Genomic DNA, 55,568 nt, shown 5'->3' with positions numbered 1-55,568 from the left:
GCTGGGCACCGGTGAAGGACGGCCGGCGGGCCAGCGCGGCCGCGCCCGTCAGCCCGGCGGCCGTCATCAGTCCGAGCGCACCGCCGATGCCGAGCGCCCGCCGCCTGGTCACGCCACGGTTGTCAGTCATCGTCGGCCCCCTTGCGGAGGAGAGGCCGCCGCCATACGTCAATGAACTGCACCACGACGGCGACGACGGTCGTCACCCCCAGCGGAAGATGCAGCCACAACGTGCCGTCCAGCCCGGCGAAGTACTGCACAGTCTCCGCAGCCACCACTGCCGTCGTGATCAGGAACGGCCGGGCCCGGCGAAGCCGGACCCAGACCGCGATCGCGACCATCATCTGCAGGTAACCGATGGAGGTGACGGTGTTGGCGCCGGCCGTGTGCAAGCTCAAACCTGCGTAGTCACCGCTCAGATACACTCCCGCGAACACCGGCTGACCGGCGATCGCCAGCGCGTGCGCGCTGACGACGGCCCGCAGCATCCATCCCGTGGGTGCCGTCCGTGGCGGGGCCACGGTGAACATGGAGATTCCTCCTCACTGCGCTTTCGCTTCATGAGCGCCTGGCAGTGAACGCTATAGCTAGAGAGCTATTCTTTCTAAGATCAATATTGCTATAGCGTTATGTCCGGGGAGTCATCATGGACCTGCACGCGCTGAAGCAGTTCCTGGCGGTGGCGCGGCTGGAACACCTCAGCCGGGCCGCCGACGAGCTGCGCGTCGCCCAGCCGTCGCTGAGCCGCACCATCGCCCGGCTGGAGGGCGAGCTGGGCACCCCGCTGTTCGACCGCAGCGGCCGGCTCCGGCTCAACGACGCGGGCAGGCTCTTCCGCGACCACGTCGAACGCGCCCTGGGTGAGCTCGAGGCGGGGCGACGCGCCGTCGCCGAGGCCGCCAGCGAGGGCCTGGGCACCGTGAGACTCGCGTCGGAGACCTTCCTCACCCTCATCGGCCCGCTGGCGGCCTACAAACGAGCTCATCCCTCCGTCGAGGTCGAGCTCCACTGGTCCCTGGCGGAGGACATGGCCCGCCGTCTGCGGGCCCAGGACGTCGACCTGTGCGTCGCCTCACAGCCGATCCACGCCGAAGGCCTGGAGTCGATGCGGCTGTTCGAGGAACCTGTGAGGGTGTGCGTCCCACTCGACCATCCGCTGGCGGGCCGTGGCTCCGTGAGCGTCGACGACCTCGCCGGGCAGCCCTTCGTCACCGCCCGCAAGGGGCACTGGCTACGCCGGCTGCTCGACCGGCTCTTCGCGGCACGAGGCCTCACGCCGAAGATCGTCTGTGAGAGCGACGAACACAGCGCCATCGCCGGGCTGATCAGCGCGGGACTCGGCATCGGTCTGGTCCCCGCCTTCGCTTGGCGTGGCACGTCGGATGCCCCCGTCGCCTGGATCACCGTCGACAGCCCCGACTGCCATCGCGTGGTCACCTTGTACTGGGGGGCCGGCAGCCACCTGCCGGCCGCCGCCCGGCTGATGCGCACCACGATCGCCAGCTGGGACTGGATCAGCGGTGATCCCCAAGACGACCGCCGATGACGGCACGACATGTCGCCCGTTGGACGCCACCAGCTCGGCCGGGGTCATCGCGTCGAGCGCGACGAACTCGATCTGGTGGCGAGGACAAAAGGACAGCTCGGATGAGCCGGCCAGGGAGCGTGACGCACTGATCCAGGGTTGAGGTGCGCCACAGGGTGGGCCGGTGGTCTCTTTGCGCCACCTGAGTACCGACCGGGCCGAGCCACGTCGTGAGGGCGGTCCGGAGAGCGTCCAGGTCCGGCCGCTCGCCGGCGCGGGTGACCCAGGCGACAGGTCCGTCGGGACGGATCAGTACGGCGTCCGAACCGCACGTTGTCCGGTGCGCCCGGGCGGGCATCAGACGGCCCAGCCGCCGTCGACGTTGATCGTCGCGCCGGTGACGTAGCGCCCGCCGTGGCCCGCCAGGTGGGCGATGGTCTCGGCGATGTCGCCGGGCTCGGCGTAGCGGCCGAGGACCGTCAACTCCCGGACCGCGTCCGCCATGGGGCTGTCCGCCGGGTTCGAGGCGGTGTCGGTCGGACCGGGGTTGACGAGGTTGACCGTGATGCCGCGCGACCCGAGGTCGCGGGCGAGCCCCTTGGTCATCCCGGTCATGGCCGTCTTGCTCATGGCATACAGGGCGAAGCCCGGGAAGACGGCCCGTTCGGCCATGTTGCTGCCGATGGTGATGATCCGGCCGCCTTCGGTCATGTGCGCCGCCGCCGCCCGCGCGGCGAGGAACGGCCCGCGCACGTTGGCGGCGAGCGTACGGTCGACGTCCTCAGGCCGCAGGTCCTCGATCGGCGCCACGTGGAAGACGGCCGCGTTGTTCACCAGCACGTCGAGGCGGCCGAACTCCGCGGCGGCCTGGTCCACGGCTCCGGTGACCGCCGCCGCGTCGCCGTTGTCGGCCCGGATGACCAGCGCCCGCCGGCCCATCCCCTTCACCTTCTCCGCCACGGCGGCAGCGCTGTCCTCGTCGCGCTCGTAGGTCAGCGCCACGTCCGCGCCGCGCTCGGCCAGCTTCAGGACGACGGCCGCGCCGATGCCCCTGCCACCCCCGGTGACCAGGGCCGCCTTGCCGTTCATGTCGTTGATCTCGTTCATGGTGTCGAGCATGCCGGGAACGGCACCGGCGGGTCCGGCGGCGATCGGACCTGGCGTTCGCCGGGCTGAGGGGTCAGGCGCCGCGCGCCCGGAAGGCGGCGGTCTTCACCCGATTCTGGCAGGCCGTGGAGCAGAATCGGCGGGTGCCGTTGCGGGAGGTGTCCACGTACACACGGTCGCAGTGCGGCGCGGTGCACACGCCGAGCCGGTCGTGCAACTCGCTGCCGAGCACCACGGCGAGGCCGGTCGCGCAACTGGCCGCGTAGTTGCCCGCCAGGGTGCCACCCGCGCCGTGGAAGTGCAGATGCCAGGGCTCCCCGTCGTGCCGGTCGAGGTGCGGGCGCGCGTCCGTCTCCGCCAGCAGTCCGTTCACGGTGAGCGCCGCCTCGTCCACGTCGCCGCGCGTCACCGCCTCGAACACGGCGCGCAGTCGTCCCGCGACCTCCGCGAGCGCGCCCGCCTCGGTGTCGGCGACCCGCGGGGCCCGTTTGTCGCCGGTCGCGAGGACGTCGGCGACCGCGGCGGCCCGCGCCTCCCCCGTGGGCGGCTCGTACGGCCTGCCCCGCGCCTCACCCTCGGTGAGCGTGTTGACCAGGCCGACGGCGACCGACACGACGGCATCGGTGTGACTGTTGAAGTTCACTTGACCAGTTACGTCCTTGCGTTCTACGTTGTAACTGCCGAAAGCATACAAGCCAGTCACAAGGAGACGGCATGCTCACGTTCGACGTCGCCACTCGGTGGATCGACCGCTGGGACCGCCAGCAGGAGGGCTACCTCCCCGACCGGGAGGAGCGCTTCACCGCGTTGATCGACGCGGTCGAGGCGGGCGCGGGCCGCCCGGACCCCCTCGTGATCGACCTCGGCTGCGGCCCCGGCTCGCTCTCGGCCCGCCTGCTGAGCCGTCTTCCCCGCGCCACGGTCGTCGCGGTCGACGCCGACCCCCTGCTGCTGTCGCTCGGCCGGGCGGCGTACGGCGGCCGCGACGGCCTGCGCTTCGCCGACCTGGACCTGCGCGAGCCGGGATGGAGCGGGGCGCTCGGCCTCGACCGCCCGGCGGACGCGGCGGTGAGCACGACCGCCCTGCACTGGCTGGCCGAGCCCGATCTGCGAGCCGTGTACGCCGAGCTGGCGACCGTGCTGCGGCCGGGCGGGCTGTTCCTCAACGGCGACCACTTCAGCTCCGAGGACACCACACCGGTGCTGGGCCGGCTGGAGCGGGCGATCCATGAAAGCGAGGAGCGGCGACGTTTCGCCGCCGGCCGTCCCGAGGACTGGCGCCAATGGTGGGACGCCATCGCCGCCGACCCCGAGCTCGCCGGCGTCGCGGCGCCCCGGCCTGCCACCGCGGCGCACGACGGCTCGGAGTCGCTCCACCTGTCCACCCACGTCGAGGCCCTCCGCGCGGCAGGCTTCGCCGAGATCGGCACGCTGTGGCAGCGCGGCGACAACCGGCTGCTCTGCGCAGTACGTCCGTAATCTCCCGACCGCTTTGTCGGGCGGCCTGCCGGGGTTTGCCCATCGAGTCGCCGGGGAGACGGAGGCCATGACACCGGTCGTGCTCACCGTCAACGCCGGCTCCAGCAGCCTGCAACTGCATCTGGTGCGGGACTGCCGCGTGCTGCGGACCGAGCACAGCGAGCACAGCCCGGACCCCGCCGCCGCGGAGCGTACGCTGTCGGACTTCCTGTCCGGGGCGGACGTCGAGGTGACCGCCTTTCACGCCGGACTGCCCGCCGCCGCCACCTACGCCCTGCCCGCCGAGTGGCGGCGCCGGTGGGGTTCGATTCAGGCCGAGGGTGAAGCGGAGTCGCCCGCGTAGCGGGGCAGGAAAAGCCGATTCGCGGCCAAGACGAACCGGCGCCTGGTAGCGTGCTCGCGTCAGGTACCGCCGGACGGGGCGGCCGTGTCCGATGTGGACCGGGATCGCGTCGTCAGCCCGCCGGACGCCCGTCTGCCGGTCCTCGTCGTACGGCCCCGCGAGGAGCTCCAGGTCGCCCGGGAGACCCTCGCCGCGCTCGGCCGTCCCGCCGGTGAAAGCGAGCGGCCGTAGAATCCGCAGACATGCGCGTCTTCACCGTGGACTCCTTCACCGACCGGCCGTTCCGGGGCAACCCCGCCGCGGTCTGCCTTCTCGACGACACCGTGCCGGACGAGTGGATGCAGGCCGTGGCCGCCGAGATGCGCCACTCGGAGACGGCCTTCGTGCTGCGGCAGGACGAGGGACCGCGCTCGCTGCGCTGGTTCACTCCCGCGGTCGAGGTCGCGCTGTGCGGGCACGCCACCCTGGCCGCCGCGCACGTCCTCTACTCCGTGGGCGAGTCCGGGCGGCTGGAGTTCGCCACGAAGAGCGGCGTGCTCGCCACCGAGCAGTCGGACGACGGCCTGATCACGATGGACTTCCCGGCGAACCCGCCCGCGTCGTGCCCACCGCCAGACGGCCTCGCCGAGGCCCTCGGCGTCACACCGCTGTGGGTCGGGCGAAGCCGGTTCGACGTCCTGGTCGAGGTCGGATCGGCCGACGAGGTGCGGGCCGCCGACCCCGACATGGCGCGGCTGGCCGAGGTCGAGGCCCGGGGCGTCATCGTGACGGCGTCCGGCGAGGGCACCTCCGCCGACTACGTCTCCCGGTTCTTCGGCCCCCGTGTGGGCGTGCCGGAGGACCCGGTCACCGGATCGGCCCACTGCGTGCTCGCGCCGTACTGGTCGGGCAGGCTCGGCCGGGACGTGCTCGTCGGGGAGCAGGTGTCGCGGCGCGGCGGGACCGTGCGCACGACCCTGCGCGGCGACCGGGTCGAGCTCGCCGGGCACGCCGTGACCATCTGGTCCGGCGAGCTGGAGGTCTGACCTCCCTTCCGGTCATGCTCTGACCGTACGCAGGGCCCCGGCCCATGAGACGACCTGGTCGAGCATGAGCCGCACCGCATCCTCGTGCCGGGCGTCGGGCCGGAAGTCGGAGAAGTTCTCGAAGTCGTCGTGGATGGAGAGCGTGACCTGAGGCGCCACGCCCGCCACGCTGACCGTGCCGAGAATCTGGCGCAGGTGTTCGATGGCGCGGGAGCCGCCGTTCACGCCGTAGCCGACGAACCCGGCGGCCTTGTTCGTCCACTCCGCGTACAGGAAGTCGATCGCGGTCTTGAGTGCGCCGGAGGTCGAGCGGTTGTACTCGGGGGTCACGAAGACGAACGCGTCGAGCGCCGCGACCGCCTGCGACCACCTCCTGGTGTGGGCGTGCTCGTACTGCCCGGCCGCGGCGGGCACCGGCTCGTCCAGGTGCGGCAGTGCGTAGTCCTCCAGGTCGATCAGTTCGTAGTCGGCGTCGCCGCGCTTGACCGCCAGATCGTGGACCCAGCGCGCGACCGCCGCCCCGTTGCGACCGGGACGGGTGCTGCCGATGATGACGCCTACTTTGATCATTGTGAGCGGTCTCTTTCCTTGAAGGGGGTTCGGCGCCGGGGCCCGCGGCATCTGACGTGGACAACTCTAGGAAGCAGCCGCGAGAAGACCAATGCGCGTGGATCTGGCATTTATACGCGAGAGTCTCGCAGCTTAGACTCTCCGCATGGATGTCCTGAGCGACGTCATCGCCATAATGCGTACGGGCCGGCCCCGCTCCGCGCTGATTTCCTGGCGCGCTCCCTGGGGGCAGCGCTTCCCGGCGGAGCCCGGCTCCTCGACCTTCCAGGTGGTTCTGCGCGGGTCGTGCTGGTTCCTCCCGTCCGAGGGTGAGCCCGTCGCGCTGAGCATGGGGGACGTGGTGTTCCTCCCGCAGGGCGGCGGGTACGGCCTGGCCGACAGCCCTGCGACTCCCCTGACCGAACCGGTCTGCGACCCGTACCGGGACGCCGGTGTGATCAGCACCGCCCTCGGTGGCACCGGAGCCGAGACGGTCACGCTGTGCTGCGGGTATCGGCTCGACCAGGCCAGGTCCCACCCCAGCCTGCGGTCACTGCCTGCCGTGATCCATCTGCCCGCCCGGCTCGGCCGTCATCCCGAGCTGCGCGCCACGGTGGACCTGCTCGCCCGGGAGATCGAAACGCCACGCCTGGGCGCGGACACCGTGGTCTCGTCCCTGCTCGACGCCCTCCAGCTCTACATCCTGCGGGCCTGGTTCGAGGCCGAGGGAGAGCAATGCGCCGACTCGGGCTGGGCCGCCGCCCTCGCCGACCCGGCCGTCAGCGCCGCCCTCGACGCCATGCACCGCGACCCCGCCCACCCCTGGACCGTCCAGTCGCTCGGGGAGCGGGCCGGCCTGTCCCGGGCCGCCTTCTCCCGCCGCTTCACCGACCTGATCGGCAAACCGCCCCTGGCCTATCTCACCTGGTGGCGGCTGTCCACCGCGGCCCGCCTGCTGCAGGAGACGGACGCTTCGGTGGCGGAGGTGGCCAGGCGCGTCGGGTACGGCTCGGAGTTCGCGTTCGGGAACGCGTTCAAACGCGAGCACGGGATCTCCCCCGGCAGATACCGCCGGTTGGTCTGCGCCCCCGCCTCCTGACCCGCCCGGTCTCAGGCGGCCCGTACGGCGAGAGCGGACTCGATCCGCCGGACGGCGGTGATCGCCCCGAACGCCAGCAGCCGCACGAGGTCGGCGTCGGACCGGCTGCCCCCGGCCTCCCGCCAGGCGGCGACGTCGGCGTCGGTCACCCGGTACGGCGCGAGGGCGGCCAGCAGGGCGAGCCGGGCCGCCGGGCGGCGCATGGGCGCGACGTCCGCCAGCGGATCGGACGTCCGGCCGGACAGCGGAGGATGCCCGCCGTCCCACGCCGCCACCGCCTCGATGACCGCCTCCCTGGCCGTGCCGTCCAGCAGAACGGCCCCTTCCTCCGCTCCGGCGTGCAGCGCGGCGAACGCGGTCCCGGCCGGGGCGCCCACCGCCCAGGCGGGGGCCGGGCCCGACGGCAGCCCCCGCAGCAGGGGCAGCGCCTCCCCCTGCGGCAGGCTGCGGCGCACCGTCCTGGCGAGGGCCCTGCCGCCCAGGCCGCGGATGAGCCGGGACCGCTGCAGGCCGGCGGGCAGGAGGTCGTCGGTCAGCAGCGACGACACCATCCGGTTGATGAAGTGGAAGGCGAGGGCCGTGCCGATGTACTCGGGCGCGTGAACGGGCGGGCACGGCGGCGCCTGCCCGGCCGTGGCCGTGCCGGTGGCCCAGACGAGCAGCCGGGCGTGCTCCGGATCGGCCGGTGCCTCCCCGCGTGCGACGGTCTCGGCCAGCCGGTGCTCGCCGGTCGCGTGCAGGAGCACGGTGTGCGCGTCGACGCAGAACGGGCACCTGTTGGCGAGGGAGACCCCCACGGCGACGACCTCCTTGGTCACCCTCGGAGCCTGTCCGGCGAGCAGCGACTCACGCAGCACCGCCCATGTGGGAGCGAGCACCTCGGGAGCCGGGGACAGCGCCGCGAACAGGGGCATGCGGGCCATGCCGAAATCACGGGCGATCTGACCGTAGACCCCGGCGATCAGCCCGGTCGCCGCCTCCACGGGCACCGGGGTCACGTAGCGGTACGGCGTCGGCATCTCGGTCTCCCCATCGGTCGTGCTTTTCGTTCTGATCGTGCCGAGCGCCGCCGCTCCCGTCGTCGTACGGCGGAAGGCGTTCCGAGCCGCTCCCCGGCATGCGGGAGACGGCCGCCGTACTCCGGTGGGAGTAGCGCCGGATCGATCCGCCGGGAGGAGGCGGCGCGAAGCAGGCGCGGGCTACCCTTCAGACATGGACGGCGATCACGGACGTCAGGCGTCCCACAGCCCAGCGGCGTCCCCGGGCGCATCGGTGATCGCGGATTCACCGGCGTGCCCGCAGGAGCGCGCTTCCGTGACCACACCGGCCCTCACGGACACCGGGGCGAGCGTGTGGCGCCGCCGCATCGCCGGCACGTATGTCGCGGACGTCGCGATCGCGATCGTCGTGGCGGCGCTGCTCGTGGGCGGCACCCTGCTGCCCGGCTCGCCGGGCGGCCTCGCCGACGTGGGGGCGGTCGACTACGTGCTGCTGCTGGCCGGGTCCGCCGCCCTGGCCGCACGGCGCACGGCGACGGTGACGGCGCTCGTCGTCTCCGCGGCCTGCATGCTGGCCTACGCCCTGCGGGTGCACTTCGAGACGACGACCGCCTTCCCCGTCCTGATCACGGTCTACTCGGCGGCCGTTTCCGGCCGGCGTGTGTGGGCGGCACTGGTCAGCGCGGCCTACCTCGGCGGCGTCTTCCTGGTGGAGCTGTCGGATCTCGGCACCCGGACCCCGCGCGAGGTGGTGGACGGCGTCAACCTGCTGCTCGGGTGGTTCGTCGCCGCCAACGTCGCGGGGGTCGTCTCCCGGCAGCGCCGGGCGTACCTGCGCCAGGCCGAGCAGCGCGCCATCCAGGCCGAGCGCACCCGTGAGGAGGCCGCGCTGCGCCGGGCCGGCGAGGAGCGGCTGCGCATCGCCAGAGAGCTGCACGACTCGCTCACCCACAGCATCTCGATCATCAAGGTGCAGGCCGGCGTGGCCGTCCATCTGGCGCGCAAGCGGGGCGATGACGTGCCGGCCGCGCTGCTGGCGATCCAGAACGCGAGCGCGGACGCCATGCGGGAGCTGCGCGCGACGCTGGAGGTGCTGCGCGAGCCCGGCCCTGACGACGCGCCCGGCACGGCCAGGGCCGACCGGATCGGCGAGCTGGTCGAGCGGGCGCGGTCGGCGGGGGTGCCGGCCACGCTGGCGGTCACCGGCACACCCCGCGCCCTGCCGCCCGAGGTCGACCTGGCCGCCTACCGGATCGTGCAGGAGGCACTCACCAACGTGGCGCGGCACGCGGGCCCCGCCTCGGCGTCCGTACACGTCGGCTACCTGCCCGGCACCCTCGTCGTCCACGTCGAGGACGACGGCCGGGGCCTGTCCGGCGCCGCATCGCCGAACGGAGCGGGCGCGACCACCGAGGCGAGCGCCGAGGTCCGCCCGGACGCGATTCGCGTCGGGGTGGGGCTGACCGGAATGCGGGAGCGGGTGTCCGCGCTCGGCGGCCGGCTGCGGACCGGACCCGGGCCGGACGGCGGTTTCGTCGTCCACGCCGAGCTGCCCCTCGCGGCCGCGCCGCCCGCCGCCGACGGAGCCTCCGCGAACGGAGCCTCCGCCGACGGGGTCCCCACCGACGGAATCTCCGCCGACGGGGGCTCCACCGGCGAGCGTGGCAACGGCACCGGAGCCCGTATCGGGACCGAACAATCTGCGACCGTCCCGCGGGCGGGCGTCACCGCCCTCACGGCGGAGGAGGGAACGACTTGATCAGGGTGCTGCTCGTGGACGACCAGGCCCTCATCCGGGCCGGGTTCCGGGCCCTGCTCGACTCCGAGGAGGGCGTCGAGGTGGTCGGCGAGGCGGGCGACGGCAAGCAGGGCCTGGCGCTGGCCGAGCGCCACGTTCCGGACGTCGCCCTCGTGGACATCCAGATGCCGGTGATGGACGGCATCGAGACGACCCGCCGGATCGCCGCCAATCCCCGCCTGGCCGCCACCCGCGTGGTGATGCTGACCAATTACGGGCTCGACCGATACGTGTTCGACGCGCTGCGGGCGGGCGCGAGCGGCTTCCTGCTCAAGGACACCGACCCCGTGGAGCTCATCCAGGCGATCAGGGTCGCGGCGCGTGGCGACGCCCTGCTGTCCCCGGCGGTCACCCGGACGCTCATCAGCGAATACGTCTCCCGGCCGCCGGATGCCGTGCCGACGGCCGCGCTCGAGGCGCTCACGAACCGGGAACGGGAGGTCGTCGCCCTGGTCGCGCGCGGCCTCACCAACGAGGAGATCGCCGCGCACATGGTGATCAGCCCGTTCACCGCCAAGACCCACGTGAGCAGGGCGATGACGAAACTCGGCGCGCGTGACCGCGCCCAGCTCGTCGTCTTCGCCTACGAGTCCGGCCTGGTGGTTCCCCGGAGCTCCGTCAAGCCCCGCTGAACCGTCATCGGCCGGGCCGTCGTCGGCGGGGGACGTGTCAGGCTTGGCGCTCGCGCAGGCGGGCGGCCGCTTCGACGACATTGGCGAGCGCGGCCTCGACCTGCTCGTAGGAGCGGGTCTTCAGCCCGCAGTCGGGGTTGACCCACAGCCGCTCGGCCGGCACCGTCCGCAGCGCCCCCGTGAGCAGGTGTTCGACCTCGTCGACACCGGGCACGCGCGGCGAGTGGATGTCGTACACGCCCGGCCCGAGCCCCCGGGGGAAGGCGCCGACCGCGCCGAGCAACCGTCCCCGCGAGCGCGCCGACTCGATGCTGGTGACGTCGGCGTCGAGTGCGTCGATCGCGGCGAGGATCTGGTCGGCGTCCGAGTAGCACAGGTGCGTGTGGATCTGCGTGTGCTCGCTCGCGCCCGAGGTGGCCCAGCGGTAGGCCGCGACGGCCCACTCCAGATACGCGGCCTGCTCGGCACGCCGCAGCGGCATCAGCTCGCGCAGCGCGGGCTCGTCGACCTGGATGACGCGGATGCCCGCCTCCTCCAGATCGCCCACCTCCTCGCGGACGGCGTCGGCGACCTGATGGACCACCTCGCGAAGCGGCAGGTCGTCGCGGACGAACGACCACGCCACGATGGTCACCGGGCCGGTGAGCATGCCCTTGACCGGCTTGCTCGTCAGCGACTGCGCGTACCGCGCCCAGCGGACGGTGACGGGCTCGGGCCGCCGCACGTCGCCGTGCAGGATGGGCGGGCGGGTGCAGCGCGAGCCGTACGACTGGACCCAGCCGTGCCGGGTGACGGCGAAGCCGTCGAGGTGCTCGGCGAAATACTGCACCATGTCGTTGCGCTCGGGCTCGCCGTGCACGAGGACGTCCAGCCCGAGCCGCTCCTGCAGCGCGATCACCCGCTCGATCTCCGCTCGGACCATGCTCTCGTACGCCACCTCGCCGATCTCCCCGGTCGCCAGCGCGGCCCGGGCCCGGCGCAGCTCCCCCGTCTGCGGGAACGAGCCGATCGTGGTGACCGGGAGAAGCGGCAGCTTCAGATGCTCGGCCTGCGCCGCCGCGCGCACGGCGTAGGGAGCGCGGCCCTCCACCGCCCGGGACGTGTGCGAACGGTCGTGCGCGGCGGAGTGCCCGGGGCCGGATGCGGCGCAGCTCTGCGCCGGGTGACCGCCGGGCGCGTCGTGCCGTGGCTGGAGACGATCGGGTGCGTCGTTTCGCGGCGGCCGACCGTCGGGTGTGGCGGCGAGCAGGTGCGCCAGCTCGACCACCTCGGCGACCTTCTGCTCGGCGAACGCCAGCCGCCGTCGCAGCACGGGATCGAGGCCGGTCTCCCGCTCCACGTCGTACGGCACGTGGAGGAGCGAGCACGACGTGCTCACCGCGACCCGCCCCGCGCGCTCCCGTACGGCGAGCAGCGTGGCCAGCGCGCGCTCCCGGTCGGTGCGCCACACGTCGCGGCCCGACACCACGCCGGCGACGACGGTCTTGCCCGCCAGGGCGTCCACCCCGTGAGCCGTGCCCCGGACGAGGTCCAGGGCGACGGCCTCGACCGGCGTTCCGGCCAGCACGGGCAGCGCCTCGCCGAGATCCCCGAAGAAGGAGGCGACCAGCAGCGCGGGCCGGTTCTCCAGCCGCCCCAGCCGGCCGTATGCCGTCTCGACCGCGGCCAGCTCGGCGGGGGTGCGGTCGGCGACCAGGGCGGGCTCGTCGAGCTGCACCCAGCCGACGCCCTCGGCGGCGAGTTCGGCCAGCAGGCGGGCGTACACCTCGACCACGTCGTCCAGCCGGTCGAGCGGGACGAAACCCTCAGGACTACCCGCGCTGCCCGGACTGTTCGGGGCGGCCTGCGCCAGCAGCAGGAACGTCACCGGCCCGACCAGCACCGGCCGGGTCTCCAGCCCCAGCGCGCGGGCCTCACGCACCTCGGCCAGCGGCTTGGCGGCGTCGAGGGAGAAGACCGTGTCCGGGCCGATCTCCGGGACGATGTAGTGGTAGTTGGTGTCGAACCACTTGGTCATGCGCAGGGGCGCGACTCCCTCGGCGCCGCGGGCCATCGCGAAGTAGGTCGCCAGGTCGTCGTCGCGCCGGTAGCGCTCGGGCACCGCGCCCAGCAGCACCGCCGTGTCGAGCACCTGGTCGTAGTAGGAGAAGGTGTTCGACGGCAGCCCCTCCAGACCGAGCGCGGTCAGCCGCCGCCAGGTGTCCTCCCGCAGCCGCCGCGCGGTGGCCTCCAGCTCCTCGCGGCCCGTGCGGCCCTCCCAGTACGACTCCAGCGCCCGCTTCAACTCCCGATCCGGCCCGATCCTCGGATACCCCGGCACGGTCGACGCGGGAAAAGACGACGTCATCACGACTCCTCGTTCGTCAGACAGGACGCCCCGCATCCTCCCCGCGCCGACCTCACCCCCGCCCGATCTATTGGTCGTGCTTATGAATCACCTCGATGTCGTCCTGATTAGCCGCAGGCATCGATAAGCCGCGAACACCGCCGAGGGGCCGGGAGAAATCCGGGTTCAGCGGTTCGGCTGCGACAACCAGTTGTGGCCTGCGGCGAACTTTCCCGGCCGGGCGGCACTCCAACACGGCATGAACAATGGTCACAGAGGAATCCGCGAGCACAGGGTGGCTCGGGTGGCACGCCCGGCCGTCGCGGCGGCGCTCGCCGCGGGGATCGCATTGACCGGCGCCACGGCGGCGAGCGCGGCCGCGGCGCCCGCCGACACCGCCATCGGTGCGAGCGGCAAGCTCGGTCCGTACGGCTACGGTGGGGTACGGCTCGGGATGACCCTCAAGCAGGCCGAGGCGACCCGCAAGATCGTGAAAAAGCTCGACGAGGGTCAATGCTCGGGGTGGGATCTCAAGGCGCACCCGACCGGTCGCGACAGCGTGGGCCTCCACATCTCCAAGAAAGTGGGCGTCGCCCTCATCCAGGCGCCCAAGGGCGTCAAGACGCCCGAGGGCATCCAGGTCGGCTCCACCATGAAGCAGGTCAAGAAGGCCTACCCCCGGCTCGACACGACGGGCAACTACCCCGTCGCCGTCGTTCCCGGTAACCCGAAGGCCCTGTACTACTTCCTGTCGAAGCGAGGCAAGGTCTACGAGTTGGCTCTGGCCCTGAAGAACCAGGACTGCACCAACTAGGCCCGGCCGATCCCGGTGGCTCGCCGGGGTGGTGGTCGAGCAGAACCGGCCGAGGCCGACCTCGTCGACCCGGCCGTCGTCGGCGACCTGTTCGACCGGGCCGAGGCGGCCCTCGGCCCGGTCGAGATCCTGGTCAACAACGCCAGCGGCTGGTGTCCGCCGCGGCCGAACTCGGCCGCTACTGGATCACGGCGAACATGGTCCGCCCGCCCGCCACCGACACCGGGTGGATCACTCCGGTGGTCGAGGAAGCCGTCCGCGCGGCGAGCCCGCTGGGGCACGTCGGCACGCCGGAGGAGATCGCCGAGGTGATCGTCTTCCTGGCCTCGCACCAGGCGCGTCACATCACCGGGCAGATCATCGCCATGTCGTAGACAGTGCCGAGCACGCACCCGCTCATGACGCGGGCCTGCCGGCGCGCGCCGCCGCAGCGGTCACCGAGGCCCGGCGGCCGGGGTGACGACGTCGCGCGGCACCGCCGCGGTGTCGGCGACGCCGGTCAGGCTCATGTCGAGCCGCAGTTCGTCGAGGAGCAGCCGCAGGACGTCGCCGACGCCCTTTTCGCCGCCGGTCGCGAGGCCCCACAGATAGGGGCGCCCGATGAGGACGGCTCCGGCGCCGAGCGCGAGGGCCGTGAGGATGTCGCCGCCGCCGCGGACGCCGCCGTCGACGTAGACCTCGATGTCGTCGCCCACCTCGTCGGCTATCTCCGGGAGGGCGTGGAGGGTGGGGCGCTCGCGGTCGAGCTGACGGCCGCCGTGGTTGGAGACGACGACGGCCGGGATGCCGAGATCGGCGGCACGGCGGGCGTCCTCGGCCCGGCCGATGCCCTTGAGCACGACGGGAAGCCTCGTGGACTCGGCCAGGCGGCGTACGTCGTCCCAGGTGGTGGCGGGATTGAAGTTGCGTTCGAAGAACGCGGTGAGCGTTCGCCCGGAAGGGGGTCCGGCCTGCCGCACGGCTCGGCGGCAGGCGGCCTCGAGCTCGACGGGCCGCACGTCCGGCGGGGGCCGGAAGGCGTTGCGCTCGTCCCGGAGCCGGCGGCCGGGACAGGGGGTGTCGACCGTCAGCACCAGGACGCGGGCGCCCGCCTCCTCCGCCGCCCGCACCAGCTCCGAGGTGACGCCGCGATCGCGGTGCGGATAGAGCTGGAACCAAACGTCGCCGCCGGCGCGGGCCAGGTCGGCGAGGGGGACCGACGACAGGGTGGAGACCACGAACGGCAGGCCGGCCCCGCGGGCGGCCCGCGCCGTGGCGAGTTCGCCGTCCGGGTGGGCGAGCCGTTGCAGCGCGGTCGGGGCGAGCAGGAGCGGGGCGCTCGCGGCCCGGCCGAGCAGGGTGGTCTCGGTGCGCGGGCAGGAGACATCGACCAGCACCGACCGGACGAACCGCCACGCGTCGAAGGCGGCCTCGTTGTCGCGGGCGGTGCGCTCCCGTCCGGCGGCTCCGTCGTAGTAGTCGAACACCTCCGGCGGCAGGGCACGGGCGGCCCGCGCACGGAACTCGGCGACCGTGCGGGGCGGGTGAGCCTGCGGCAGGGCGCGGGCGCGGCATCCCGCGACCCTGGGCGGCGGGTCAGCCTGTGGCATCGCGCTCCTTCCGGTCCTCCAGGCCCGGCACCGTACGGACGGTGATGACGATCGCGGCGATCCACAGAAGGGCCGACAGCGCGCCGGTCCATCGCAGGCCGGCGGTGAACGTCTCGCCCCCGGCGGGGTCCCCGACCATCGCGCCGAGGACGGCGACGCCGAGGGCGCCGGCCGCCTGCCTGGCGGTGTTGTTGACGCCGGAGGACAGGCCGGGGCGAGACGGTGGACCCGCGCGCAGCGCCGCCGCGACCACGGACGGGGTCAGCAGGCCCATGCCCAGGCCGACGCCGAGGAGCGGAGGAATGAGCACCGCGTAGGGGGCGTCGGTGGTGACCAGCAGCAGGCAGGCGGCGCCCGCGGTGCCGAGCAGCAGCCCGCCCAGCATGGGGAGCCTGGGCCCGTAGCGGGCGGCGATCCGCCCGGTGAAGGGCGCGCATAGCGCGAGCGGGGCGAACAGCGGCAGCAGCATGGCGCCCGCGGACAGGGCGTCGTGATGGCGGACACCCTGGAGATACAGGGTGACGACGAAGACGAGGCCGATCCCGACGAAGTTCATCAGGGCCGCGACGACGTTGGCGCCGACGAAACCGGAGCCGCCGAGCAGGGACGGTGGGAAAAGGGGCTCGGGGGCCCGGCGCTCCCACCAGACCAGGGCGACCACGCCCAGCACGGCGACCACGGCGGCTGCCACCGTCTGGGCGGAGACGCCCGAGTGGCCGTACGCGATGGCGCAGTAGGTGAGGGCGAGCAGGGCGACGGCGGCGGCGAGCACCCCGGGGACGTCCAGCCGCCGGGCGGGGGCGGGCTCGTCCCTGCGGACGCGGCGGAGGGTGAGCACGATGGCGGCCACGACGACGGGCAGGTTGACGAGGAAGACCGAGCGCCATCCTGCGGCGGTGACGAGCACGCCGCCGAGCACCGGGCCCGCGGGCAGCGCAAGGGCGGAGACCCCGGCCCAGATGCCGAGGGCCCTGGCCTGCTCCGCGCGTTCGGGGAAGGTCTGGTTGACCACGGCGAGGGTGCTGGGCAGCAGCAGCGCGGCGGCGAAGCCCTGCAGCGCGCGGGCCGCGACCAGCGTGCCGATGCCGGGGGCGAGGCCGCACAGCAGAGATGCCGCGCCGAAGAGCGCGAGCCCGGCGACGGCCACGGTGCGGTGCCCGAGCCGGTCCCCCACGACTCCGGCGGCGAGCAGGCAGGCGGCGAGGACGACGGTGTAGGAGTCGACGACCCACTGCATGCCCGGCAGGCCGGTGTGCAGGCCCGCGCCGATGTGCGGCAGAGCGACGTTGACGACGGTCACGTCGAGTTGCACGAGGAACATGCCGGCGCACATCACGGCGAGGATCGTCCCGCGCCCCTGGGGCGCCGTGCCCTGGCTGGGGGTGATAGGAGTTCTCGTCGATGACATACCTCATCGTTACCCGGGGTGAGTTCGGCCGGCGCCGAAGTGTGGCCGGAACGGGGTTTCCGGCGCCCCTGTGACGCCGGCTTTCGGCGGATCAGCTCCCGCGTACGGCGTCGAGGGTGTCGTCGTCCACGGGCAGGGCGCCGGCGAGGCCGTGCACGCCGGCGTCGGTCAGCACGAGGACCCGTTCGCGGGGTCTCCTGCGGCGGATCCAGCCACGGTCGAACATCCGGGCGGTCAACTCCGCCCCGAGCGCGCCGGCGAGGTGATGGCGGCGGGCGGTCCAGTCGACGCAGCCGCGGACGAGTGGGCGGCGGTCCTGTGCCAGAGGTGCGCAGCGGACGCCGAGGGGCGGGTCGGCGTCCCATGCCTCCACGTCCACGTGCAGCGACCCGTCGTCGTCGTGCAGCAGCCCCCGTTTGCGCAGGGCGTCGGTGACGGCGACGCCGAGGCGGCCGGCGAGGTGGTCGTAGCAGAGGCGGGCTCGGGCGAGCTCCTCCTGGCGGCGTACGGAGCGCAGGGAGTTGGGCGTGCGCTTGGGGGCGAGGACGGCGAGGGTCTCCAGGGCGGGGCCGACCAGAGGATTGGCGATGCGGTAGTAGGTGTGCCTGCCGCAGCGCTCGGTGGCCAGGAGGCCGTTGTCGACCAGGCGGGCCAGGTGCTCGCTCGCCGTGGATTTGTTCACGCCCGCGATCCTGGCCAGCTCGCTGGCGGGAAGGCGCAGGTCGTCCATGAGCGCGGTGATCATCGTGGCCCGGGAGGACTCCCCGAGAAGTGCCGCGACACGAGCGATGTCGGGGCCGTCGACGACGGTTCGGTCCATGCCGAACACACTGCTCGCTAGGTTTGCCATTAAACGCGACAAAAGACGCGCATTCCTTCGGGATTGCGGGTCAGAACGAGATCGACCCGACAGGAAGACACAACTCCTACTCGACAGCGAGGTGAGCAATCATCATGTCGGTAAACGTGACTCGGTATCGCGGAGAATACGACGACAAACTTTACTGGGAAAGGGTCGACCGCAACCTCGGCTGGCTCGGTAACACGCCCGAGGAGCAGCGGGCCAGGCAGGAGAGGCTCAGAGACGCGGTCATCGGCATCGTCGGAACCGGCGGCATCGGCGGCGCGGTCGCCACGCGGCTGGTGCGTATGGGCGCACGCAATCTCAAGCTGGCCGATCCCGACGAGTTCGACATCAGCAACATCCAGCGGCAGCTCGGCGCGTCCCTGGAGAACGTGGGGCGCAACAAGGCGGAGGTCGTCGCCGAAATGGCGTTCGACCTCACCAAGGACGTGAACATCGACGTCTATCCGCAGGGAATCACCCCGGAAACCGCCGAATCCTTCATGGACGGCTGCGACTACGTCATGGACCAGATGGAGTTCTACCAGGTGAGAAACCGGTACGCACTCCATCGCGCGTTCCGGGCGAGTGACCGCTGCCGGTTCATGTTCAAGATTCCGACGGTCTCCCACAAGGTGTACGTGTTCACGTACACAAAGGATTCCATGCCGATCGAGCAGGTCTACGACCTGCCGGAGGACACTCCGATCACCGACGAGGTCTCCCGGCGGCTGATGGAGCGGATCATCCCGGAGATGCCGCCGTTCCCGGACAAGGCGATGCTCGACTCGTGGTTCGTCGAGATGCAGCGCATGCCGATCTTCGGCGCCTGCCCGCCGCTGGCGGAGGGCATCCTGGTGGAGCGGCTGGCCCAGGAGATCATGGACATCCCCGGCCGCACACCTCTGCCGCCCCAGCCCGGGTACGCGGTCTTCGACTCGCTCACCTGGAAGGCCGAGATCGTCGAGCGCGCGTGGTGGGCCCGATGACGCGGCCGACGAGAATCGTCCTGCTCTCGGAGGCCAACTCGAAGTTCGGCGCTCCCTTCCTCACGGACCTGCTGACCCGTCCGGACGTCGAGGTGGCCGGCCTGCTGACCCGGCCGCCGGGCACGCTGTGCAGCTACTACCTCGGCGAACCCGATCCGGTGGACCTCGCCGAGCAGGCGGCGCGGGCGGGGGTGCCGGTGCTGCGCCCGCGGAGCGTCAACGACGCGGAGACGGTCGCCGCGCTGCGGGACCTGTCCCCCGACTACCTGCTGATCGCGAACTTCCAGCAGATCCTGCGTGAGCCGGTGCTGGCCGTGCCACGGCACGCGGTGGTCAACTTCCACCCCAGCCCGCTGCCCAGGTACGCCGGTCTGTCGCCGTTCTTCTGGATGGCCCGCAACGGCGAACGCGACTCCGGGGTGACCGCGTTGATCACCACGCCCGGCATCGACGACGGCCCGGTGCTCGCGCAGCGGCCCGTACGCCTGACGGGCACGCAGACCTCCGGGCAGATCCGGGACATCCTGTTCGCGGAGTCGCGGCGACTGCTCCACGAGGTGGTCCCCCGCCTGGTCGCCGCGGACCTGTCGGCCACCCCGCAGGACCTGCGCTCGCGCAGTTACTTCTCCAAGCCCCGCCCGGAGGACACGGCGATCGACTGGACGCGGCCGGCCGAAGAGGTCATGCGGGTCGTCCGCGCCTGCAGTCCACAGCCGGGGGCCCTGATCTCGGGAGAATCAGGGGCCCGGGCGCACGAGGCGCGGGTGCTGCCGCACGACGAGCAGCCGGGCCCCCTGGCCGACCCCGGCACCGTACGGTCCGACGTGCGGCACGGGCTGATGGTGGCCTGCGCGGACGCGTGGATCCAGTTGCTGTCCCTGAGCTGGCATCCCCAGCCCTCCGAGCGCGTCGCCGACGGGCACGCCGCGCCGTCCGCGCGGGTGTGGTCCGGCCGGCTGGCCCAGGCGGTGGCCTCCGGCGGCAGGTGAGGCGATCCCCCGTCCGGTGGCCGGGACGGGCCCGGCCACCGGAGAAGGCCTGCGCCCGCGTCGTGCGAGGGCCGGCCGCCGCGACGGTGGCCGGGCGGCGCGGGCGTCAGGGACGGGCGCGGAGAGCCTCGAGCAGCCAGGCGAAATCGTCCGCGTGGGACGGCTTGGGCTCCCGGCCGTTGATGACGGCCATGAGATGGCGGTAGCGCTCGGCCTCGGCGAACAGGCCGGCCTCCAGGCGCTCCCTGACGGCCGCCCGGCCCGCGGCGTCCATGTCGCCGAGCAGGCGGGTGACGACCTCGGCGGCCTCGGGCGAGTCCGGGCGCACGCCGTCCTCCCGCGCCCGGCCCACCTGCCAGACGACCTTCTTGGCGAACCAGGCGAAGGCCCCCGGCTCCTGACCCGCCCGGCCGCGCTCCTGGCCCGCCCGGCCGCGGCTGTTGTGCTCCACCATGTCGCGCATGCGCCGCCGGAAGCCCGGGTCGCGTACGAGCCCGGCGAGCTCCACCCAGGCGTCCACCTGCTCGGGCGTGGGGTCGTCGGGCAGGCCGGCCTCGGTGTGCCGCATCCGGTTCCCGAGCTCCGGGTCGGCGTCCAGGCCGCCGAACACCTCGTCGACGAAGTCCTCGATGATGCGCCGCCGCTCCTCGGCGGACAACCGTGCCAGATCGTGCAACCGTTTCATCTCCTCCGTGCCGGACCGCCGCCTCGCGACGGTGCTGAGCACCGCGCGCCGCAGCCGCAGGGTGCGGATCTGCGCGTCCAGTGCGTCCACGTGGACGGCGGCGACCTCGGCCAGGGTGGCCCTCCGCTCAAGCACCCGGCGTACGTCGTCGAGGCCGAGGCCGAGTTCCCGCAGCGTCTTGATGAGCTCGAGCCTGGCCACGGCGCCCGCGTCGTAGAGGCGGTAGCCTCCCTCGCTCCGCCCGGCCGGCGGCAACGCGCCGACATCCGACCAGTAGCGGATCGTGCGCACCGGCATCGCGGTGCGGCGGGAGAGCCACCCGATGGTGAACAGCCCCTCGTCGTCCATGGCCCCGAGTCTGGACCGTCCAGCGGCTGGAGACTCAAGCCCCGGAATCGGCCTATCGTATGTAACGATCATCGCGACGGCAGGAGGACCGGGTGGGCGAAGGGTCGGCGGACGGGTTCGGCGAGGAGCACCGTCCCAAGCTCGACACGAGCGTGCCGCACTCGGCACGCATCTGGAACTACTTCCTGGGCGGCAAGGACCACTTCACGGTCGACCGCGAGCTCGGCGCCCAGATCCGGGAGGCGTACCCCGGCATCGTCGACATCGCCCGGCAGTCGCGCGGCTTCCTCGGCCGGGCCGTACGGCACCTGGCGGGCGCGGAGGGCATCCGGCAGTTCCTCGACATCGGCACCGGCCTGCCGACCGCCGACAACACCCACCAGGTGGCCCAGCGGGTGGCGCCGGAGTCCCGGATCGTGTACGTCGACAACGACCCCCTGGTGCTGGTGCACGCCAACGCCCTGCTGACCAGCAGCCCGCCCGGCGTGACCGACTACATCGAGGCCGACGTGCGCGAGCCGGACAAGATCCTGGAAGCCGCGTCGAAGACGCTCGACTTCGGCGAGCCCGTGGCGCTCATGCTGCTGGGGATCATGGGCCAGGTGCTCGACGACGAGGAGGCGTACGGGATCGTGCGTCACCTCCTGGACGCCCTGCCGTCCGGCAGTCATCTGGTGTTCGAGGACGGCACGAAGGTCGTCCTGCCGGAGGCGGCCGACGAGGCCGAGCGCATCCGCGCCGAGGGAGGCGACCCCTACCGGCTGCGGACGCCCGAGCAGATCGCGCGCTTCTTCGACGGTCTCACGCTGCTGGAGCCGGGAGTGGTGTCGGTGTCGCGGTGGCGGCTCGAACCCAGCACGTTCGGGGAGGCGCCGGAGGTCGACGCGCTGTGCGGCGTCGCCCGCAAGCCCTGACCTCCGTCGCGGCCCGGCCCTCCGATCTCCCCATACTGGAGCGTGGACTCCGGCCCGCCGCTGCGTGACATCGGCTGTTTCGCCGTCGTCGCCCGGCATCTCAGTTTCTCCCGCGCCGCCGCCGAGCTGGGCGTCTCCCAGCCCGCCGCGAGCCAGGCCGTCGGCCGTCTCGAGCGCACGCTCGGGGTCCGCCTTTTCGAGCGGACCAGCCGGGAGGTCCGCCTGTCGCCGGCCGGCACGGCGCTGCTGCCGTACGCCGAGGCGTTGCTGGAGTCCGCGGCCGCCTTCTCGGCCGAGGCGAGGCGGCTCGCCGCGCCGGAGGGCGCCGCTGTCCGCCTGGCCTATCCTCCGCCGGCCGGCGGCCTCGCCGCACGGATCGCCCGCCGGATGGCGCACAGAGATCCCCCGGCCGAGGTGCGGCTGCGCCCGGCCGGCCGGGCCGCCGCCCTGGCGGCCCTCGCCGGCGGCGAGGTGGCCGCGGCCATCCTCGCCGCGCCCTTTCCGCGGGAGCTGACCACCGCCGCCCGTTTCCACGTGCCGGTCGGCCATCTGGCCGTACCGGCCGGTGACCCGCTCGCCGGTCTGCCCCGCCTGCAGCCCGAGCGGCTGGCGCGGCACCGCGTCCTGGTGCCGCGCGAGCGCCCGCCCGGCGGGATGTGGGCGCGGCTCGCCGCCCGCGTCGGTCCGCACCGGCAGCACGTGGTGGCCGACGAGATCGACGACTTCGCCGCCGCGCTCGACCTGGTCGCGGCCGGCGTCGGCCTGCTGCCCACTCCCTCCCTGGTCGTGACGTCCGTACGCAGGGACGATGTCGCCTTCGTCCCCCTCGACGCGGGCGACCTCCACCTGACGTACGCGCTCGCGTGGCGGGACGAACGGCTCTCGCCCGGATCGACGGCCTTGATGGCACTGGTGCGGACGGCACAGGAGTGCCTGTGGACGAGGTAGCCGCGGGCTCCCCACGGTGATCTGCGAGAAAGTTTCACGCGGTCCCCGGGGCGGGACACTCCGCGACCGGGGAAAAGCGGCAGGTGGCCGGTGCGTCGCCACTCGTTTGCCGACGCGATGTCTGATTAGCTGACAGAGAATTACTTGAACACTTGACTATGAGCGCCGCCATGAGCATTCTTGGTTGTACGCCGCCCCGCGTATTCACCGCCGAATAAGCGAGGCCGGCACGCATGGTTCACCGGCGAACCGTCGAAGCCAACAGCGAAGACGCTGCTCATTTGAGGCTTTGACCAGCACTTCTGGGTCTTTTGCCCGCATGCCCGCGCGGCCTCCTGCCGTCGGGCGTCCAATTCGCCGACAATGTGAGCCACGGAACCATGGAAATGACGGCCGATTTACCATGCCCTGACTTCGAATAGGCGACGGCCAGAGTTTTCCGTTTCCCTTCCGCCGGATCCGGATTTTCCGGCGCGTTCTCATCGGCCGGCGGTTCGCACCCGCGTACGCGGCGCGGCCTGCCCGGCAGGCACGACAAGAAGGTGATCATATGAAAACGGACCAGATCCGCGGACCAGTCCTCTCGCTCTTCCGCATCGTGACGGGGCTGCTGTTCGTCTGCCACGGAGCGGCGACGATCTTCGGTGTGCTGGGCGGCAGCCGCGGAACCGGCCAGGCCATGGCGTTCGGCACGTGGCCGGGCTGGTGGGCGGCGGCCATCCAGCTGATCTTCGGGACGCTCGTCCTCGTCGGGCTGCTCACCCGCGTCAGCGCACTGCTCTGCTCGGGCTCGATGGCGTACGCGTACTTCACGGTCCACGCGCCGCAGAACCTGTTCCCGATCCAGAACGGCGGTGAGGCGGCGGCCATGTTCTGCTGGTCGTTCTTCCTCATCGCGGTCTTCGGGCCCGGTGCCTGGGCTCTGGACACGCTGATCCACCGCATGCGCCACCACGAGGTCGAGACGTACGCGCCCGCGCCGGCATAGCCACCACGCCGCCGCCCGTAGGGCGAACTCGAGCGCCGGGTTCGGCACGACCCGCGCGTGTGCCGCCTCGCGGCCGGGACCTGCCTCATCGCCGGAGGCAGGTCCCACGCGTGCCGACGTGAACCTGATCGGCCCCTCGTCCGACTGTGCATGGTGACGGGAGGACGAGATGAACGACGAGCTACTGGTGGTGCGCGCCCAACTCGGCGCTGTCCCGCGCCAGGCGCGTCCGGGCGGTGACGTCGCTGCTGTCCGGTCTTTCCGGCACGGCGTTCATGACCGCCCTGTGGAGAGGCGAGCCCGGTCCGCTGCCCGGCGGCACGCAGGTGGTGTTCGCCCTTCTCATCGTGGCCTGCCTGGCCTGGGCGGGCTACGGCGGATGGCTGCTCATGTGCCGGGTGCCGCTGTTCGCCACCGACCGGGTGGTCGCCGCGTGGATCGCCCTGGCCTCCTCACTCGCCACCACCGCGGTCCTGGCCACGCCGGCAGTCCGGCGCGGCACCGGTCTCGGCCCGGTACTGGCGGTCGGAGGGCTGTTCGTGACGACCGCACTGGTGCTGGCCGTGCTCGCCCACGCCCGCCGGGCGGCGCTGCTGCACCGTGCACGTGAACTGACGCGTCCGCCCACGTCCGGGAACTGACTTCGACGAGACGATGGACGGTTGCGATGGCACACAATCCGAAACTCATCCGCGCCGTCCGCTCGGCAGGACGGCGCTGCCCGTGGTGACCCTGGTCGTCGCCGGAGGCCCCGGCGGGTCCGCTCATGCCGGCGCTCCGAACACCGCGCCGAACTGAAAGTTTCAGCTCCGCGACGTGCCCCCGGCCGCCCTGACCTGGGCGTACGGCTCCGTGACCGGAGCGTGCTTGGATCGCGCCACCTCGCGTACGCACCATCCGGGCGGGAGCCCTCCCGAGATCGTCCCGCCCGTTTCCGGGCCGGCACCGCACAGCCGGGGCCGGTCCGTCGTCCTATCCGAGGGGCACGTGATGCGACTACCGCGACGGCTGCTGAGCGCGAGCACGGCGGCGGCACTGGCCGGCGCCCTGCTGGCCGTCACCTCGACTTCCACCCCCGTCTCGGCAGCGAGCTTCAACTACGGCGAGGCGCTGCAGAAGTCGTTCCTGTTCTACGAGGCGCAGGAGTCGGGCCACCTGCCGTCCACCAACCGGGTGACCTGGCGGGCCGACTCGACCGTCAACGACGGGAAGTCCGCCGGGGTGGACCTGTCGGGCGGCTTCTACGACGCGGGCGACCACATCAAGTTCGGCTTCCCGATGGCGGCCATGACCACCACCCTGGCCTGGGGCGGCGCGGACTACCGGGCGTCCTACGAACGCTCGGGCCAGTTGCCCTATCTGCTGAACACGCTGCGGCAGTCGAACGACTACTTCATCCACGCCCATCCAGAGCCGAACGTCCTGTACGTCCAGGTCGGCGACGGCGGCGAGGACCATTCCTACTGGGGGGCGCCGGAAACCGTCGAGGCCAAGGGCCACAAACGGCCGGTGTACAAGATCACCGCGTCGTGCCCGGGCACCGACGTCGCGGCCGAGACCGCCGCCGCGATGGCGGCCTCGTCCGTCGTCTTCCGGCAGACCGACCCGTCGTACGCCGACACGCTGCTCACCCACGCCAAGCAGCTGTTCACGTTCGCCGACACGACCAAGGGCACGAACGGCCGCGACACGGCGTACGTCAACTGCGTCAGCGCGGCGCAGGGCTTCTACAACTCCACCGGCGAGGGCGGCCAGGTCGAGGGCGCCACGAAGATGTACTGGGACGAGCTGGCCTGGGCCTCCGTCTGGCTCTACCGGGCCACCGGCACCGCGAGCTACCTCGACCGGGCGCGCGAGTTCTACCCGAAGATGGGCACCCAGGAGGACCCGGGCAGCAACGGGCAGCAGGTGCCGGTCTTCAACTTCGGCTTCGGCTGGAACGACAAGCAGTACGCCGTCTACGAGCAGATGGCCGAGCTGACCGGCGAGCAGAAGTACAAGAACGACGTCCAGCGCTACCTCGACTACTGGACCGTCGGATACAAGGGCAAGAAGGGCACGATCACCCCGGGTGGCCTGGCCTACATCTTCTACTGGGCGTCGCTGCGCATGGCCGCCAACACCGCCTTCGTCGCGATGAGGTACGCCGACTTCCTCGGCTCGGGCGACCCGCTCTACGCGCGCTACCACGACTTCGGCAAACGGCAGGTCGACTACGCGCTGGGCGATAATCCCCGTCATTCCAGCTACATGATCGGCTTCGGGACCAACCCGCCGCGCAACCCGCACCACCGCGGCGCGCACGGCTCCTGGACCAACGCCGGCCCTGACGGCGAGCCCGCCGTCAGCAGGCACATCCTGTACGGCGCGCTGGTCGGCGGCCCGGACGGCGCCGACGCCTACACCGACAGCCGCGGCGACTACGTCAAGAACGAGGTCGCGCTCGACTTCAACTCCGGGATCACCAGCTCGCTCGCCGTCCTCTACGGCACGTACGGCGGCTCGCCCCTGGCCACGCTGCCGCGAGAGACCCCCGACGGCCCCGAGTTCTACCTGGAGCCGACCATCACCCACACGACCAGGGAGACGGCGGCCAAGACCTTCGTGATCAACAAGTCGGCCTGGCCGGCGACCGTGCTCGACAAGGCGAAGTTCCGCTACTACTTCACGCTCGACGGCTCGACGACGGCGAGCCAGGTCACGGTGAGCACGTCCTACACGCAGTGCAAGCAGCCCACCGGGCCGCACCTGCTGGAGGGGCGCACCTACTACGCCGAGGTCGACTGCACCGGGACGCTCATCTTCCCCGGCGGCCAGTCCGAGTTCCGCCGCGAGGTGCAGCTCCGCATCGGCGTGGCCGACGGCGCGACGTGGGACCCCTCCAACGACTGGTCGGCCAAGGGCGCCGACCACATGACCCTGTACGGCAACGACGGCCGTCTCATCTGGGGCACGGCGCCCGGCGCCGAGCCCTCGCCCGGTGTCTCGCCGTCGATCTCCCCCTCGGCGTCCCCGTCGGCGTCCCCGTCGGCGTCCCCGTCCGCCTCGCCGTCCCCCTCACCCAGCCCGTCCCCGTCGCCCAGCCCGTCCCCGTCGCCCGCGGTGTCGCCGTCTTCCTCGCCGAACGGCGGGTGCACGGTGACGTACGCGGCCAACGACTGGGGCGGCGGGTTCACCGCGACCGTCACGATCGCCAACACCGGCACCACCGCGATCAACGGCTGGACCCTGAAGTTCGCCTTCCCCGGCACCCAGAAGATCAGCCCACCCGGCTGGTCGGCCACCTGGACCCAGACCGGAACCAACGTCACCGCCGTCAACCTCGACTGGAACCGCACCATCAACCCCGGCCAGTCCACCCAGATCGGCTTCCAGGGCACCTACACCGGCGCCAACCCCAAGCCCGCCGCCTTCACCCTCAACGGCACCACCTGCTCCTGAGATGAGGCCTCCGATGAGACTGCTGTCCCTGGGCGGGGTGGCCGCGGTGCTGGCCGCCCTGCTCGTGCCCGGCTCCACGCCCGCGCAGGCCGCGGGGTCGTACAACTACACCGAGGCCCTGCAGAAGTCGATCTACTTCTACGAGGCGCAGCAGTCGGGCAGGAAGCCCGGCTGGAGCCGCGTCGAATGGCGCGGCGACCGCACGCTGAACGACGGCAAGACGGCCGGTGTGGACCTGTCCGGCGGCTGGTACGACGCGGGCGACCACGTCAAGTTCGGCTTCCCGATGGCGTTCACCACGACGATGCTGGCGTGGGGACTGGTCGAGAACCGGTCCGGGTACGGCACGCAGCTCACGCCGATGCTGAACAACCTGAAATGGGCCACCGACTACCTGATCGCCGCCCACCCCGAACCGGAGACGTTGTACGTCCAGGTGGGCGACGGCAGTGTGGACCACGCGTACTGGGGTCCGCCCGAGGTGATCGACATCAAGGGCATGGCGCGGCCCGTCTACAAGATCACGCCGACCTGCAAGGGCACCGACGTCGTCGCGGAGACGGCCGCCGCGATGGCGGCCTCGGCCATGGCCTTCCGGCAGACCGACGCGGCGTACGCGGACACGCTGCTGACCCACGCCAAGCAGCTGTTCACGTTCGCCGACACGACCAAGGGCACGAACGGCCAGGACACGGCGTACACGAGTTGCGTGCCGGGCATCTCCGGCTACTACAACTCCACCTGGGAGGGCGCCGCCGACCACCCGGGCGCGACCAAGATGTACTGGGACGAGCTGGCCTGGGCGGCCGTGTGGCTCTACCGGGCCACCGGCACGGGAAGCTACCTGGACAAGGCCCGCGAGTTCTACCCGAAGATGGGCGGCGAGCCCGACGTGGGCCAGGGCGCGGGCGGCACCACCGTGCCCGCGTACACCTTCGGGCTGGGGTGGAACGACAAGGAGTACGGCGTCTACGCCCTGATGGCGACGCTCACCGGAGAGCAGAAGTACGCCGACGACGTCCGGCGGTACCTCGACTACTGGACGGCCGGATACAAGGGCAAGAAGGGACCGGTCACCCCAGGCGGCCTGGCGTACATCTTCAACTGGGCCTCGCTGCGCATGGCGTTGAACACCGCCTGGGTGGCCCTGGTCTACGCCGACCACCTCGGGCCTGACGACCCGCTCTACGCCCGCTATCACGACTTCGCGAAGCGGCAGGTCGACTACGCGCTCGGGGACAATCCCCGCCACTCCAGCTACATGGTCGGCTTCGGCTCCAACCCGCCGACGCACGTCCACCACCGCGCGGCCAGCGGCCAGTACCTCGGCTACATGAGCGACACCACCGGACCGAATCTGCACGTCCTGTACGGCGCGCTCGCCGGCGGCCCGGACCAGACCGACGCCTACACCGACAGCCGCACGGACTACGTCCGCAACGAGGTGGCCATCGACTACAACTCCGGCATCACCAACGTGCTCGCGCGGTTCGCAAAGGAGTACGGCGGGACGCCGGTGGCGGACTTCCCCGCGCCGGAGGAGAAGTACCAGGAGATCCGCGCCGAGACCGGCAACGTCTACACCGGCGCGGACGGCACGTCCATGACCGTCACGATCACCAACACGTCGAACTGGCCGCCGCGCGTCCTGCAGGCCGGCAAGGCGCGTTACTACTTCACGCTCGACGGCGCCACCTCGATCTCCCAGGTGAAGGTCACCGGCGGCGACAGCAACGGCTGCGCGGTCAGCGGGCCGACGTCCGCCGGGGACCGCACCTACTACGCCGAGGTGGACTGCACGGGCAAGCCGATCTACCCCGGCGACGCCCAGCTCTACAAGCGGGGCACGCAGCTGCGGATCTCGGTGCCGAACGGCGCGACCTGGGACCCGGCCAACGACTGGTCGGCGTCAGCTGCCTCTCACGTGCCGGTGTACGACGGGAACACGCTGGTCTGGGGCACCCCGCCGGAGGGCACGGCCAGCCCCTCGCCGTCCCCCAGCCCATCACCCTCCCCCAGCCCATCACCCTCCCCCAGCCCCTCGCCGTCATCCTCGCCGTCTCCGGTGGACACCACGCCGCCGAGCACGCCCACCGGACTGTGGGTCTGCGGCGCCGACTTCGCGAACGCGGTGCCGATGTGCTGGACGGCCTCGACCGACGACGTCGGAGTCACGGGCTATGACGTGTATATGAAGCAGGGCACGGGCTTCGTCAAGATCGGCTCATCGACCACGCCCCTATACGTCGCGGAGAGACTGGTCGCCGGCACGAGCTACACCTTCTACGTCGTGGCGCGGGACGCCGCGGGCAACACCAGCCAGCCCTCGGCCACGCTCACCGCGACCGCCCAGACCGGGCTGCCGACATCCAGCCCCTCGCCCAGCCCGTCCCCGTCTCCCAGCCCGTCCCCGTCGCCCGCGGTGTCGCCGTCTTCCTCGCCGAACGGCGGGTGCACGGTGACGTACGCGGCCAACGACTGGGGCGGCGGGTTCACCACGACCGTCACGATCACCAACACCGGCACCACCGCGATCAACGGCTGGACCCTGAAGTTCGCCTTCCCCGGCACCCAGAAGATCAGCCCACCCGGCTGGTCGGCCACCTGGACCCAGACCGGAACCAACGTCACCGCCGTCAACCTCGACTGGAACCGCACCATCAACCCCGGCCAGTCCACCCAGATCGGCTTCCAGGGCACCTACACCGGCGCCAACCCCAAGCCCGCCGCCTTCACCCTCAACGGCACCACCTGCTCCTGATCCCGCCGACGGCCCGGCGCGTCCTCCGGCGCGGCGGGCCGCCCCAATCGGAAAGGTGAACCACATGCCCGTTAAGGGTCTTCGACCGGTCGCCGCGATCCTGGGCGCCGGCCTCGCGCTCGCCGCGACCACCGCGGCCGCCGCGGACACCACCCCGCCCGGCGCTCCGGGAACACTGTTCAACTGCCCGCTGCCCGCCGCGCCCGGGTCGGGTCTCGGCGTCGGCGTGTCGCTGTGCTGGGGCGCCGCGACCGACGACGTCGGCGTGACCGGCTACGACGTCCAGATCAAGCAGGACGGCGTTTTCACGGCCGTCCGTACGACGACCGGCACGGGTTCCATCGTCAGCGGACTCACCCTCGGGCAGTCGTACACGTTCCGGATCGTCGCCAGGGACGCGGCGGGGAACGCGGGCCCGCCGTCCAACGAGCTGACGGCGAGTGCGAACCATCTCAGCGGCATGCCCCCGTCGAGTCCTCCGCCCAGCCCGTCCCCGATCGACCGGACCCCGCCGACCCGTCCCGAGGGGCTGGGGCCCTACAGCGTCCACGTCGACGGCGCCGCGGGCCTGACCTGGACGAAGTCCACCGACGACGTCGCAGTCTCCGGCTACGACGTGTACGCCTGGATCGACGGCGCCTTCACCCGGGTGCCGGCCGAGGTCTCCGCACAGACCGACGACAAGGTCCTCGCGATCGTGGGCGACCTCACCCCCGGGCGCGACTACCTGTTCTACGTGGTGGCGAAGGACGCGGCGGGCCACCTCAGCGCGCCCTCCGACCTGGTCCGCCAGCGGGCCATGGTCGAGCCTCCCACCGCCAGCCCGAGCCCCGGGACCGACACCACTCCGCCCGGAACACCGACCGGTCTGAGCGCCGACGGCGGCCTGCCCATACCCGGCGGGATCTTCCTGTCCTGGAACACCGTCTCCGACAACAGCGGCGTCCCGCCCCGTTATGACCTGTTCCGGCGGACCGACCACGGCTACGCCTACGAGGGCGAGAACGTGACCCCCCGCGACATCGTCACCGGCCTCGAAGGCGGTAAGTCGTACACCTTCCAGGTCGTGGCCCGCGACACCGCCGGCAACCTCAGCAACCCCTCCGCTCCGTACACCGCCGTCGCGCAGCCCGGGGGAACGTCCTCGCCCAGCCCGTCCCCCGTCAACGCATGCAAGGTGACGTACGCGCCCATTACCTGGGGCGGCGGGTTCACCACGACCGTCACGATCACCAACACCGGCGCCACCGCGATCAACGGCTGGACCCTGAAGTTCGCCTTCCCCGGCACCCAGAAGATCACCCCGCCCGGCTGGTCGGCCACCTGGACCCAGACCGGAGCGAACGTCACCGCCGTCAACCTCGACTGGAACAAGACCATCAACCCCGGCCAGTCCACCCAGATCGGCTTCCAGGGCACCTACACCGGCGCCAACTTCCCGCCGCCCGTCTTCCTTCTCAACGGCACCACCTGCTCATAACGTCGACCCGCGGCCCGGCCGTCCTACGCGGACGCGCCGGGCCGCCCCGTACGAGAGGTGGACGACATGCCCCTGCACAGTCTTCGTACGATCGTCGCGCTGCGCACCGCCGGCACGCATGCCTGGCCCGGCAGCTTCCTGGCCGAGGTGACGCTCACCAACACCGGAACGACCGCCATCGACGGATGGAAGCCGGCCTTCTCCTTTCCGCTCGCCACCAGCGAATCACCAGCGGCTTCAGCGCCAAGTGGACGCAGACCGGCAGCGACGTCACCGCCGAGAGCTTCTCCTGGAACAAGGTCCTCAAGCCCGGCCAGTCGATCTACATGGGCTTCGACGCCCTCCAGACGGAAGGCGACCCCGCGCCGACCGCCTTCACTCTGAACGGCACCACCTGCTCGTGATCCCTCTCACGAACGGCCCGGCGTGCGCCGATGCGCCGCGCCACCCAATAGGAAGGTGAATCACATGCACGTCAACGGTCTCCGTACCGCCGCCGCCCTCCTGAGTGCAGGGCTCGCGCTCGCCGCGGCGGCGACACCCGCGGCCGCCCGCGTGGCGCGGGCCGAACCCGCGGACACCACCGCACCCACGGCCCCGCCGTGGATCTCGATCTGCCCGCCCCCGGTGCCCACGCCCCAGTCGAGCCCGAGCTCGCTCCTTCCCAGTCCCAAGACCACCCCCACCTTCCCCACTCCCAAAGCCAGCCCGAGCTCCCTCCTCCCCAGCCCCAAGACCACCCCCACCTTCCCCACCCCCAAAGCCAGCCCGAGCTCCCTCCTCCCCAGCCCCAAGACCACCCCCACCTTCCCCACCCCCAAAGCCGCCGTACCGCTGTGCTGGGGCCGCGCGCTCGACGACGTGGGCGTCGTGAGCTACGACGTGCAGATGAAGCAGGACGGCGCGTTCGTCACGATTCAGAGCACCACCTACACCGGCGTCTCGATTGGATCTCTCGTCAGCGGGCAGAGCTACACGTTCCGGGTCATCGCCAAGGACGCGGCGGGGAACGCGAGCCCGCCGTCGGCCGAGTACACCGCGGTCGCGACGGTCTACACCGGAACGGCGTCCCCCAGCCCTTCGCCGACACCCGACCAGACCCCGCCCACGCGTCCCGAAGGCGTGCAGCCGTACTCCGCCTACGTCAACGGCGCGGCCGGTCTTACCTGGACGAAGTCCACCGACAACGTCGCAGTCTCCGGGTACGACGTGTACGTCTGGATCGACGGCGCCTTCACCCGCGTGAACCCAAGCTTCTCCCCCTCCGGCGACACCGTCGTCGCGGTCGTGGGCGACCTCACCCCCGGACGCGACTACCTGTTCTACGTCGTGGCGAAGGACGCCGCGGGCAACCTCAGCGCGCCCTCCGACCTGGTCCGCCAGCGCGCGATGGTCGAGCCGCCCGCCGCCAGCCCGAGCCCCGGGACCGGGACCGACACCACTCCGCCCGGCACACCGACCGGGCTGACCGTCATGGGCGGCATCTCCGTGCCCAACGGGATCGCCCTGGCATGGAACACGGTCAGCGACAACAGCGGCGTCCCGCCCCGTTACGACCTGTTCCGGCAGACCGACCACGGCTACGCCTACGAGGGTGAGAACGCCACCCCCCGCGACATCGTCACCGGCCTCGAAGGCGGTCACTCGTACACCTTCCAGGTCGTCGCCCGCGACACCGCCGGCAACCTGAGCGCCCCCTCTGCGCCCTATGCGGCCGTCGCGCAGGCATTGCCCCCGGCTCCTTACTGCGACGTCTCCTACAGCACCCAGACCTGGCCCAGCGCCTTCAACGCCAACGTGAAGCTGACCAACACCGGCAGCACCGACATCGACGGATGGAAGCTGGCCTTCTCCTTCCCGCTCACCACCCAGCAGGTCGCCTCCGGCTTCAACGCCAAGTGGACGCAGACCGGCAGGGACGTCACCGCCGAGAACCTCGTCTGGGACAAGACCATCAAGCCCGGCCAGTCGTTCTACATCGGCTTCAACGGCAAACAGTCGGCCGGCAACCCCTCCCCGACCGCCTTCACCCTCAACGGCCACACCTGCACGATTTCCTGACCGTCCCCGGCGGCCCGCCCGCGCCCTCCGGGACGCGCCGGGCCGCCGGTGGCCGCGACACCACCCTCCCGCACCGTCATCAACGGATGACGAAAGGAGCAGGACGTCTCCGCGTGGCAGGACGCCGTCGGGGTGCATTCTGGTCGGGCGGCAGGACGGAACCAGTACAAACCTGCAATGTGGAGGTGATTGTGTGATCGCTTCCACACCATGCCTGGAAGAAGTCAAAGGAGCAGGCCGATGGACATGACGCGGGCACTGCCCCTGGAGAGTCAGTGGGACCTCCTGGACGAGTACGGCTTGAACGCCTGCTTCGATGCGGCCTGGATCGACACGGAGGACGTGGAAGAAGTCGTTCGGCGCTTCCGCGCGGAACCAAGCTCCGGAATTCCTTGTGATCTCGACAGGGCATGCCGCCTGGCTCAAGATCGCGGACAGGACAGCCTGGTGTGGATCGGGGCGCACTCGCCGGGCTGGTCTGTCGCGCTCACCCTGGGCGGCGCTTTCACATTGCGAGAGGAGGCCAGTGCGGGAGGAAGGATCATCATCGAATATTGGCATATGGCCGAGCTGGGCGAGATAGGCGATGAGGCAATCACCTATTACCAGGACGGGGAGTACATGGGCACAGTGGGGACGGAAGGGTTTCAGGAATACGTACGCGATCTGGACGCCCACACCTACACCGACTTCCAGGAGGAGGTGGAGATGTACCTCATCTGCGCGGGACGGGTCACAGGCCGTTTTCTCGACCATGACTGGTTCGCGACGCCGCGTGTTCTTTACCGCGTTCCCAGGGGAGCATGGCCTCGGCGGTGAGTTCGATGTCACAGGAGAGAACCATCCCTTCGTCCGCCTGACCACCGTGGCTGCGGTTGCTCCGGATCTCGTGGTTGCCTGGGATGATGGCGGGATGACCGACGCGCTGCCCGGCCTTGACCCCCTCGAGCCCGCGCCTGCCGTCCCGCCACGGCGGGCCGCGGGTTACGAGATCGAGGACGAGCTGCGCGCCGCCGGTGCGGTCCACGTCGCGGGCGTGGACGAGGTCGGACGCGGCGCCTGGGCCGGGCCGGTCGTCGTCTGCGCGGCCGTCACCGCCTTCGGCCCGCCGCCCGAGCTGCCGGGCCGCGGGGAGCGCACGGTCCGGCTGACCGATTCGAAACTGCTCGGCCCGGCCCAGCGGGAGGCGTTCGCCGCAATTCTGCCGGGCTGGCTCGCCTGTCACGCGTACGGCGAGTCGAGCCCGGAGGAAATCGACGAGGCCGGCATGACCGAGGCCCTGCACCGCGCCGCGTGCCGCGCACTGGAGGCCCTGCCGCTGCGGCCCGACGTGGTGCTCCTCGACGGCGCGCACGACTTCCTCGGGCGGCCGTGGCGGGTGCGGTGCGAGGTCAAGGCCGACCAGCGCTCGGTGTCGGTGGCCGCCGCGTCGGTGCTGGCCAAGGTGCACCGTGACCGGCTGATGGCGGAGATCGGCGAGGAGCACCCCGCGTACGGCTTCGCCGCCAACGCGGGCTACCCCTCGCCCGTCCACCAGTCGGCCCTCGCGGAGCTGGGGCCGACGCCGCACCACCGGCTGTCGTGGTCCTACCTGGACGATCTCCCTCAGTGGCGGCATCTGCGCAAGCACCGCGACCCGCTCGCCGGCTCCGGCCAGATGACCCTCCTGTGACGCCCGTCCCGTCGGCGTTCACAACGAGTAGTCCCGGCGCTGGGCGTCACGTCTTCACGTCGAAGGGCAGGTTCTTGAAGGGCGCGTGGTCGGGCCAGGTGTCCTCGTCGAGCCTGCCCAGGGTGTAGCCCTCTTGCAGCAGCCGGCTCACGAAGTAGCGCGCGATGATGGCGTACACCGCCTCGGTCGGGTGCGCCAGGTCGCTGGTCGTGATGCGCCTGCGCATGTCGGCCGGCACCGGGTCCTGCGCCGGCTCGGGGTGGAGGCCCGGGTTGTAGAAGGGGCGCACTCCCTTTTCCTGGGCCTTCTTGGACAGCTTCCAGGCGTCCAGGTTCGCGCTGACGTAGTCCATCCACGCGCTCATCCGCACGAGGTGGACCTGCCCCTGCTTGGGCGCGGCCGGCCCGTCCGGCCACTTGTCCACGAGGCTCTCGAGCATGTCGTTGTAGCGCCGGATGACGGGCTCGATCGACTGCGCCTGGGAGATGAACGTGGGGTCTCCGAGGCCCTCCATGAACCGGATGGCGTTGTAGACGCTCGGCAGGTCGATCAGGATGAAGTGGTTGTCATTCCTTCTGGCGACGCTGGGCTTGCGGCCCTTGTCGCCGGGCTCTGTGTTGATCAGCTCGACCAGGGACTGGATCTCCGCCACGGCCGGAAAGACTCCGACGCCCTTCACGAGATCGTTCGGGTAGGTCGTGCTCCATGACAGCCACGATTCGTACTCGTGCGTGCCCGGCACGCTCTTCGTCTTGGCCGGGTCGTAGTCGGGGCGCAGCGCCGTCACGAAGTCGTTGAGCCCGATCCAGATGACGTGCATCGTCGGGCCGCCGAACGACTTGCCCAGCATCTCGCGTTGCGTGATGTAGTCCTCCACCTGACCTCTGAGGTAGGTGAGGGCTCCGAACTTGGGCGCCCAGTCGGTGGTGACGATGGAGCCGCCCATCGCGTAGTTGACGTATTTGATCTCCGGCAGTTTCTCCTTCTTCTCCTCCTCCTCGTCCTCCTTCTCCTTGCCCTTACCCTTCCCCTTGGCCTTCCGCTCGTTTTCCAGCATCTGGAGGTATTCGTCCAGATCCAGTGGGGGCTTCGGCTGGACCGGCCTGTCCCAGGACTCGACCCCGAGGACGGAGTAGCCCGACAGAGTGCGGTAGTTGGTGGACTTGCTGATCGCCAGGTCGCGGTTTCCCCACATGAGCGTCTCGCCGGTGGACCACTCGACGACGAAGTCGGTCCAGTTCTTCCCGTCGCTGAAGCGGCCCGTTTCGTTCACGCGCATCGCGCGGGAGAGCCGGCCGAGCTCTCCGGTGGGCCACAGCCATTTGTTGCCGATGTCGGACATGCTGTCGCCGAGAATTACGAGGTTCTTGATGTCGACCATTGTCTCCCCAGGGCTGGAGGATCATTGCCGCTGAACCGTGCGGAGACATCTCCCGGGCGCCTACGTGAGACCGGACGACATCCGTATCAGGCTCCACATGATGTCTCGTGCCCACACCTTAAGGTCTGAATTCACGAATGAATAGACACGGGACGACATCAGGACGAGATATCCAAGCCTGACCTAATTTTTCTTTTTTCCGGTAATGCGTACCCTGGTTGCGCATATGTCAGATATGCGCCGCATTTCCTACTTACTGCCGGGCGATGTCGCCCGGGATCAGGCCCATGCCGTCCGGGACGGCCGCGGGATCGGAGCCCACGTGGAGCGGCTTGTTGTCCCGGTCGACGAAGACGACTCGGGGCTTCAACTCCTTGATCTTCTCCTCGGCGACCAGCGCGTACGCGATGATGATCACAAGGTCGCCGACCGAGATGAGCCGGGCGGCGGCGCCGTTGATGCCGATGACGCCGGAGCCCGCCGGGCCCTCGATTACGTACGTGGACAGGCGGTTGCCGTTGTCGATGTCGACGATGTCGACCTTCTCACCCTCGACGAGGTCGGCCTCGGCCATGAGGTCCGCGTCGATCGTCACCGAGCCGACGTAGTGCAGATCGGCCTGCGTGACGGTGGCGCGGTGGATCTTCGACTTCATCAGCGTGCGGAACATGATCTCCCACCGGGGTGCGGACGGCCCTCCTCACGAGCGCCCTCGATGGTATGTCACACGTCCGACCGGCAGGACCTCGGCCCGTCGACGGCGGCCTTCAGCGACCAGTGGCCGCCGCGGCCGGGCGCCGGAGCCGCCCGGCCACGACGGCCATGACGGCGAAGGCCACGGCCGTGCAGCCGATCTGCGCGAGGGCGGTGGAGGTGGGCACGAAGGGCAGATCACCCAGGTCGCCGAGGGCCGCCGCGGGCACGAACAGGCACAGCGCTGCCCGCCGTCCGACGGCCGAGCGGCACGCGTACCCCGCCGCCAGCGCTACCACGACCAGCCACGGCACGGGTTTCCAGGCCACGACGTCCTGATAGACGGTCACATCCACCCAGCGCACGAGAGCCTTGGCGGCGGTCAGCCCTGCCAGTGCGAGCAGTCCCCACACGAGCAAGGCACGCCGGGGGATGCGGGTGATCGCACGGTGCGCCGCGGGAACGAAGGCGATGGCGATCGCCGCCACCTTCGCCAGCAGGACGAAAGCATGGTTCGGCAGCAACAGCGTGCCCGGAGCCAGCAGGTGCGGGTGGGCGGCCTGGTACAGCACGAACGCGACCGCGCCGAGCGCGGCGATCCACCGGTGGCCGAGCCGGACGGCCAGCGCGGGCAGAGCCGCGGCCGCGATGTCCTCGGCCAGAAAACGGATCGTGACCGACTGCGCCAGCACCGGGACGCCCACGGTGTGCACCGCCCGGCTCGTGGTCAACAGCTCGGTCGCCAGCGCGTCGGCCAGCATCAGGAACGGCCACAGTGCCACGGCGAGCGCCAGACCGTCCCGCCACGCGGGCACGGAGATCGGGCCGAAGGCCCGCCGGACGTGCACGCGCAGGGCGCCCCACAGCAGATCGGCGACGTCCGCCGGGTGCGGCCGGGTCTGCCCGGGACGGGTCCCGGCCATGAGCACGCCGATCATCTCCTCCTCGTGCCGGGCGAGGTGATCGCGCGGGTAGCAGGCCAGGAGTCGCCGATACCGGGATTCGAGCGGGCTCATGCCGCGCCTCCCTGTCCGGCGACGCGCAGGCGCGCGACGGCCGCTGTCGCATGCCTGTGCATCCGCTCGGCCTCCGCCGCCAGCCTGGCCGCGCCGTCGCCGGTCAGCCTGTAGTAGCGCCGCAGCCTGCCCTCCACAATCTCCTCCCGGTCCTCGGCGATGAGACCTTCCGACAGGAGGCGGTCGATGGCGGCGTACAGGGTGCCGGCCCGCAGGCGAACCTGTCCGCCGGAGACGCGTTCCACGTCGGCGATGACGCCGTACCCGTGCTGCGGACCGGCGGCGAGCGCGGTCAGGATCAGGAAGCTGGGCTCCTGCATTTGCCTCATATGATCAATATATATCGATGATCTATATAAGGCAACGAGCACGCGGAGTCAGGCCGGGGCGGCCTCCCCGGGTGTGACGTACTCGACCGACGCGTCGAGCAGCCACTCCGCGACGTACGCGGCGAAGGACGAGCGCACCAGCAGGCGGAAGCCGTCCTCACCGGCGACCAGGACGGCTCCCGCCCTGGCCAGCATGGTCTGGGCGCACCGGCCCGGGCCGAACACCCGGGGGTGCAGATCGAGCGCGCAGCCGTGGGCCAGCACGTCCCGTGCCCGCTCCCCCGCGACCACGAAGGCGGTGCGCTGGGCCGACACGTCGACGACCGAGACGTGCTCGCCGGCCGCCGCCTCCCCGATCCGGTCCACGAGGTCGCGCGCGGCGCCGCCGGGGCCGATCACCAGCCACTCGTCGGGCCCCAGCCACAGCACCTCCAGGCCGCCGCCGCCCGCGGCGGTGCCGGGCTCCACGGGCAGTGGCACCCCGGCCGCCGTCCCGATCCGCTCCGCCGCCGGGCTCTTGGGGTCCACCCGGAGGTTGATCTGGGTCAGGAAGGGGATCTCGGCCAGGCGCAGGCCGCCGCCCGCGCTCGCCGCCTCGAACCTCGCCGCGAACGCCGCGGCCGGGCTCCTGCGCTCAGCCGTCGGCACTGCCGTGGTCTCAGCCAACGACTCAGCCATCGCGGCGCGCTCCTTCCGGGTCGTACAGGACGTGAGAGGTCACGGTGACGGGCACCAGGTCCGCCCCGACCGGCGCGTACAGCCGTTCGCCGACCCGCTCGCGCCCGCCGCTCACCAGCGCGAGCGCGAACGTACGGCCCAGCGCGGCGCTGCGGTAGCTGGAGGTGACGAAGCCGAGCGTCGGGACCGGAGGCTCGGGCAGCTCCGAGGTCTCCACGAGATGGGCGCCCTCGGGCAGCAACACGGCGGGGTCCTCCGGCAGCAGGCCGACCAGGTGCTTGCGGTCGGCCCGGGAGGTGTCCGCCCGGGCGAAGGACCGCTTGCCGACGAAGTCGGCCTTCTTCTTCGAGACGATCCACTCCATGCCGAGGTCCTGCGGGGTGACCGTGCCGTCGGTGTCCTGGCCGACGATCGGGAATCCCTTCTCGGCACGCAGCACGTGCATGGTCTCGGTGCCGTACGGCGTGACCTCGCCGGACGCCATGACCGCCTCCCACAGGGCGAGCCCGAACCAGGAGGACACGTTGATCTCGTAGGCCAGTTCCCCCGAGAAGCTGATCCGGCAGACCCGCGCCGGGATCCCGGCGACCTCGGCGTCCCGCCAGGTCATGAACGGGAAACTGTCGTTGCCGACCGCGAGGCCCGGCGCGAGCCGCGCCAGCACCTCACGGGAACGCGGCCCGGCGAGCGCCACGGTCGCCCACTGCTCGGTCACCGAGGTGCAGTGGACCCGCAGGTCCGGCCACTCGGTCTGCAGCCACTCCTCCATCCAGTCGAGCACGGCCGCCGCGTTGCCCGTGGTCGTGGTGACGAGGTAGTGGTCGTCCGCCAGCCGGATGACGGTGCCGTCGTCGAAGACCATGCCGTCGGGGCGGCACATCACGCCGTAGCGGATCGAGCCGACCTTGAGCGTGCTCACCATGTTCGTGTAGAGCCGGTCGAGGAGCACGGCCGTGTCGGGGCCGATCACGTCGATCTTCCCGAGTGTGGAGGCGTCCATCGCGCCCACGTTCTCCCGTACGGCGGCGCACTCCCTGAGAACGGCGGTCTCCATGTCCTCGCCCGGCCGGGGGTAGTACCAGGGCCGCTTCCACTGGCCGACGTTCTCGAACAGCGCCCCGCGCGCCACGTGCCACTCGTGCATCGCGGTGACGCGCACCGGGTCGTGCAGCGGCCCCCGGTCGCGGCCCGCCAGCGCGGCGAACGAGACCGGCGTATACGGCGCGCGGAACGTCGTGGTCCCGAGCTCGGCGACGTCGACACCGAGCGCGTGCGCCACAATGCCGCTGGTCAGCAGCCCGGACGTCTTGCCCTGGTCGTGTGCCGTGCCGGCCGTGGTGTAGCGCTTGACGTGCTCCACCGAAGTGAGGCCCGCGCCGACCGCGCGCAGCACCTCTCCCACGGTGACGTCCCGCTGCAGGTCCACGAAGTGCGTGCGGTAGTCAGCGTCCTTTCCGCGGGCCTCGACGAGCCACAGGTGCTCGGCGGGCGCGGCGGCGGGCTCCTCCTCGGCCGCCGGCACAGATATCTCGGACGGCACGGCGCTGTCAGAAGGCACGGGGAACCCGGCCGCGGCCAGCGCGCGGCGGCCCGCCTCGGCGCCGTCCTCCAGGCAGGCCCGCAGCGTACGGACACCCCTGGCGAACCCGGCAACCTCGACCGCCTGGCGGGTCTCGCCGGGCGTGAACGCGCCCAGCTCCTCGTCGTAGCGCAGCGTGCCCCCGGCCTGGCTGAACAGGTGCACCACCGGCGACCAGCCGCCCGACACGAGCAGCAGGTCGGCGGGGATCTCCCGCACACCGCCACCCGCACCCTGTGTTTCCGAGCGGAGGGCGACCTCGACCGAGGAAACCTCGCCCTCGCCCTTCGCGGCGGTGACCACGTGGCCGGTCAGGACCTCGATGCCGCGCGCGGCGCAGCGGCCGGCCCACGCCTCGCCGGGCGCCCGCCGTACGTCGGCGATCGCGGCGATCTCGACGCCGGCGCCGTCGAGGTCGAGCGCCGCGGCGTACGCGCTGTCGTTGGTGGTGAACACGACCGCCCGGCGTCCGGGCAGGACGCGGTGGCGGTTCGCGTACGTGCGGGCCGCACCGGCCAGCATCACGCCAGGCAGGTCGTTCCCGGCGAACGCGACGAACCGCTCGTGGCCGCCGGTCGCCAGCACCACGCGCTTCGCGCGGACGCGCCAGACGCGCTCGCGCGCCATGCCGACGGGCGCCTGGGCGCCCAGGTGGTTCGTCCGGCGCTCCACCGCGATGACGTAGTTGTCGTCGTAGTGGCCGAGGACCGTGGTGCGGCGCAGCACCCGCACCTCCGGCAGGGCGGCCAGCGCGGCGGCCTCCCCGGCCGCCCACTCACGGCCCGGCCTGCCGTCGAGCGTCTCGGTCGTGCCGAGCAGGCTGCCGCCCGGCTCGGGCCTCTCGTCGGCGAGGATCACCCGGGCGCCGGCCCGCGCGGCCACGCCCGCGGCGGCGATCCCGGCCGGTCCCGCGCCGACCACGAGCACGTCGCAGTGCGCGTGCACCGCGTCGTAGCGCGCCGGGTCGGGGCGGTCGGCCAGCCTGCCCTGTCCCGGCAGGCCCGTGGCCACCAGGCCGTCGTACAGCTCGACGGTCGTCGCCTGGAGCATGGGCTCGGGAAAGGGCTCCTCGATCTGGACGAGCGCGTTCGGCTCCTCGCTGCCCGCGGCGTACACGCCGCGCGGACGGCCGAGCTTGATGCTGCTCGCCACCGCGCGCACGCCGTTGGCCAGCAGCGCCGAGGCCAGCGTGTCGCCCTCAAGGCCCTCGTAGTCCCGGCCGTCGAACCGGAAGCGCAGCGTCTTCCCCGTCGCCCCCTCCCGGCGGTACGGCTGCGCTCCGCTCATTCGCTCGCCGGCCCTGCTGGTTCGCTCGCTCATGCGGTCACCGGTCGTGGCTCGCCCACCCGGTAGACGGCGTGGATCTCGTTGGTGGCGGTGTCCCGTACGGCGTTGAACCAGCGGCGGCACCCGGCGGTATGGCTCCACCGCTCCGCGAACAGGCCCTTGGGGTTGTCGCGGAAGAACAGGTAGCGGGCCCACTCCTCGTCGGAGAGGGCCGCCGGGTTCTCCGGGTAGGCGACGTGGGCCTGCCCCCCGTAGTGGAACTCGGCCTCGTCCCGTGGCCCGCACCACGGGCAGGGAATCAGCAGCATGTACCTCTCCGTATCAGTGCGCGACGGCGGCGGCGCCGTGCTCGTCGACGAGCTTTCCGGTGGTGAACCGCTCGAGGGAGAAGGGGGCGTTGAGCGGGTGCGGCTCGCCGGTGGCGACCGTGTGCGCGTAACACCAGCCGACGCCCGGCGTGGCCTTGAACCCCCCGGTGCCCCAGCCGCAGTTGACGTACAGGTCCTCGACCGGGGTGAGCCCGACGATCGGCGAGGCGTCGGGGGTCACGTCCACCACGCCACCCCAGGTCCGCAGCACGTGCGCCCGGGCGAAGACCGGGAACAGCTCCAGCGCGGCCGACATCTGCCGCTCGATGATGTGGAACGCGCCGCGCCGGCGGTAGGAGTTCGCCGCGTCGATGCCCGCGCCCATGACCAGCTCGCCCTTGTGCGCCTGGCTGACGTACACGTGGACCGCGTTGGACATGACCACGGTCGGGTGCACCGGCTCCAGCAGCTCCGACACCAGCGCCTGCAGCGGGTGGCTCTGCAGCGGCAGCGACACCCCGGCGTACCCGGCGACGACCGAGGAGTGCCCGGCGGCGGCGAGCGCGACCTTCCCCGCCGCGATCGGGCCGCGGGTGGTCCGGACGCCGGTCACCCGCCCGTCGCGCACGTCGAGGCCGGCCACCTCGCAGTGCTCGATCATGTCGACGCCGAGGTCGGACGCCGCCTTGGCGAAGCCCCACGCCACGTAGTCGTGCTTGGCGATGCCTGCTCGCGGCTGGTAGGTGGCGCCGAGCACGGGGTAGCGCACGTCCGGGGAGATGTCGACGATCGGGCAGACCTCCTTGACCTGCTCCGGCGTCAGCCACTCGGCGTCCACGCCGTTGAGCCGGTTGGCGTTGACCCGGCGCACGCTGTCACGCACGTCCTGGAGGCTGTGCGCCAGGTTGAGCACGCCGCGCTGGCTGAACAGCAGCGGGTAGCCGAGGTCCTCCTCCAGCCCCTCCCACAATTTCAGCGCGTGCTCGTAGATGCCCGCGCTCTCGTCCCAGAGGTAGTTGGACCGGATGATCGTGGTGTTGCGGGCCATGTTGCCGCCCGCGAGCCAGCCGCGCTCCAGCACCGCGACGTTCGTGACGCCATGGTTCCTGGCCAGGTAGTAGGCCGTGGCGAGGCCGTGGCCGCCGCCGCCGACGATCACCACGTCGTACGCGCGCTTCGGCTCCGCCGAGCGCCACAGCCGGTCGGGGTGGTCGGGCAGGTCCGCGCCCGGCGTCCTGCGCCCCTGGCTGCTGGGACTCATCGGGCCTGTCTGCTCGCCCCCGACATCCAGGGTGGCACGCTGGCGGCGTGTCTCGCCGCCGATCGCCGCCGCCACCTCCGGGTCGGCCTCGGCGAGCGGCGCGTCCATCACCGAATCGTCCACTTCAGTCCTCACTAGCTGCGCAGGCGTTCCATGGCGGGGTCGAACAGCGGCTCCTCGGCGACCACGGCGGTGACCCGCCGGTCGAAGTAGCCGATCTCCAGCGTCCGTCCGGGCGTCGCGAGCTCGGCGGGCAGCCAGGCGTAGGCGATGCCCTTGCCGATCGTGTAGCCGAAGGCCGCGCTGGTGACGTAGCCGACGGCGGCCTGACCGTCGTACACCGGCTCCTTGCCCATGACCACCTGGGCCGGGTCGTCGACGGTCAGGCAGGTCAGACGGCGGCGCACGTTCTCCTTGCGCCGCTCCAGGGCCTCACGGCCGATGAAGTCGCCCTTGCCAAGCTTCACCGCGAACCCGAGCCCGGCCTCGTACGGGTCGTGCTCGAAGGTCATGTCGGTGCCGAAGGACCGGTAGCCCTTCTCCAGCCGCAGGCTGGCGAAGGCGCCGCGCCCGCCGGCGATGACTCCGTGCCGCTGCCCGGCCTCCCAGAGCGTGTCCCACAGCTTGGCGCCGAGGTCGGCGGTGGTGTAGAGCTCCCAGCCCAGCTCACCGATGTACGACAGCCGCAGCGCGGTGACCGGCACGGTGCCGATATACGCCTTCTTCGCCCGGAAGTAGCGGAAGCCCTGGTTGGAGAAGTCGGCGCCGGTCAGCGGCTGGACGAGGTCGCGGGCGCGGGGGCCCCAGACGCCGAGGCAGCAGGTGCCGGCGGTGATGTCGCGGACGATTACCGAGCCGTCCGCGGGCAGGTGGCGGTGGAACCAGTCGAGGTCGAGGTTGCCGTTGGCGCCGACCTGGAACACGTCGCCGCCCAGCCGGGCGACGGTCACGTCGCTGCGGATGCCGCCGTCGGTGTCGAGCAGCAGGCAGTAGGTCACCGAGCCGACCGACTTGTCCATCTGTCCGGTCGTCAGCCGTTGCAGGAAGGCCAGGGCGCCGGGGCCGGCGACCTCAAGCCGCTTCAGCGCGGTCATGTCGTAGAGCGCGACGGACTCGCGGGACGCCTGGGCCTCGGCGCCGACGATGGGCGACCAGTAGCGGGCCGCCCAGTCGTTCGGCATGGGGATGTCGCGGCCCTCCAGCAGGCGGGCGTTGGCGCCGTACCACTGCGGCCGCTCGTAGCCGGCGGCCTCCAGGAAGAACGCGTCCAGCTCGCGCTGCCGCGCGTGGAAGGGGCTGAGGCGCAGCGGCCGCGGCTCCTCCATCGGCTGGAGCGGGTGGATGATGTCGTAGACCTCGACGAAGTTCCGGCAGTCGCGGGCCAGCACGTAGTCGGGCGCGAGCTGGTGGGGCTCGAACCGATTGACGTCGCACTCGTGCAGGTCGAACGACGTGCAGTGGCCGTCGACGAGCCACTCGGCCATGGCCTTGCCGACGCCCGCGGAGTGGGTCACCCAAACGGCTTCGGCGACCCAGAAGCCCTTGACGTCCGGGGACTCGCCCATCAGCGGCATGTGGTCCTGGGTGAAGGAGAACAGCCCGTTGACGCCCTCGTCGATCTTCGCGGCGCGGGTGCCGGGCAGCAGCCGCCCGGTCTCGGTCCAGGCGTCCTCGAAGTCCTCCGGGGTGAACGTCAGCACCGACGGCATGACCTCGGCCTCGTCCACGGACAGCAGGTCCTCGGGCTCGACGGGCATCGGCCGGTGGCCGTAGTAGCCGATGCCGACGCCGTCGAACCGCTGGCGGTAGTAGAGGTCGGCGTCCTGGTGCCGGAGGATGGGCAGCGTCGCCTCCTCCTCGTGTCCCATGAGGTCCGGCACCCGGCCGGTCCAGGCGAGCTGGTGCGCGAGCGGGGTCAGCGGCAGCGGCATCCCGACCATGCCGGCGACCTTCGGCCCCCAGATGCCGGCGCAGCAGACCACGACGTCGGCGGGGATCTCGCCCTGGTCGGTCACCACGCCTGCCGCCTGGCCGCCCTCGGTGCGGACGTCGAGCACCTCGTGCCGCTCCAGCACCCGTACGCCGCGGGACCGGGCACGCCTGAGTTGGGCGTCAACCGCGCGTACGGCCTTGGCGACGCCGTCGGTGGGGATGTGCAGGCCGCCGAGCACGACGCCGGGGTCGAGCAGGGGGAAGAGCCCGGCGCATTCGGCGGGGGTGAGCAGGCGCGACCCGACGCCCCAGGACGTGGCCCAGCCGTGTCTGCGGTGCAGTTCTGCGAGCCGTTCCGGGCTGGTCGCGACCTCCAGCCCGCCGACCTGGAGGAAACAGGGCTCGCCGTCGAGGTCGAGCGAGCAGAACTTCTCGACGGTGTAGCGCGCCATCTCGGTCATGGTCTTCGACCCGTTGATCTGGAAGACCAGTCCGGGGGCGTGTGAGGAGGAGCCCCCGGTCGCGGGCACCGGGCCCTGGTCGACCACGGTGACGTCCGTCCAGCCCCGGGCCGACAGTTCGTCGGCGAGTGCCGCACCGACGACGCCTGCTCCGATGATGACGACGCGCGGGCCCGTCATACCCACCCCCACCGTTGCGCTATGCGCAACAAAAGGCGATCAACGCAACAAGCGTGACGCGTCCTATTGCGGGTGTCAAGAAGGCGTCGACGACCTCCGCCGGCACCGGGTTGTTCGGCCGCTCCACGAGTTCCGCCTCGGCCAGCCCCTCCCTGTATGCGCGCGGCCGTCGATCTCCTCGGGGCCGAACTGCGGCGCCCGCCTCGTCCCGGCGCCGACGCCGTACTCCCCACGCTGCTGGACCTGCTCCTGCTGTACGTCCTGCGGTCATGGTTCGATGAACGGCGTTCCTGCGACGACTCCCGCACCGGCTGGGTCGCGGCCCTGCACGACCCGTTTCACGGACGCTCTGCGTGCCATATCCACGCGGACCCGGGCCGGCAGTGGACCGTCGAGGAGCTGGGCCGGCTGGCAGGCCTGTCCCGCGCCGCCTTCGCCCGCCGCTTCACCCGGCTGGTCGGACGGTCACCGCTGACCTACCTGACATAGTGGCGCCTGACCACCGCCGCCCGGTACGTTCACGGACGCTCGGGAGCACCGAGCAGGCCGCGGTTGTACCCCTCCGCGACCGCGGCCGCACGGTCGTTGACGTCGAGCTTCGCATAGATGTTGAGCAGGTGCGTCTTGACCGTGGCCTCGGTGATGAACAGCCGGGCGGCCGCCTCCCGGTTGGTGTGCCCGGCCGCGACCAGGCGCAGCACCTCCAGCTCGCGCTGGCTCAACGGGCCGGTCGACGGCGCCGGGGTGCGCAGCCGGCTCATCAGGCGGGCGGCGACCGACGGAGAGAGCGCGACCTCGCCGCGGGCGGCCGCGCGTACGGCGCGCAGCAGCTCGTCCCGCGGCGCGTCCTTGAGCAGGTAGCCGGTGGCGCCGGCCTCGATCGCGGGCAGCACGTGGCTGTCGGTGTCGTAGGTGGTCAGCACCAGCACCCGGGCCGGTACGCCGCGCCGGGTCAGCTCGCCGATCGCGGTGACGCCGTCCATGCCGGCCATCCGCAGGTCCATCAGGATCACGTCCGGCCCGAGCGCCTCGGCCAGCCGGACCGCCTCGGCCCCGTCCGCCGCCTCGCCGACCACGACGAACTCGGGGTCGCGGGCGAACATGCTGCTCAGCCCGTCGCGTACCACCGGGTGGTCGTCGGCGACGAGCAGCTTGATCGGGTCACTCACGAACGCACCTCCGGCGCCCCGGCGGGCAGGCAGGCCGAGAGCCCGGTCCCACCCCCCACCTCCGATTCGATCTGCAACGTGCCCGACAACGCCTCGATCCGCTGTCGCATCGCCACCAGCCCGAAGCCCCCGTCGCGCTCGACCCGGACCGTCGGGTCGAAGCCGCGGCCGTCGTCGCGGACGTCGAGGGCCACCTGCCGGTCCATGTAGGAAAGAGTGAGACCGACGCGGGTGGCGGTGCCGGCGTGCTTGGCGACGTTGGCCAAGGCCTCTTGCGCGACCCGCAACAGGGCGACCTCCGCCTCCGGGCGCATCGTGCGGGTTTCGCCCGTGACGGTGACCTGGGCCGGGATGCCGTGTCGGGCCGACCACTCGGCCACCACTTCGGTGACGGCGTCGGCCAGGCGGCCGGTCTCCAGCGGCTCCGGGCGCAACTCGTTCACCGAGCGCCGCGCCTCGGTCAGTCCCTCCCGGGCCAGCGCGGTCGCCGCCGCGTGGTGCCGGCGCCACGCGGCCGGGTCGTCCGCCGCGTGCTCGGCCGCCTGCAACTGGGTGACGATACCGGTCAGGCTCTGGGCCAGCGTGTCGTGGATCTCCCGAGCCATCCGGGCCCGCTCGTCCAGGACGCCGGCCGCGCGGGCCTGCTCGACCAGCCGTTCCTGCAGCGCCGCGTTTTCGGCCAGCGCCGCGGCCAGCCGCGCGTTGGCCTCCCGGGCCTCGCGCAGCGCCGCCTCCCGGGAGTCGTAGTAACGCGCGCCGATCTCGCCCATCCAGGCCACCAGGCACATCGGCGCGATGTTGACGGCCAGGACCCCCAGGTATTCGAGTCGGCCGACCCAGGAGCCGATGTCCAGGCCGGCCGACTGTGCCGTGCCGGCCACCACCGCGGCGCCGGCGATGAAGTACAGCTCGCGCGGCCAGCCGATGATCCGGTACGCGTAGAAGTACAGCACCGGACTGTAGAGGCCGAACCACGGGTTGCGCAGGGCCATGACCAGGCCGAACACAATCAGGCCCGCCAGGAAGACGCCCATCACGCCGATCCGGTCGCGCCACGGCGGATGCAGCGTGAAGAGCACCAGGCTCCACACCGCGGCCGCCGCGCAGAGCACGAGGTCGATGGCGAGGGAGCCCGGCTGGTCGTGCTTGAAGGCGATGGTCAGGGCGGCCATGACGGCCAGCAGCACGTAGGGGACCACCGTGACCATGGGCCGGAACCGCCGTTCCCAGCCCGCCGGTCCGGCCATCTGCCAACTCTGCATCGCGCACCCTACTCCCAGCGGAACAATCTAGCCGCCGCCACCGCCGCCCCGGCCGCCCACGCGAGCAACGTGACCAGAGCGAGCCAGTGCGGCCAGCGCCCGTTCGTGGCGTCCTGCATCGCGGTGACCGCGGCGCCCATCGGGGTGGCCTGGCTGATGTGCCGCAGCATCGCCGGCATGACCGGGATCGGCAGGAACAGGCCGCCGAGGAAGACCAGCGGGTAGAAGACGACGGCGCCGAGCGCGTTGGCCGCCCGTCCACCGGGTGCGGCCGCGGTGACGAGCAGGCCGACGGCCGTCAGCGCGAGCGCCGCCAGCAGCGTGGTCAGCAGGAAGCCGGCCATCTGCCGGGGCAGCACCACCCCGAACGCGAACCGCGCGACCAGCAACAGCGTGGCCACCGCGACCGCGGCGGTCAGCAGCATGACGATCAGCTGCGCGGCCAGCACCCGGACCGGCCCGACCGGTGTGGTCCGCAGCCGCCGCAGCACCCCCTTCTCGCGGTAGCCGGCGAGCACCGGCGGCAGCACGTTCAAGGCGAGCATGCCCAGAGCGAAGGCGACCAGGATGGGTACGTAGGTGTCCAGCAGCGTCAACCCGCCGAGGTCGGTCCTGCGCTCGTTGTAGAACGGCAGGTTGCCGAAGATGATCAGCAGGAGCAGCGGCAGCCCGACGCCGAAGGCCGGCCCCGACTTCTCCCGCAGGAACAGCTTCAGCTCGGTCAGCGTCAGCGTGGTCATGAGGTCCTCCCGGTCAGCGCGACGAACGCGTCCTCCAGCGTGGGTTGCCCGGCGCGCTCGATGAGCTCGGCCGGCGTACCGGTGACCAGCACCCGGCCGGCGTCGATCACCGCGATCCGGTCGCAGAGGCGTTCGGCCTCCGGCATGAAGTGAGTGACCAGCACGATCGTGACGCCGGCGGCTCGGACGCCGGCGATCAGATCCCACGTGTCGCGCCGGGCGTGCGGGTCCAGCCCGGTGGTGAGTTCGTCGAGTACGGCGATCCGGGGCCGCCCGACCAACGCGAGCGCGATGGCGAGCCGCTGCTTCTGGCCGCCGGAGAGTTTCCCGTACGGTGTCCTCTCCCGCCCGGCCAGCCCGAGCTGCGCCAGCAGCTCCTCCTGATCGGCCGGGTGCGGATAGAACGACTGGTAGAGCCGCATCGCCTCGCCCACCCGCAGCCGCTCGGGCAGCCGGCTGTCCTGCAGTTGCACACCCACCCACCGGGTCAGCTCGGCGTGGTCGCGCATCGGGTCCCTGCCCAGCACGCGGATCCGGCCGCGGTCCGGCGCCCGCAGGCCCACGAGGCATTCCACGGTCGTGGTCTTCCCCGCGCCGTTGCGCCCGAGGATGCCGAAGATCTCCCCTTGTGCCACGGTGAACGAGACGTCGTCCACCGCCACCGTGCTCCCGTAGCTCTTGTGGAGGTTCTCCACCTCGATCACCGCGCTCACGGCCGGGCCACCGGGCGCCGGTTGATCTGCACGACCACGGGGAGCAGGAGCAGGCCGCAGACGCCCTGCTCGAGCTTGAACCAGAGCGGGAACAGGCCGGGCAGCGCGATGATCACCACGATCGCGACCAGCATGACCGCGGTGACGACGCGCAACCGCAGCAGCATCCGGCGGTCGCCGCGGGCCGCCCGGACCGCGAAGAACAGCGTGAGCAGCGAGGCGGCGGCGACGAGCGCACCGCGGACCCAGACCGCGTCGGTGGCCACCGCCGGGTCGTGCCGAAACGCGATCATCGTCATCGGTGTCAGCAGGCTGACCGCGGCGTACCCGCTGATCAGCCAGACCACAGTGCGCATGTCCGTGTGCCTCCGTCTTCTCGTTCGCCGACGGAAATCAGCGTCGCAACGGAGGCGCCTCACGCGGGTCGCCCGATCTCCCGAGCGGGCGGTGGAATCGGCCGCTCGCCCACGCGGTGGAGCGAATCCACCGATCGGTGGATTCAGGGGCGTGCAAGCAGGGCGGGGAATCCCGCGACGCCCCGGCTCGGGTCGCGTCGAGCGCTACAGTCGCGCTATGAGCAACGACGCTTCCGCCGCCAGGGCCGAGGCCAACGGCGGCGGCGTGCAGTCCGTGGACCGGGCGATCAGCATCATGGAGATCCTCGCCGCCCGCGGGCAGGCCGGGGTCACCGAGATCGCCGCCGAGATCGAGGTCCACAAGTCGACCGCGTTCCGCCTGCTCGGTGCCCTGGAGGCGCGCGGGCTCGTCGAGCAGACCGAGGACCGCGGCAAGTATCGCCTCGGCTTCGGGCTCGTCCGCCTCGCCGGCAGCGTCTCCATGCGGCTGGACGTCACCCAGCAGAGCAGGCCCGTGTGTCAGCGTCTGGCCGAGGAGATCGGCGAGACGGTGAACATCGCCGTGCTGCGCTCGCACTACGCGGTCAACCTCGACCAGGTGCGCGGCCCGTCCGCCGTCACCGCCCACAACTGGGTGGGCCAGCTCACGCCCCTGCACGCGACGTCGAGCGGCAAGGTCCTGCTGGCGTACGTGGACCGGCAGCGCCGCGACGACCTGCTGCGCGCCGCCGGCCTCCAGCGCTACACACCGAGCACGGTGACCTCGGTGGAGCGCCTGGAGCGGGAGCTGGCGGAGGTACGCGAGCACGGCTACGCACGCACGCTGGAGGAGCTGGAGGTGGGCCTGAACGCGCTCGCCGCCCCCGTCCGCTCCTTCGGCGGAGAGGTCGTGGCGGCGGTCAGCGCCTCAGGGCCCGCCTACCGGTTCAGCGAGGGCCGCATGCGCGAGCTGGCCCCCGTCCTCGTCAAGGGAGCCGAGGAGATCAGTCACCGCCTGGGCGGCTGACCGTCTCCTCCGCCGCACGCACCTACAGGCGTGCCGCGGCACGACGCAGCCGTACGACGACGCTCTTGGACGTGGGCGTGTTCGACGTCTCGGCCACCGAGTCCAGGGGCACCAGCACGTTGGTCTCCGGGAAGTACGCCGCGCAGCAGCCCCGCGCAGTCGGATAGGCGACGGCCCGGAACCCCTCGGCCACGCGCTCGCCGTCCGGCCACTCGCTGATGAGGTCGAGCATGTCGCCGTCCGCCAGGCCGCGCTCGGCCAGGTCGTCGGGGTGGACGAAGACCACCCGCCGCCCGTTCTTGATCCCGCGGTAGCGGTCGTTGAGCCCGTAGATGGTCGTGTTGTACTGGTCGTGGCTGCGTACGGTCTGCAGCAGGAGGCGGCCCCGCGGCACCCGCAGCACCTCCAGCGGATTGACCGTGAAGTTCGCCTTCCCCGTGGCCGTGGGGAAGCGGCGCTCGTCGCGCGGCGCGTTCGGCAGTGCGAAGCCGCCCGGCCTGCGCACCCTCGCGTTGAAGTCGCCGAACCCGGGCACCACCCGCTCGATGCGGTCCCTGATCGCGTCGTACCCCGCTTCGAACTCCGCCCACGGCACGTGCGGGTCGTCGTCGCCGAGCAGCTCGCGCGCCAGCCGGCACACGATCGCCACCTCCGACAGCAGCGCGTCCGAGGCCGGGCGCAGCCGCCCGCGCGAGGCGTGCACCATGCCCATCGAGTCCTCGACCGTGACGAACTGCTCGCCGCCGGCCTGGACGTCCCGCTCGGTGCGGCCGAGCGTGGGCAGGATGAGCGCCTGCTCGCCGCACACGGCGTGCGACCGGTTCAGCTTCGTCGACACCTGTACGGTGAGACGGCAGTTGCGCAGGGCCGCCTCGGTCGCGGCGGTGTCCGGCGTGGCCGAGACGAAGTTGCCGCCCATCGCGAAGAACACCGTGGCGTCGCCGTCGCGCATGGCGCGGATGGCCTCCACGGTGTCGTGGCCGTGCTCGCGCGGCGGCGGGAAGCCGAACTCCTTCTCCAAGGCGTCGAGGAACTCCGGTTTGGGCTTCTCGTAAATGCCCATCGTCCGGTCGCCCTGCACGTTCGAGTGCCCGCGTACGGGACACACGCCGGCGCCGGGCCGTCCCACGTTGCCGCGCAGCAGCAGGAAGTTGACGACCTCCCTGATCGTCGGGACCGACTTGCGGTGCTGGGTGAGGCCCATCGCCCAGCAGACCACGATCGAGCGGGCGGCCAGCACGTCGCGGGCCGTCTCCTCGATCTCGGTCCTGGTCAGCCCGGTCGCCTCCAGCACCTCGTTCCAGTCGAGCCCGCGTACGTGCGTCTCCCAGGCGTCGAACCCGTGTGTGTGCGCCTCGACGAACTCGCGGTCCACCACCGTGCCGGGCGCGGCGTCCTCGGCCTCGAGCAGGAGCAGCGACAGCGCCTGGAACAGCGCGAGGTCGCCGCCGAGGCGGATCTGCAGGAACCGGTCGGACAGCGCCGTCCCGGTCCCCGCGAGGCCGGAGGGCCGCTGCGGGTTGCGGAAGCGCAGCAGCCCCGCCTCCGGCAGCGGGTTGACCGCCACGATCCGCGCGCCGCCCCGCTTCGCGCGCTCCAGCGCGGTGAGCATGCGCGGGTGGTTGGTGCCGGGGTTCTGCCCGACCACGAAGATGAGGTCGGCGCGGTGCAGATCCTCCAGCAGCACGGTGCCCTTGCCGATGCCGAGCGTCTCGGTCAGCGCAGAACCGCTCGACTCGTGGCACATGTTGGAGCAGTCGGGCAGGTTGTTGGTGCCGAAGCGGCGGACGAGGAGCTGGTAGGCGAAGGCGGCCTCGTTGGAGGTGCGGCCGGAGGTGTAGAAGACGGCCTGATCCGGGTCGCCGAGCGCGCGGAGCTCGCGGGCGACGACGCCGAAGGCGTCCTCCCATGAGATCGGCTCGTAGTGATCCGAGCCGGCCGGCTTGTACATCGGCTCGGTGAGCCGGCCCTGCTGGCCCAGCCAGTAGTCGCTGCGCCGGGCCAGCTCGTCCACCGGATGCTCGGCGAAGAACTCGCGGGTGACCCTGCGGACGGTCGCCTCCTCGGCCACCGCCTTCGCGCCGTTCTCGCAGAACTCGGCGGGGCTGCGGTGGCCGTCGCCCTCGGGCCAGGCACAGCCCGGGCAGTCGAAGCCGGACTTCTGGTTGACCCGCAGCAGGGTCAGCATCGTCCGGCCCGCGCCCATCTGGTTGTAGGCCGTGCCGAGCGCGTGGCCGACCGCCGGGACCCCGCCCGCCCAGGTTTTGGGCGGGCCGATCTCCAGGTGTTCGTCCCCGACGTCCTCCCGAGGCGCCTTACGCGTCACCCCGCATCCCCTCCGAACTCACTCGCCAAGCTTGCCGCGTACCCAATCATGGAACAAGCCGATGTGGTGCTCGCTCGGCACCAGCACGCCGCCCTTGGCGTACGTGCGGGAGCTCATCGAGGGCTGGGTGCGCTCGCAGGCGTCGAAGTCCTGCTGGTTCACCCGGTGGAACAGCTCCACCGATCGGCTGACGTCCTTGCCCGCCTCCACGACCTCGGGCAGGTAGAGCCAGTCGCACTCCACCACCGTGCGGTTCACCGCGAGCGGGAACATCCGGTGGATGATGACGTGGTCGGGCACCATGTTGACGAACACCTGCGGCTTGATCGTGATGGCGTAGTAGCGCCGGTCCTGATCCTCGCTGATTGTCGGGATCCGGTCGAGCCCCTCGGAGCCGTCGATCGTGAATCCCCGGATGTCCTCGCCGAACAGCGCGCCGTGGCCCACGTAGTACTGCGCCGCGTAGCCGTCGGCGAACTCCGGCAGCACCTCGGTCAGCTCGGGGTGGATGGTCGCGCAGTGGTAGCACTCCATGAAGTTCTCGACGATGAGCTTCCAGTTGGCCTTCACGTCGTACACGATCCGGCGGCCGAGCGCCAGGTTCTCCACGCCGTAGTTGTCGAGGGACGCCACGTCGCCGAGACGCGTGCGCACCTCGCCGAGCACGGTGTCCTCGAACGAGGGCGGCTCGTCGGCCAGGCAGACCCACACGTAGCCCAGCCACTCGCGCACCGCCACATTGACGAGGCCGTACTCGACCCGGTCGAGGTCGGGCATCTTCGTCAGGTTGGGGGCCGCGATGAGCTTGCCCTCCAGGTCGTACGTCCAGGCGTGGTACGGGCACTGGAAGGCCCGCTTGACCTCGCCGGACTCCTCGGTGCAGATGCGGGCGCCACGGTGACGGCACACGTTGTAGAACGCGCGGATGGAGTTGTCCCGCGCCCGCGAGATCAGGATGCTCTCCGTGCCGACCTGCACGGTCCTGAACGCCCCGGGCCTGGGGAGGTCGGCGGCCCGGGCCGCGCAGAACCACATCGACTCGAAGATGTGCTTCTGCTCCAGCGCGAAGACCCGGGGGTCGGTGTAGTGCTCGCCCGGCAGTGTGGCCAGCAGGCTGGGAGGCAGGCTCGCGGTGCTCACTGTTGGCTCCTGAAGGTCGTACGTCGCACGTCGGGAATCGAGATGATCAGGGAGAGTCCGGTCACAGGACCACGACGGAACGCAGCACCTCGCCGCGGTGCATCTTCTCGAAGGCCGCCTCGACGTCCTCGAGCCCGATCGTCTCGGTGACGAACGCGTCCAGGTCGAGCCTGCCCTGCTGATAGAGGGAGACGAGCATGGGGAAGTCGCGGCTGGGCAGGCAGTCGCCGTACCAGGAGGACCTGAGCGCGCCGCCGCGGCGGGGACTCGGGTCACCCCGCCGGTGTTGATGGCCGCGCCGAGCCCCGCCATGATCCCGCAGCCGAGCAGGCCGGCCGCGACCGGCGACGCGCTCGGGTCGACCTTGGTGCACTGGCCGGCCGCGACGAGCGTCTTGTCGGCGAACGCGCCGATCCCGAGCGCCGGAGACAGGGGGGTGCCGTCGGCCAGCGTCATCTTCTGCGGTGGCGTTGTGGGTGTTGAAGCAGTACTGCGGGCGACCGCGCAGGCAGGCGCGGCAGGCGCCGCAGACCGCGCACCAGTTGAGGATCACGAAGTCGCCGGGGGCGACGTCGGTCACCCCCTCGCCGACCGCCTCGACCACGCCGGCCGCCTCGTGACCGAGGAGGAACGGGAAGTCGTCGTTGATGCCGCCCTCGCGGTAGTGCAGGTCGGTGTGGCACACCCCGCAGGCCCGCACGGACACGAGCGCCTCACCCGGGCCCGGGTCGGGGACGACGACGGTCTCCAGGCTGACCGGCTGTCCCTCGCCCCTCGCGACGACCCCGCGGACTTCGTGCGCCATGGTCCTCTTTCCCTCGAATCGGCTCGCGTGCATCAGTTGTGAAAGACGAAACACATAGCACTATGCGCAACAGATTGAGGCCGTGCTGGGGCCAGTGTCAAGAGGTCGACCGGCGTTCTCACCAGCCGGTCAGA

The 55,568-nt window shown here is 71.5% G+C and carries 53 protein-coding genes and 2 pseudogenes (1 of these 55 only partly in view); 26 read left to right on the top strand and 29 right to left on the bottom strand.

Annotated elements, in window-relative coordinates; all coding sequences use genetic code 11:
• Both ACQPZZ_RS09510 and ACQPZZ_RS09505 read right to left on the bottom strand, forming a co-directional pair.
• On the bottom strand, positions 1-130 hold the start of the coding sequence (locus ACQPZZ_RS09510; protein WP_432930832.1) for a multicopper oxidase family protein. Its footprint begins 1,466 nt before the window's first position; the window shows 130 of its 1,596 coding nt (coding positions 1-130); the start codon lies at positions 128-130; its stop codon lies beyond the left edge, outside the window.
• A complete protein-coding gene (locus ACQPZZ_RS09505) occupies positions 123-530 on the bottom strand; it encodes a hypothetical protein (protein ID WP_432930830.1) in 408 nt (135 codons plus the stop codon). Before ACQPZZ_RS09505 ends, ACQPZZ_RS09510 begins: the two co-directional genes overlap by 8 nt.
• Before the next feature lie 116 nt (positions 531-646).
• On the opposite strand from ACQPZZ_RS09505, the gene ACQPZZ_RS09500 reads away from it, so the two are divergent.
• Entirely contained in the window at positions 647-1,546 is a 900-nt protein-coding gene (locus tag ACQPZZ_RS09500; protein ID WP_432930828.1) for a LysR family transcriptional regulator, read from the top strand.
• On the opposite strand, the gene ACQPZZ_RS09495 is transcribed toward ACQPZZ_RS09500, so the two are convergent.
• The 3 genes from ACQPZZ_RS09495 to ACQPZZ_RS09485 form a co-directional block, all read right to left on the bottom strand.
• A complete protein-coding gene (locus ACQPZZ_RS09495) occupies positions 1,515-1,883 on the bottom strand; it encodes a hypothetical protein (RefSeq protein WP_432930826.1) in 369 nt (122 codons plus the stop codon). The genes ACQPZZ_RS09500 and ACQPZZ_RS09495 overlap by 32 nt on opposite strands.
• Positions 1,883-2,644, bottom strand: coding sequence for an SDR family NAD(P)-dependent oxidoreductase (locus ACQPZZ_RS09490; RefSeq protein ID WP_432930824.1), 762 nt, complete (start codon positions 2,642-2,644; stop codon positions 1,883-1,885). The genes ACQPZZ_RS09495 and ACQPZZ_RS09490 overlap by 1 nt, the downstream gene beginning before the upstream one ends.
• 61 nt (positions 2,645-2,705) lie before the next feature.
• Positions 2,706-3,275: a CGNR zinc finger domain-containing protein gene (locus ACQPZZ_RS09485; protein WP_432930822.1), complete on the bottom strand. Its 570-nt coding sequence runs from the start codon at positions 3,273-3,275 to the stop codon at positions 2,706-2,708.
• Between the two features lie 71 nt (positions 3,276-3,346).
• On the opposite strand from ACQPZZ_RS09485, the gene ACQPZZ_RS09480 reads away from it, so the two are divergent.
• The 4 genes from ACQPZZ_RS09480 to ACQPZZ_RS09465 all read left to right on the top strand — a co-directional run bounded on the left by ACQPZZ_RS09480 (position 3,347) and on the right by ACQPZZ_RS09465 (position 5,479).
• Positions 3,347-4,111, top strand: coding sequence for a class I SAM-dependent methyltransferase (locus ACQPZZ_RS09480; protein ID WP_432930820.1), 765 nt, complete (start codon positions 3,347-3,349; stop codon positions 4,109-4,111).
• A gap of 67 nt (positions 4,112-4,178) precedes the next feature.
• Entirely contained in the window at positions 4,179-4,454 is a 276-nt protein-coding gene (locus ACQPZZ_RS09475) for a hypothetical protein (RefSeq protein WP_432930818.1), read from the top strand.
• An 84-nt stretch (positions 4,455-4,538) separates the two neighbouring features.
• Entirely contained in the window at positions 4,539-4,685 is a 147-nt protein-coding gene (locus tag ACQPZZ_RS09470) for a hypothetical protein (RefSeq protein ID WP_432930816.1), read from the top strand.
• Positions 4,686-4,696: 11 nt separating this feature from the next.
• The gene (locus tag ACQPZZ_RS09465; protein WP_432930814.1) at positions 4,697-5,479 is read left to right on the top strand and encodes a PhzF family phenazine biosynthesis protein; all 783 of its coding nucleotides are present in this window, start codon (positions 4,697-4,699) and stop codon (positions 5,477-5,479) included.
• A gap of 12 nt (positions 5,480-5,491) precedes the next feature.
• Here the strand turns inward: ACQPZZ_RS09465 and ACQPZZ_RS09460 are convergent, their stop codons facing one another.
• A complete protein-coding gene (locus tag ACQPZZ_RS09460) occupies positions 5,492-6,049 on the bottom strand; it encodes an NADPH-dependent FMN reductase (protein ID WP_432930812.1) in 558 nt (185 codons plus the stop codon).
• Positions 6,050-6,194: 145 nt separating this feature from the next.
• Between ACQPZZ_RS09460 and ACQPZZ_RS09455 the strand changes: the two genes are divergently transcribed.
• Complete coding sequence (locus ACQPZZ_RS09455; protein ID WP_432930810.1) at positions 6,195-7,127, top strand: AraC family transcriptional regulator; 933 nt, start codon at positions 6,195-6,197, stop codon at positions 7,125-7,127.
• A gap of 11 nt (positions 7,128-7,138) precedes the next feature.
• Here ACQPZZ_RS09455 and ACQPZZ_RS09450 read toward each other — a convergent pair whose 3' ends face one another.
• Positions 7,139-8,146, bottom strand: a complete 1,008-nt coding sequence (locus ACQPZZ_RS09450; protein ID WP_432930808.1) for a carboxymuconolactone decarboxylase family protein — start codon at positions 8,144-8,146, stop codon at positions 7,139-7,141.
• Positions 8,147-8,441: 295 nt separating this feature from the next.
• On the opposite strand from ACQPZZ_RS09450, the gene ACQPZZ_RS09445 reads away from it, so the two are divergent.
• Both ACQPZZ_RS09445 and ACQPZZ_RS09440 read left to right on the top strand, forming a co-directional pair.
• On the top strand, positions 8,442-9,884 hold the full coding sequence (locus tag ACQPZZ_RS09445; RefSeq protein ID WP_432930806.1) for a sensor histidine kinase: 1,443 nt from the start codon (positions 8,442-8,444) through the stop codon (positions 9,882-9,884).
• Entirely contained in the window at positions 9,881-10,555 is a 675-nt protein-coding gene (locus ACQPZZ_RS09440) for a response regulator (protein ID WP_432930804.1), read from the top strand. Before ACQPZZ_RS09445 ends, ACQPZZ_RS09440 begins: the two co-directional genes overlap by 4 nt.
• 37 nt (positions 10,556-10,592) lie before the next feature.
• Here ACQPZZ_RS09440 and metE read toward each other — a convergent pair whose 3' ends face one another.
• Entirely contained in the window at positions 10,593-12,902 is a 2,310-nt protein-coding gene (gene metE / locus ACQPZZ_RS09435; protein WP_432930802.1) for a 5-methyltetrahydropteroyltriglutamate--homocysteine S-methyltransferase, read from the bottom strand.
• Between the two features lie 283 nt (positions 12,903-13,185).
• Here metE and ACQPZZ_RS09430 point away from each other — a divergent pair, with 283 nt between their 5' ends.
• Positions 13,186-13,695 (top strand): hypothetical protein, encoded by a 510-nt coding sequence (locus ACQPZZ_RS09430; protein WP_432930800.1) that lies wholly within the window; start codon positions 13,186-13,188, stop codon positions 13,693-13,695.
• A 152-nt stretch (positions 13,696-13,847) separates the two neighbouring features.
• Positions 13,848-14,069 (top strand): SDR family oxidoreductase, encoded by a 222-nt coding sequence (locus ACQPZZ_RS09425; protein WP_432930798.1) that lies wholly within the window; start codon positions 13,848-13,850, stop codon positions 14,067-14,069.
• 60 nt (positions 14,070-14,129) lie between these two features.
• Here ACQPZZ_RS09425 and ACQPZZ_RS09420 read toward each other — a convergent pair whose 3' ends face one another.
• From ACQPZZ_RS09420 to ACQPZZ_RS09410, 3 genes are all read right to left on the bottom strand, one after another.
• Complete coding sequence (locus ACQPZZ_RS09420) at positions 14,130-15,284, bottom strand: alpha-hydroxy acid oxidase (RefSeq protein WP_432930796.1); 1,155 nt, start codon at positions 15,282-15,284, stop codon at positions 14,130-14,132.
• A complete protein-coding gene (locus tag ACQPZZ_RS09415) occupies positions 15,271-16,692 on the bottom strand; it encodes an MFS transporter (RefSeq protein WP_432930794.1) in 1,422 nt (473 codons plus the stop codon). The genes ACQPZZ_RS09420 and ACQPZZ_RS09415 overlap by 14 nt, the downstream gene beginning before the upstream one ends.
• Positions 16,693-16,783: 91 nt before the next feature.
• A complete protein-coding gene (locus ACQPZZ_RS09410; RefSeq protein ID WP_432930791.1) occupies positions 16,784-17,512 on the bottom strand; it encodes an ArsR/SmtB family transcription factor in 729 nt (242 codons plus the stop codon).
• Positions 17,513-17,646: 134 nt separating this feature from the next.
• On the opposite strand from ACQPZZ_RS09410, the gene ACQPZZ_RS09405 reads away from it, so the two are divergent.
• Both ACQPZZ_RS09405 and ACQPZZ_RS09400 read left to right on the top strand, forming a co-directional pair.
• Complete coding sequence (locus tag ACQPZZ_RS09405) at positions 17,647-18,525, top strand: ThiF family adenylyltransferase (RefSeq protein ID WP_363647098.1); 879 nt, start codon at positions 17,647-17,649, stop codon at positions 18,523-18,525.
• Positions 18,522-19,514: a methionyl-tRNA formyltransferase gene (locus ACQPZZ_RS09400; protein ID WP_363647097.1), complete on the top strand. Its 993-nt coding sequence runs from the start codon at positions 18,522-18,524 to the stop codon at positions 19,512-19,514. The genes ACQPZZ_RS09405 and ACQPZZ_RS09400 overlap by 4 nt, the downstream gene beginning before the upstream one ends.
• A 106-nt stretch (positions 19,515-19,620) precedes the next feature.
• On the opposite strand, the gene ACQPZZ_RS09395 is transcribed toward ACQPZZ_RS09400, so the two are convergent.
• Positions 19,621-20,547 carry a MerR family transcriptional regulator gene (locus tag ACQPZZ_RS09395; RefSeq protein WP_432930788.1) on the bottom strand — a complete coding sequence of 309 codons (927 nt, stop codon included), beginning with the start codon at positions 20,545-20,547 and terminating at the stop codon, positions 19,621-19,623.
• Positions 20,548-20,639: 92 nt separating this feature from the next.
• Here ACQPZZ_RS09395 and ACQPZZ_RS09390 point away from each other — a divergent pair, with 92 nt between their 5' ends.
• The 12 genes and pseudogenes from ACQPZZ_RS09390 to ACQPZZ_RS09335 all read left to right on the top strand — a co-directional run bounded on the left by ACQPZZ_RS09390 (position 20,640) and on the right by ACQPZZ_RS09335 (position 34,812).
• A complete protein-coding gene (locus tag ACQPZZ_RS09390) occupies positions 20,640-21,461 on the top strand; it encodes an SAM-dependent methyltransferase (protein ID WP_432930786.1) in 822 nt (273 codons plus the stop codon).
• A 42-nt stretch (positions 21,462-21,503) separates the two neighbouring features.
• A complete protein-coding gene (locus ACQPZZ_RS09385) occupies positions 21,504-22,409 on the top strand; it encodes a LysR family transcriptional regulator (RefSeq protein WP_432930784.1) in 906 nt (301 codons plus the stop codon).
• Positions 22,410-22,959: 550 nt separating this feature from the next.
• Positions 22,960-23,397: a DoxX family protein gene (locus ACQPZZ_RS09380; protein WP_432930782.1), complete on the top strand. Its 438-nt coding sequence runs from the start codon at positions 22,960-22,962 to the stop codon at positions 23,395-23,397.
• Positions 23,398-23,633: 236 nt separating this feature from the next.
• The gene (locus ACQPZZ_RS09375; protein WP_432930780.1) at positions 23,634-24,038 is read left to right on the top strand and encodes a hypothetical protein; all 405 of its coding nucleotides are present in this window, start codon (positions 23,634-23,636) and stop codon (positions 24,036-24,038) included.
• Between the two features lie 349 nt (positions 24,039-24,387).
• The gene (locus ACQPZZ_RS09370) at positions 24,388-26,838 is read left to right on the top strand and encodes a glycoside hydrolase family 9 protein (RefSeq protein WP_432930778.1); all 2,451 of its coding nucleotides are present in this window, start codon (positions 24,388-24,390) and stop codon (positions 26,836-26,838) included.
• Between the two features lie 13 nt (positions 26,839-26,851).
• Positions 26,852-29,599: a glycoside hydrolase family 9 protein gene (locus tag ACQPZZ_RS09365; protein ID WP_432930776.1), complete on the top strand. Its 2,748-nt coding sequence runs from the start codon at positions 26,852-26,854 to the stop codon at positions 29,597-29,599.
• 64 nt (positions 29,600-29,663) lie between these two features.
• Positions 29,664-31,079 (top strand): cellulose binding domain-containing protein, encoded by a 1,416-nt coding sequence (locus ACQPZZ_RS09360; RefSeq protein ID WP_432930774.1) that lies wholly within the window; start codon positions 29,664-29,666, stop codon positions 31,077-31,079.
• Positions 31,080-31,145: 66 nt separating this feature from the next.
• A pseudogene (locus tag ACQPZZ_RS09355) lies at positions 31,146-31,247 on the top strand (hypothetical protein); the annotation flags it as partial.
• A 17-nt stretch (positions 31,248-31,264) separates the two neighbouring features.
• Entirely contained in the window at positions 31,265-31,483 is a 219-nt protein-coding gene (locus tag ACQPZZ_RS09350) for a cellulose binding domain-containing protein (protein ID WP_432930772.1), read from the top strand.
• A 64-nt stretch (positions 31,484-31,547) separates the two neighbouring features.
• Entirely contained in the window at positions 31,548-33,140 is a 1,593-nt protein-coding gene (locus tag ACQPZZ_RS09345; protein WP_432930770.1) for a cellulose binding domain-containing protein, read from the top strand.
• 240 nt (positions 33,141-33,380) lie between these two features.
• Positions 33,381-33,959: a hypothetical protein gene (locus ACQPZZ_RS09340; RefSeq protein ID WP_432930768.1), complete on the top strand. Its 579-nt coding sequence runs from the start codon at positions 33,381-33,383 to the stop codon at positions 33,957-33,959.
• Positions 33,960-34,053: 94 nt separating this feature from the next.
• Positions 34,054-34,812 (top strand): ribonuclease HII, encoded by a 759-nt coding sequence (locus ACQPZZ_RS09335; protein ID WP_432930766.1) that lies wholly within the window; start codon positions 34,054-34,056, stop codon positions 34,810-34,812.
• Between the two features lie 46 nt (positions 34,813-34,858).
• On the opposite strand, the gene ACQPZZ_RS09330 is transcribed toward ACQPZZ_RS09335, so the two are convergent.
• The 9 genes from ACQPZZ_RS09330 to ACQPZZ_RS09290 all read right to left on the bottom strand — a co-directional run bounded on the left by ACQPZZ_RS09330 (position 34,859) and on the right by ACQPZZ_RS09290 (position 45,917).
• The gene (locus ACQPZZ_RS09330) at positions 34,859-36,193 is read right to left on the bottom strand and encodes a hypothetical protein (protein ID WP_432930764.1); all 1,335 of its coding nucleotides are present in this window, start codon (positions 36,191-36,193) and stop codon (positions 34,859-34,861) included.
• Between the two features lie 253 nt (positions 36,194-36,446).
• Positions 36,447-36,863 carry an aspartate 1-decarboxylase gene (panD, locus tag ACQPZZ_RS09325; RefSeq protein ID WP_363647083.1) on the bottom strand — a complete coding sequence of 139 codons (417 nt, stop codon included), beginning with the start codon at positions 36,861-36,863 and terminating at the stop codon, positions 36,447-36,449.
• 97 nt (positions 36,864-36,960) lie between these two features.
• Positions 36,961-37,902 (bottom strand): hypothetical protein, encoded by a 942-nt coding sequence (locus tag ACQPZZ_RS09320; protein WP_432930762.1) that lies wholly within the window; start codon positions 37,900-37,902, stop codon positions 36,961-36,963.
• Entirely contained in the window at positions 37,899-38,231 is a 333-nt protein-coding gene (locus ACQPZZ_RS09315; protein WP_432930760.1) for a PadR family transcriptional regulator, read from the bottom strand. Before ACQPZZ_RS09315 ends, ACQPZZ_RS09320 begins: the two co-directional genes overlap by 4 nt.
• 48 nt (positions 38,232-38,279) lie before the next feature.
• A complete protein-coding gene (locus tag ACQPZZ_RS09310) occupies positions 38,280-38,909 on the bottom strand; it encodes a sarcosine oxidase subunit gamma (RefSeq protein WP_432930758.1) in 630 nt (209 codons plus the stop codon).
• Positions 38,902-41,775: a 2Fe-2S iron-sulfur cluster-binding protein gene (locus tag ACQPZZ_RS09305; RefSeq protein ID WP_432934320.1), complete on the bottom strand. Its 2,874-nt coding sequence runs from the start codon at positions 41,773-41,775 to the stop codon at positions 38,902-38,904. Before ACQPZZ_RS09305 ends, ACQPZZ_RS09310 begins: the two co-directional genes overlap by 8 nt.
• Before the next feature lie 29 nt (positions 41,776-41,804).
• Complete coding sequence (locus ACQPZZ_RS09300) at positions 41,805-42,083, bottom strand: sarcosine oxidase subunit delta (protein WP_208761896.1); 279 nt, start codon at positions 42,081-42,083, stop codon at positions 41,805-41,807.
• A gap of 13 nt (positions 42,084-42,096) precedes the next feature.
• Positions 42,097-43,344, bottom strand: a complete 1,248-nt coding sequence (locus ACQPZZ_RS09295; protein WP_432934318.1) for a sarcosine oxidase subunit beta family protein — start codon at positions 43,342-43,344, stop codon at positions 42,097-42,099.
• A gap of 134 nt (positions 43,345-43,478) precedes the next feature.
• Entirely contained in the window at positions 43,479-45,917 is a 2,439-nt protein-coding gene (locus ACQPZZ_RS09290) for a GcvT family protein (RefSeq protein WP_432930756.1), read from the bottom strand.
• A gap of 72 nt (positions 45,918-45,989) precedes the next feature.
• Here ACQPZZ_RS09290 and ACQPZZ_RS09285 point away from each other — a divergent pair, with 72 nt between their 5' ends.
• Positions 45,990-46,406 carry a helix-turn-helix transcriptional regulator gene (locus ACQPZZ_RS09285; protein ID WP_432930754.1) on the top strand — a complete coding sequence of 139 codons (417 nt, stop codon included), beginning with the start codon at positions 45,990-45,992 and terminating at the stop codon, positions 46,404-46,406.
• Between the two features lie 29 nt (positions 46,407-46,435).
• Here the strand turns inward: ACQPZZ_RS09285 and ACQPZZ_RS09280 are convergent, their stop codons facing one another.
• Genes ACQPZZ_RS09280 through ACQPZZ_RS09260 form a run of 5 tightly spaced genes read right to left on the bottom strand, consistent with a single transcriptional unit; the run spans position 46,436 to position 50,157 of the window.
• The gene (locus ACQPZZ_RS09280; protein WP_432930752.1) at positions 46,436-47,086 is read right to left on the bottom strand and encodes a response regulator; all 651 of its coding nucleotides are present in this window, start codon (positions 47,084-47,086) and stop codon (positions 46,436-46,438) included.
• Complete coding sequence (locus tag ACQPZZ_RS09275) at positions 47,083-48,333, bottom strand: sensor histidine kinase (protein WP_432930750.1); 1,251 nt, start codon at positions 48,331-48,333, stop codon at positions 47,083-47,085. Before ACQPZZ_RS09275 ends, ACQPZZ_RS09280 begins: the two co-directional genes overlap by 4 nt.
• Positions 48,334-48,356: 23 nt before the next feature.
• Positions 48,357-49,088, bottom strand: coding sequence for an ABC transporter permease (locus ACQPZZ_RS09270; RefSeq protein ID WP_363647075.1), 732 nt, complete (start codon positions 49,086-49,088; stop codon positions 48,357-48,359).
• Entirely contained in the window at positions 49,085-49,801 is a 717-nt protein-coding gene (locus tag ACQPZZ_RS09265) for an ABC transporter ATP-binding protein (RefSeq protein WP_432930748.1), read from the bottom strand. The genes ACQPZZ_RS09270 and ACQPZZ_RS09265 overlap by 4 nt, the downstream gene beginning before the upstream one ends.
• Positions 49,798-50,157, bottom strand: coding sequence for a hypothetical protein (locus ACQPZZ_RS09260; RefSeq protein ID WP_432930746.1), 360 nt, complete (start codon positions 50,155-50,157; stop codon positions 49,798-49,800). Before ACQPZZ_RS09260 ends, ACQPZZ_RS09265 begins: the two co-directional genes overlap by 4 nt.
• 217 nt (positions 50,158-50,374) lie before the next feature.
• Between ACQPZZ_RS09260 and ACQPZZ_RS09255 the strand changes: the two genes are divergently transcribed.
• A complete protein-coding gene (locus ACQPZZ_RS09255; protein ID WP_363647073.1) occupies positions 50,375-51,163 on the top strand; it encodes an IclR family transcriptional regulator in 789 nt (262 codons plus the stop codon).
• A gap of 22 nt (positions 51,164-51,185) precedes the next feature.
• On the opposite strand, the gene ACQPZZ_RS09250 is transcribed toward ACQPZZ_RS09255, so the two are convergent.
• The 3 genes and pseudogenes from ACQPZZ_RS09250 to ACQPZZ_RS09240 form a co-directional block, all read right to left on the bottom strand.
• Positions 51,186-53,489 carry an FdhF/YdeP family oxidoreductase gene (locus tag ACQPZZ_RS09250; protein WP_432930743.1) on the bottom strand — a complete coding sequence of 768 codons (2,304 nt, stop codon included), beginning with the start codon at positions 53,487-53,489 and terminating at the stop codon, positions 51,186-51,188.
• Positions 53,490-53,507: 18 nt separating this feature from the next.
• Complete coding sequence (locus tag ACQPZZ_RS09245; RefSeq protein ID WP_432930741.1) at positions 53,508-54,629, bottom strand: aromatic ring-hydroxylating oxygenase subunit alpha; 1,122 nt, start codon at positions 54,627-54,629, stop codon at positions 53,508-53,510.
• 61 nt (positions 54,630-54,690) lie between these two features.
• Positions 54,691-55,434, bottom strand: a pseudogene (locus tag ACQPZZ_RS09240) (alcohol dehydrogenase catalytic domain-containing protein).
• Positions 55,435-55,568 lie beyond the last annotated feature (134 nt).

This window comes from Microbispora sp. CA-135349, assembly GCF_050947365.1.
In the GTDB taxonomy this organism is placed as follows: domain Bacteria; phylum Actinomycetota; class Actinomycetes; order Streptosporangiales; family Streptosporangiaceae; genus Microbispora.
The sequence above is the reverse complement of the archived record's forward strand: the minus strand, read 5'-3'. Positions and strand labels throughout refer to the sequence as shown.

Excerpts from the sequence above, each read along its gene's own strand:
- ACQPZZ_RS09505 (WP_432930830.1), bottom strand. The coding sequence starts at position 530 with ATGTTCACCGTGGCCCCGCCACGGACGGCACCCACGGGATGGATGCTG.
- ACQPZZ_RS09500 (WP_432930828.1), top strand. The coding sequence starts at position 647 with ATGGACCTGCACGCGCTGAAGCAGTTCCTGGCGGTGGCGCGGCTGGAA.
- ACQPZZ_RS09495 (WP_432930826.1), bottom strand. The coding sequence starts at position 1,883 with ATGCCCGCCCGGGCGCACCGGACAACGTGCGGTTCGGACGCCGTACTG.
- ACQPZZ_RS09490 (WP_432930824.1), bottom strand. The coding sequence starts at position 2,644 with ATGCTCGACACCATGAACGAGATCAACGACATGAACGGCAAGGCGGCC.
- ACQPZZ_RS09480 (WP_432930820.1), top strand. The coding sequence starts at position 3,347 with ATGCTCACGTTCGACGTCGCCACTCGGTGGATCGACCGCTGGGACCGC.
- ACQPZZ_RS09475 (WP_432930818.1), top strand. The coding sequence starts at position 4,179 with ATGACACCGGTCGTGCTCACCGTCAACGCCGGCTCCAGCAGCCTGCAA.
- ACQPZZ_RS09465 (WP_432930814.1), top strand. The coding sequence starts at position 4,697 with ATGCGCGTCTTCACCGTGGACTCCTTCACCGACCGGCCGTTCCGGGGC.
- ACQPZZ_RS09460 (WP_432930812.1), bottom strand. The coding sequence starts at position 6,049 with ATGATCAAAGTAGGCGTCATCATCGGCAGCACCCGTCCCGGTCGCAAC.
- ACQPZZ_RS09455 (WP_432930810.1), top strand. The coding sequence starts at position 6,195 with ATGGATGTCCTGAGCGACGTCATCGCCATAATGCGTACGGGCCGGCCC.
- ACQPZZ_RS09450 (WP_432930808.1), bottom strand. The coding sequence starts at position 8,146 with ATGCCGACGCCGTACCGCTACGTGACCCCGGTGCCCGTGGAGGCGGCG.
- metE (WP_432930802.1), bottom strand. The coding sequence starts at position 12,902 with ATGACGTCGTCTTTTCCCGCGTCGACCGTGCCGGGGTATCCGAGGATC.
- ACQPZZ_RS09420 (WP_432930796.1), bottom strand. The coding sequence starts at position 15,284 with ATGCCACAGGCTGACCCGCCGCCCAGGGTCGCGGGATGCCGCGCCCGC.
- ACQPZZ_RS09415 (WP_432930794.1), bottom strand. The coding sequence starts at position 16,692 with ATGTCATCGACGAGAACTCCTATCACCCCCAGCCAGGGCACGGCGCCC.
- ACQPZZ_RS09410 (WP_432930791.1), bottom strand. The coding sequence starts at position 17,512 with ATGGACCGAACCGTCGTCGACGGCCCCGACATCGCTCGTGTCGCGGCA.
- ACQPZZ_RS09405 (WP_363647098.1), top strand. The coding sequence starts at position 17,647 with ATGTCGGTAAACGTGACTCGGTATCGCGGAGAATACGACGACAAACTT.
- ACQPZZ_RS09400 (WP_363647097.1), top strand. The coding sequence starts at position 18,522 with ATGACGCGGCCGACGAGAATCGTCCTGCTCTCGGAGGCCAACTCGAAG.
- ACQPZZ_RS09395 (WP_432930788.1), bottom strand. The coding sequence starts at position 20,547 with ATGGACGACGAGGGGCTGTTCACCATCGGGTGGCTCTCCCGCCGCACC.
- ACQPZZ_RS09380 (WP_432930782.1), top strand. The coding sequence starts at position 22,960 with ATGAAAACGGACCAGATCCGCGGACCAGTCCTCTCGCTCTTCCGCATC.
- ACQPZZ_RS09370 (WP_432930778.1), top strand. The coding sequence starts at position 24,388 with ATGCGACTACCGCGACGGCTGCTGAGCGCGAGCACGGCGGCGGCACTG.
- ACQPZZ_RS09365 (WP_432930776.1), top strand. The coding sequence starts at position 26,852 with ATGAGACTGCTGTCCCTGGGCGGGGTGGCCGCGGTGCTGGCCGCCCTG.
- ACQPZZ_RS09360 (WP_432930774.1), top strand. The coding sequence starts at position 29,664 with ATGCCCGTTAAGGGTCTTCGACCGGTCGCCGCGATCCTGGGCGCCGGC.
- ACQPZZ_RS09350 (WP_432930772.1), top strand. The coding sequence starts at position 31,265 with ATGGAAGCCGGCCTTCTCCTTTCCGCTCGCCACCAGCGAATCACCAGC.
- ACQPZZ_RS09345 (WP_432930770.1), top strand. The coding sequence starts at position 31,548 with ATGCACGTCAACGGTCTCCGTACCGCCGCCGCCCTCCTGAGTGCAGGG.
- ACQPZZ_RS09340 (WP_432930768.1), top strand. The coding sequence starts at position 33,381 with ATGGACATGACGCGGGCACTGCCCCTGGAGAGTCAGTGGGACCTCCTG.
- ACQPZZ_RS09335 (WP_432930766.1), top strand. The coding sequence starts at position 34,054 with ATGACCGACGCGCTGCCCGGCCTTGACCCCCTCGAGCCCGCGCCTGCC.
- ACQPZZ_RS09330 (WP_432930764.1), bottom strand. The coding sequence starts at position 36,193 with ATGGTCGACATCAAGAACCTCGTAATTCTCGGCGACAGCATGTCCGAC.
- panD (WP_363647083.1), bottom strand. The coding sequence starts at position 36,863 with ATGTTCCGCACGCTGATGAAGTCGAAGATCCACCGCGCCACCGTCACG.
- ACQPZZ_RS09320 (WP_432930762.1), bottom strand. The coding sequence starts at position 37,902 with ATGAGCCCGCTCGAATCCCGGTATCGGCGACTCCTGGCCTGCTACCCG.
- ACQPZZ_RS09315 (WP_432930760.1), bottom strand. The coding sequence starts at position 38,231 with ATGAGGCAAATGCAGGAGCCCAGCTTCCTGATCCTGACCGCGCTCGCC.
- ACQPZZ_RS09310 (WP_432930758.1), bottom strand. The coding sequence starts at position 38,909 with ATGGCTGAGTCGTTGGCTGAGACCACGGCAGTGCCGACGGCTGAGCGC.
- ACQPZZ_RS09305 (WP_432934320.1), bottom strand. The coding sequence starts at position 41,775 with ATGAGCGGAGCGCAGCCGTACCGCCGGGAGGGGGCGACGGGGAAGACG.
- ACQPZZ_RS09300 (WP_208761896.1), bottom strand. The coding sequence starts at position 42,083 with ATGCTGCTGATTCCCTGCCCGTGGTGCGGGCCACGGGACGAGGCCGAG.
- ACQPZZ_RS09295 (WP_432934318.1), bottom strand. The coding sequence starts at position 43,344 with ATGAGTCCCAGCAGCCAGGGGCGCAGGACGCCGGGCGCGGACCTGCCC.
- ACQPZZ_RS09290 (WP_432930756.1), bottom strand. The coding sequence starts at position 45,917 with ATGACGGGCCCGCGCGTCGTCATCATCGGAGCAGGCGTCGTCGGTGCG.
- ACQPZZ_RS09275 (WP_432930750.1), bottom strand. The coding sequence starts at position 48,333 with ATGGCCGGACCGGCGGGCTGGGAACGGCGGTTCCGGCCCATGGTCACG.
- ACQPZZ_RS09270 (WP_363647075.1), bottom strand. The coding sequence starts at position 49,088 with ATGACCACGCTGACGCTGACCGAGCTGAAGCTGTTCCTGCGGGAGAAG.
- ACQPZZ_RS09260 (WP_432930746.1), bottom strand. The coding sequence starts at position 50,157 with ATGCGCACTGTGGTCTGGCTGATCAGCGGGTACGCCGCGGTCAGCCTG.
- ACQPZZ_RS09255 (WP_363647073.1), top strand. The coding sequence starts at position 50,375 with ATGAGCAACGACGCTTCCGCCGCCAGGGCCGAGGCCAACGGCGGCGGC.